The following is a 46,396-nucleotide window of genomic DNA, read 5'->3' as shown; positions in this document are numbered from 1 at the left end:
CTCACCAGAATCCGAGGATCGGGAACCGCGGCGCATTCGAACTTACGTTCGACACTACGCCGAATGTGGAAGCTGCGCAAGGGGTCCGCACCACGGCATCGGCGACCGCGCAAACGCCTCTACACTCCAGCCATGGACCTCGACGAGCTGCATTGGTTCGTGACGCTCGCCGAGACCGAGCACGTCACCGATGCAGCCGCCGAATTGGGCATCAGCCAACCGACCCTCTCCCGTGCCCTCGCCCGCCTGGAGACCCGCATCGGAGCACCGCTTTTCGACCGCGTGAACCGCCGCCTCCGGCTCAACACCTACGGCGCCATCCTGCTCGACCACGCACGCCGTAGCATCGCCGAAATCACCAGCGCGACAGAGCGAATAGCGGCCCTGCGGGATCCCGACACCGGTACCGTGCGGCTCGCCTTCCTGCACTCACAAGCCGGCGGGTTCGTCCCGGACCTGCTGCGCCGATTCCGCGCCGAGGCCCCCAATGTTCAGTTCGAACTGTTCCAGGGCGCCACGCTCGACATCCTCGATCGGCTCGACAAAGGGCATGTCGACCTCGCCATCACCTCGCCGAGGCCTGAAGGCTTTCCGTGGCGGGTGCTCTACGGCGAGCGCCTGTGCCTGGCCGTCCCCAGGGACCACCGGTTTGCCGGTCGCAGCCGTCTACGACTGGCCGACGCGGGCAACGAACCCTTCGTCGCACTCCAGCCGGGTTTCGGCCTGCGCCAGTTGACCGATGAGCTCTGCTCCGCGGCCGGGATCGCGCCGACGATCGTCTTCGAGGCCATGGAGATTCCGACCGTCGAGGGGCTGGTCGCCGCCGGTTTCGGCGTTGCGGTCGTCCCGGTCCCCCACCCCGATCGTATGGACGGCGGAGCCGCCTACATCCCACTGTCCGAGCCCACCGCCAAGCGTCAACTGGGCCTGACCTGGCGACCCGACGGAGACCTACCGCCGGCAGCTGCCAGGCTTGTCTCATTCATCATGCGCAATCTGCATGATCTGACAGCAGTCCATACATTAGACACATTGCGAGGTCGCTCCTAGTCTCGCCTGGGTGACGACGACCCTGAGCCCCACCGACTGGACGGGTCATCAGCGCGGCTCCAAGGAGTACCGACGACTGCTGGCCGCGTTGTTCTTCGGCGGTGTCGCGACGTTCGCGCAGCTGTATTCGCCGCAGGCCGTACTGCCCATGATCGCCGCAGACCTGGGCACGGGTGCCGCGCACGCCGCCCTGCTCGTCTCGGCCGCCACGGTGGGCCTCGCCGTCGGCGTCATTCCGTGGGCTGCAGTGGCCGACCGGATCGGCCGGGTCCAGGCGATGACCTTATCCATCACGGCAGCAACACTTCTCGGGCTACTCGTTCCCCTCGCTCCCACCTCGGACCTCCTGCTCGCCGGCCGCTTCCTGGAAGGGCTCATGCTGGGTGGGGTACCGGCGATCGCCATTGCCTACCTGTCCGAAGAGATCGATCCCGGCCACGCCGCGCGGGCGGCGGGAAGTTACGTGGCCGGCAGCACGATCGGCGGGCTGGCCGGCAGGCTGGTCACCGGCCCCGTCGCCGAGTTCGCCGGCTGGCGCATCGGGGTCGTCACCGTTGCGGTGCTGTGTGCGCTGTCGGCAATGGCTTTCGTGAAGCTCGCCCCGCGGGCGCAGGGCTTCCGACCCGCCCATATCAAGGGACTGGGCTCAAGGCTGGCCGAAAATCTGCGCTCACCACAACAACTCGTACTCTTCGGCCAGGGTTTCCTGCTGATGGGCGGATTCGTCGCGCTCTACAATTTCCTGGGCTTCCGACTGGCGGCCGCACCCTACGATCTGCCACAGACGCTTGTCAGCCTGGTCTTTCTGGCCTACTTGGCCGGCACCTGGGCGTCGGCGCGGGCGGGCGCCGAAGCGGGCCGGTTCGGCCGCAAACCCGTGCTGCTGGCCTCGATCGCGACCATGGTCATCGGTACCGCGCTGACCATCAGCACCGAACTCGTCATGGTGTTGACCGGATTGCTCATCGCCACGGCCGGCTTTTTCGGCGCCCACGCCATCGCCTCGGGGTGGGTGGGCGCCCGCGCCGGAACAGCCAAGGCGCAGGCGTCCGCGCTCTACAACCTCTTCTACTACGCGGGATCCAGTGCGCTGGGCTGGCTGGGCGGTGTGGCGTTCGACGCCGCCGGTTGGACCGCCGTGGCCGGATCGGTCATCGGCCTGGCATTGCTTGCCGGCGCACTCGCCGTCACCACACTGGAAAATCCGTGCCGCGCTCGGCGTCGGAGCGCGGACCGCAATGGCGCCGCCGCCCCGCTGTGACGGCGACGTCGTCGGCGCTCGCCTCACGCCGTGACATCAGCCCGTCGATGGGGACCCACGCGTTCACTTATCTAACCAAGTGGCATATCGTGGCGGCATGGACTTCGCGATGTCGGCCAAAGCCGCTGATTACCACAAGCGCCTCTCCGACTTCATGGTCGAGAATGTCTTCCCCGCCGAGGAGTCCTATCACGCCTATCGCGAGGAGAAGGGTCCCAAGGACCACACGGTGCCACCGGTGGTCGAAGAGCTGAAGATCAAGGCCAAGGCCGCGGGTTTGTGGAACCTGTTCCTGCCCTCGGAATCCGGGCTGACCAATCTTGAGTACTCCCCGCTCGCCGAGCTCTCCGGCTGGAGCATGGAGATCGCCCCCGAGGTGCTCAACTGTGCCGCGCCGGACACCGGGAACATGGAAACGCTGCACCTCTTCGCCAATGAGGCGCAGCGCGCCCAGTGGCTCGAGCCGCTGCTCAACGGCGAGATCCGGTCCGCCTTCGCGATGACCGAGCCCGCCGTCGCCTCCAGCGATGCCCGCAATATCGAGACCACCATCCTGCGCGACGGTGGCGATTACGTCATCAACGGCCGGAAGTGGTGGATTACCGGGGCCTCGGACCCGCGCTGCAAGCTGCTCATCACCATGGGCCGCACCAATCCCGATGCCGCCGCACACCAGCAGCAGTCGATGATCCTCGTACCCATCGACACCCCCGGGGTCACCATCCTTCGCTCGCTGCCGGTCTTCGGCTGGCAGGACCAGCACGGGCACTGCGAGATCGTCTTCGACAACGTCCGGGTCCCGGCCGAGAACCTGCTGCACGAGGAAGGCAGCGGGTTCGCCATCGCCCAGGCGCGGCTGGGCCCGGGTCGTATCCATCACTGCATGCGCGCCCTCGGCGCGGCCGAACGCGCCCTGGCGCTGATGATCGACCGCGTGCAGACCCGCATCGCGTTCGGCAAACCGCTCGCCGAGCAGGGTGTCGTACGTGAGTCCATCGCCAAGTCCCGCAACGAGATCGATCAGGCCAGGCTGCTGTGCGAGAAGGCCGCCTGGACGATCGACAAGGAGGGCAACAAGGCCGCCCACGTCCTGGTGTCACAGATCAAGTCGGTGGCGCCGCAGGTCGCCTGCGATGTGCTCGACCGCGCCATCCAGGTGCACGGCGGCGCCGGGGTGTCCGATGACTTCCCGCTGGCCCGCCTCTACGGCTGGCACCGCGCGATGCGACTTTTCGACGGCCCCGACGAGGTGCACATGCGGACGATCGCGCGCGCCGAGCTCGGCAAGGAGAAGTCCGCGTTCGCGGCGGCGGCCTGCCGCCCCTCGAACACGCTGTGACACAGTAGAGATCGTGGAACTGACTGGAGCCTGGAACTTTCGCGATGTAGCCGAGTCCGCCGGCATTCGGCCAGGACTGTTGTTCCGGTCCAGCGAGTTGAGCAAGCTCACCGACGAGGGTCGGTCGACGCTGCTGACGCTCGGCATCAACGATGTCGCCGACCTGCGGTCACGCCGTGAGCTCGAGCGTCGCGGTGCCGGTCAGGTGCCCGCCGGTGTCGCGCTTCATCACCTGCCGTTCCACTTCGAGGATGACTCCGCCCAGGATGCCCCGCACGAGGCGACCTTCCAACGAGTGATGTCCGAATCCCCCGAGGGGGAGGACGTCGCCGAGGCGGCCAAGCGCTATATGACCGAGGTGTACGAGGAGTTCCCCGCGCTGACCGGTGCGCAGGTGGCGGTGCGGCAGGTCATCTCGCTGCTGGCCGACGGCCGCCCCGTCATCGCGCACTGCTTCGCCGGCAAGGATCGGACCGGTTTCACGGTGGCCACCGTGCTGGAGGCGGTCGGGGTACCGCGCGACGCGATCATGACCGACTTCCTGCGCAGCAATGATGCGATCGACCCCTTGCGGGACAGCATCATGGAATCGGTGAAGGCCCGCGCCGGCGAGGACCCGGCGGCGCTGACCTTCATCGAGGCGCGGCTCACCGACGCGGTGCTCGGGGTGCGCGAGGAGTATCTCGAGGCCGCGCATCGAGCGCGCGACGCACGCTACGGATCGGTATCTGGCTTCCTGCAATCCGCGGGAATCACCGATGACGAACTGGCCCGGTTACGGGCCCGGCTGACTAACTGACCAGCACTCCGACAACCCAGGAGATCGTTGCCAGCAGTGCGCCGGTGAGCTCCACACCGACCGAGAGGGCGACACCCTTGAGCGCGTGCACCGTCGAGGCCCAGGCACGGGTCGGGTCGCGGCGGGTCGCCAGCTCGGCGAGGTATACCCCGAGCACGAATCCGATCAGCAATCCGATCACCGGGATGACGAAGAAACCGACGATGCCGGCGACGCCTCCGACGACCAGCACCGAGGTACGCACCTCGGCCCGTCGCATACGCTGCACCGGCCAGGTGTACTTGACGATCTCGGAAACCACGAACAGTGTCGCGGCGACACCGAAGGTCACCCACGAGGTGGTCGTGCCCTCGACATAGGACCAGACACCGATCGCACCGATGACCAGCAACCCACCCGGCAGGATCGGCACGATGATGCCGACCAGGCCGACGGCGATCACCAATGCGACGGCGACGATGCCGAGCGTCCCCATGTTCAGGCACCCAACCGGTGGGCGAGGTCGATGAAATCGTGCGCGATGACGTCGAATTCAGCATCGGCGACCTCGGGCAGGGGGCGGCCGGATCCCTGTTCCAACGGCCGGACGACGTAGCCCGTTCGCAGGCCACTTTCTCGTGCCGCGCGCAGGTCACTGGGATGACAGGCCACCAGCATCAGCTCGTGCGGGGCCACATCGAGCAGCCGCGCACAGCCGAGATACGCCTCGGGATCCGGCTTGTAGTGGCCGAACAGCTCGGCGGAAATCACGCAATCCCAGGGCAGCCCGGCACCCTTGGCCATGTTCGTCAACAGCGACACGTTCCCGTTGGACAGCGTGGTGATCACGAACCGCTGCTTGAGGCGTTGCAATCCCGCCACCGAGTCCGGCCACGGGACCAGCCGATGCCAGGCCCGATTCAGCTCGTCGATATCGGATTCGGCCACCGCGACGTCACCGAGCAGATCGACGAGGATCGCGCGGTGCAGGTCATCGATGCGGGTCCACGGCAGCTCGCCGCGACGCACCCGATCCATCGCCGGTGCGTAGCCTGCCCGCCACGCATCGGCGAACGACGCCCAATCCCGTTGCAGCCCATGTCGGACTCCGAAGGACTGCAGCTCGGCGATGATGCTGGAGCGCCAGTCCACCACCGTGCCGAAGACGTCGAACGCCAGTGCGCGCAGGCCGTGCACTACGGTTCCAGGACCAGCTTGCCGTGAATCTTGCCGTCGGCCAACGCCTGCAGTGCCGCGGCGCCCTCCGACAGCGGGTACCGAACCGGCGCCGGCGGGCGCAACCCATCCTCGACCAACTTGGAGAGTCCGGCCGCCATCTCCGCACCGGCCCCGGGCGTGACCCTGGCGAACTCGCCCCAGCCGACGCCGACGACGCTGATGTTGCGCAGCAACAACCGATTGACCTTGACGGTGGGGATGCCGCCCGCGGCGAATCCGATGACCAGCAGTCGCCCTTCGGGTGCCAGCACCCGCACCGCATCATCGAACGCGTCGCCGCCCACCGGGTCGACGACCATGTCGACACCGCGACCGCCGGTGGCGTCGAGGACCGCCTGGCGCCAGCCGTCGCCCAGCGGGAGCACGACATCGGCGCCGAGCCCGGCCACGAAGTCCATCGCGTCGGGACGGTGCACCATCGCGACCACCTTGGCGCCGAGCGCCTTGGCCAGCTGGATGCTGGCCACACCGATACCGCCACCGGACCCGAGCACCAGCACCGTCTCCCCGGCCTGCAGCGCGCCGCGGCGGGTCAGTGCGAAGAACATGGTGGTGTAGTTGCCGAGCAGGCAGACCGCGGTGGCATCGTCGATGCCGTCGGGTACCGGTTGCAGCGAGTCCGGGGACACCGCGACCTGTTCGGCGTATCCGCCGATCATGGTGAAGCCCGAAACCCGCTGCCCCACAGTGAAACCCGATTCGGCCGGGGCCGACCGGACGGTGCCGGCCACCTCGAGGCCGGGTGTGAACGGGGCCTCCAACCGGAGCTGGTACTCACCGCGGGTCAACAACAGGTCCGGAAAGCACACCCCGGAGGCCCCTACGTCGACGATGACCGCGTCATCGCTCGGCGCCGGATCCTCGACATCGGTGTAGACCAGCCCGGCCGGCCCTGTGAGCTCCTGTGCTACAAGCGCTTTCATCCGAGCTTGAAGCTGGCCTGCTGGGCAGCCGACAGATCGGTGATCTCGCCCCACTTGTCGGCCACATCGTCAACCGAAGGAACCTCACCGAAGGTGATGCCCTCGTTCTGGAACAGTGCGGTGCGCTGCACCTTGCCACCGCCGACGATGAAGATGGAATCGGTGTCGGGCAGTTCCTCGGTCATCAGGTAGGCGACAACGGGAGCGACGTACTCGGGCGTGAGCTTCTCGAAGACCTCCGGCGGCAGGATGTCCTGCGTCATCCGGGTTGCGGCGATCGGTGCGACGGCATTGGTCTTGATGTTGTACTTGGCGCCTTCCTGAGCCAGCGTGTTGATCAGGCCGACCAGGCCGAGCTTGGCTGCGCCATAGTTGGCCTGCCCGAAGTTGCCGAAAAGACCGCTGGTCGAGGTCGCCACCACGACCCGGCCGAAGCTCTGCTCACGGAAATGCGGCCACGCGGCACGGATGACGTTGTAGCCACCGTAGAGATGCACCTTGAGCACGGCGTCCCAGGCCTCGAACGTCATCTTGTGGAAGGTGCCGTCGCGCAGGATGCCGGCATTGCTGACCACACCGTCGACCTTGCCGAATTCGTCGATGGCGGTCTTGATGATGTTCTCGGCGCCCTCGGGCTCGGCGACGCTGTCGTAGTTCGCGACCGCACGGCCGCCGGCCGCTTTGATCTCCTCGACCACCTGGTCGGCCATGTTGTGGCCCGCGCCGGTCCCGTCGCGGGAACCACCGAGGTCGTTGACCACCACGCTGGCACCCTCACGGGCCAGCGTGAGGGCATACTCACGACCGAGACCGCCACCGGCTCCGGTGACGACGACAACACGATCCTGCACTCCGGGCATGGGATTCCTCTCTCAACACGCTTGACTGGCTCAGCTGTCCAGACGATCCATCTCTGTATACGGCGCGGGACCGGGCCGTCGGGACCCGGGTCGCCGGTTCAGAAGAGCTTGCGGGCCAGCTTCCACGCCTTGTCGGTGTAGGGCGGGTAGATGAGCTTGCCCAGATCGGGCCGAGTGGGCTTGGTGAGCACCGACTTTCGGTGGCTGAACTCCTCGAAGCCATAGCGACCGTGGTAGGCGCCGGTGCCGGAGGGCCCGACCCCACCGAAGGGCAGCTTGGTGGTGGCGAAGTGGAAGATCAGGTGGTTGACCACCATGCCGCCGGAGGACACGTCGCGGATGACGCGCTCACGGACCGCCTTGGCCTTGGTGAACAGATATGCGGCCAGCGGCTTCGGTCGCGCATTGACGAATTCGATTGCCTCGTCGAGATTCTGGACGGTGACGATGGGCAGTATCGGACCGAAGATCTCATCGGTCATCAACGGTTCGGTCAGCGACGGATCGACGACGACGGTCGCATCCAGCTCGAGGGCGTCCGGATTCGAGCCGCCGCCGATGACGACCTCGCCCTCGGTCGCTGCCACCGCGGCGGCCAGCCGGTCGAAATGCCGCCGATTGACGATGCGCTTACCACCGGTCGCCTCGGCTTCGAAGGTCTGCACGGCGGCCTTGATCTTGGTGACCAGTTCGTCACGGATGGAGGCATCGGCCAGCACATAGTCCGGGGCGATGCAGATCTGGCCCGAGTTGATCAGTTTGGTCCAGGCGATGCGCTGAGCCGCGACATCGATATCGGCATCGGCGGCGACTATCACCGGGCTCTTACCGCCGAGTTCGAGGGTCACCGGAGTCAGGTGGGCCGCGGCAGCCTGGTAGACCTTGCGACCGATCTCGGTACCGCCGGTGAAGCAGATCTTGTCGAAGCCCTGGTCGATCAGTTCCTGGCTGACCATGCCGTCACCCTCGATGACCGCCACCGCGTCCTGGTCGAGATAGCGGGGCACCAGTTCGGCCATCAACGCCGAGGACGCCGGCGCCAACTCCGAGGGCTTGAGCACGACGGTGTTACCGGCGGCCAGGGCGCCGACGGCGGGACCGAGGGTGAGCGCGAACGGGAAGTTCCATGCGCCGATGACCAGTACGACGCCGTAGGGCTCGTACTCGACCCATCCCATGCCGGGCAGCTGGGACAATTCCAACAGCCGATAACGGCGCTTGGCCCACTTGCCGACGTTCTTGGCAGCGTCGGCGGCCTCCGCGGCGGTGCTGGCGACATCGGCCAGCCAAGCCTCGAACGGCTGTCGGCCGAGGTCTGCCTTCAGCGCCGCGGCGATGGCCTCCTCGTTGTCGACGACCAGGCTTTCCAGCGCGCGCAACTGCCTGCGCCGCCACTCCAGGTCACGGGTGCGGCCCGTGGCATAGGTGGCACGCATTCGTGCGACGACCGCCGGGATGTCGGTGGCGAGGCCTGTCGTTGGCGCATCGGCATGGGTGGTCATGGGACCGTCCTTCCTGACCGGGAAACTCGATCCTAACCAGTTGGTTGGGCCCTTCGTAAGGGTCGAATCGCCCGTCGGCCGAACTGCGTCAGCGCCTCGTCGCGGTGACGAACTGCGAGAACGCGTCGTCGTCGGGAATGTCCGGGCCCTCCGGGAGGGCCCACCGATCAAGAATGCGCATCTCATCTGCGGCCTTGACCGCGGCACTGTCCCAACCGTGCCCGGCCAACCACGGCGCCAGATCCGCCCGGTCGGGATCGTTGTACATCAGCTCGCCGACATCGACGCTGTCGGCGAGACCGAACTTCTCCTTGATGCGGTCGAAGCGTTCCTTCATCTGGGCCCGACGTTCCTCGGCCTGCATCGGCGCCGTCTCGGCGGCAATCCGGCTACCGGGCGCGCTGAGCTCGGTGATCTGCTCGAAGAGCCGATCCTGCGCGTCACCTGGCAGATACATCAGCAGACCCTCGGCCAACCACGCCGTCGGTACGGAGTCATCGAAACCGGCGGCTCGCAGGGCCGTCGGCCAGTCCTGACGCAGATCGATCGCGACCTCGACACGGGTCGCCGTCGGCTGCACACCGTGCTCGGCAAGAACCTGCCGCTTGTACTCCAGAACCTTGGGCTGGTCGATCTCGAAGACCGTGGTGTCCGCCGGCCAGGTCAGCCGGAATGCCCGAGAGTCGAGGCCCGAGGCCAGGATGACCACCTGCCGCAGACCGGCCGCGGCGAAATAATCATCGAAGAACCGGGTGCGCACGGCCTGGTAGTTGCCCATATGCGTGAACAGGACCGCCGCCTCGGGATCGATCTCCTCGGCGCGGGCGGCGAAATCCTCGTCGAGCATCATGCTCCACGGTCCGCCGCCGGCACCGTCGACGAGGATGCGCGCGTACGGGTCGGAAATCAGCGGGTCGGCTGCCGCCGTCTCGGCGGCCCGGGCGGCCGCCACCATGACGGCCGTGGTGCCGACGCTGGTGTCGATATCCCAGGTGTCGTCATGGGAGCGCAAGGAACTCATCACCCCATGCTAGGCGAAGGTTAGGTTGCCTATTCGACGGTGCGTAGCGGGCGTATCCAGTTACCCGACCGGACGGAACAGCTTGTTTGCCAGCAGCAGTTCCAACTGGGCGATCACCGCCTCGGATCGGTCGTGGGTACCGACATATCCGGAGTAGAAACCCATCCCCCACATCAGCGCGACGAGCATCTCGACGACCGTGTCGATATCGACATCGGCGGTTAGCTCACCGGTGTCGACCGCCGCGCCGACGGCCCACCTGACGAATTCCCGCGAGCTGGCCAGTGGGTCGTGGCCGTCCTGGCTGAGTTCCGGGTGCCGCTGCGCCTCGAGCACCGAGGTCACCAGGAACGCGGCGGCCGAGCGGTCCTTGCTGTCGGCCTGCACCGCGATCGCGAAGAACTTCGACAATCGGCCCAGCAGCGTCGTCTCCGAACGAGCCCGTTCGATCCCGGTCTGCACCACGACGGCGTTGGTGTGATCGACCACCTCACGGTAAAGCGCACGCTTGCTCGGGAAGTAGTGATTGATGGCCGGCCGCGTCAGATCAGACCGGACCGCGATCGCCTGGAATGTCGCTGCGTCGTAACCGAGTTCGCTGAAGACTTCGCGCGCCGCCTGCAAAATTCGCTCGCGGGTCTCGGCGGCTTTTGCCGCCGGCGGACGACCCGGACCCCTGCTGGCTGTATGCGGCACAGTCAAATTCTGCCACAGCCCGCAGACCCCGCTATCGGACGTTCGTTGCGTGGTAACGCGACCGCCAAATCACAGCAAACACTCAGCCGACCCGGTGCGGCATCAGCGCATCGGGCGGCAGGGAGCCGAACCGACCCGCGTTGAAATCGTCGAGCGCCTGCAGGACCTCGGCCCGGGTGTTCATCACGAACGGTCCGTACTGGACCACCGGTTCACGGATCGGTTGGCCACCGAGCACCAGCGCCTCCAGTGCCGGGCGATGGGCGTCCTGGCCTTCGTCTGCTGTGATGACGATGCGGTCGCCGGGCCCCAGGACGGCGAGCTGTCCCTGCTGGATCGGGTGACCGACCGGGCCGACGGTGCCGCGCCCGGACAGGATGTAGACCAGGGCGTTGTAGCTTCGGTTCCACGGCAGGCTGAGCCGCGCGCCGGGCTCGATGGTGTTGTGCGTCAAGGTGATCGGGGTGTGAGTGCTGCCAGGACCCTGGTACCCGGCGATCTCACCGGCAATCACCCGGACCAGCGCGCCACCGTCTTCGGAGGACAGCAGCCCCACCGTGGCACCCTCGATCGACTGATAGCGCGGGGCAGCGAACTTGTCCTTGCGCGGCAGGTTCACCCACAGCTGCACGCCGTGGAAGAGCCCACCGCTCTCGACCAACTCGGCCGGCGGTGTCTCGATGTGCAGAATGCCGGAACCCGCCGTCATCCACTGGGTGGCGCCATCGGTGATGAGACCGCCACCGCCATGCGAATCCTGGTGAGCGAAACGGCCGTCGAGCATGTAGGTGACCGTCTCGAAACCGCGGTGGGGGTGCCAATCGGTACCCCGCGGCTCACCGGGTTGATACTCGACCTCACCCATCTGGTCCATGTGCACGAAAGGATCCAGATCGGCGGCGCTGACACCGGCGAAGGCGCGCACCACGGGGAAGCCTTCCCCTTCGTAGCCGCGAGGGCCGGTCGTCAGTGACCGGACCGGCCGGTCGGTCTCGGCGGGAGTCGGCCCCGCGATGCGCGGCAGGGTCAGGGTGTCGGCAGTGATCGCAGGCATGTATCAAGTAACCGGACTGCGGTCCGATTCATTCCCGTCGGCACGGTCAAGAACGATCATGGTTTGAGTTTTGACGGATAGGGAAATTCACCGGTCCGTCAACACTTCTACGGATGGGAATCATCATGATCATCCTCGGCGTCATCTTGCTGATCATCGGCTATTTCACGAGTCTGTCGATCCTGTACACGATCGGAGCGATCCTTGTGGTCGTCGGTGTCGTGTTGTGGATTCTCGGCGCGGTCGGACGCCCGGTCGGTGGGCGAAAAGCCTGGTTCTAGCGCGACTTCTCACCAGCTCGCCGCGAGCCGTGCACACCGTGCGCGCTCGCGGCGAGTTGCGTCTCAGCTCAGGATCTCCGACGCCACCGCCCGCGCATCGGCCGCGCTGGCCGTCGCCAGAACGGCTTCGGCGGCGGTTCGGCATTGGTCCAAGGTCACCGCGGCCAGCGCGGCGCCGACGCCCGGTACCGCCGTCGCCGCTGCCGACAACGACGTGATGCCCATCCCCACCAACACGCAGGCCAGCATCGGATCGGCCGCAGCCTCCCCGCACACACCGACCGGCTTACCGGCCGCCGCGCCGGCCCTGGCCGTCATATCCACCAGCGCCAGCACCCCCGGTTGCCACGGGTCGGTCAGCGTCGCAAGTTCGGCCGACATCCGATCCGCGGCCATCGTGTACTGGGCCAGATCATTGGTGCCGATGGACAGGAAGTCGACATGCTCAAGGATCCGGCCGGCCAACAGAGCCGCCGCCGGAATCTCGATCATCACCCCCGGTGTCAGTCCGAATGACCGTGCTTGTTCGGCAAATGTTGTCGCCTCGTCGGCGGTGGCGATCATCGGGGCCATCACCCATGGATCGACACCCGTGGCGGCGGCGGCCGCCGCGATCGACTCGAGCTGACGCGTCATCAATCCCGGGTTGCCGAAGGAGATCCGCACACCGCGCACGCCGAGCGCCGGGTTGGCCTCATCGGGATGACCGGCGAACTTCAGCGGCTTGTCCGAACCCGCGTCGAGGGTTCGGATGACGACCTTACGACCCTCGAACGCCGTCAGCACCTCGCCGTAGATCCGCGCCTGCTCTTCCACCGAGGGCTCGGTATCGCGGTTGAGAAAGCACAGTTCGGTGCGGAACAACCCGACACCCTCGGCCGGTGTCCGGCGGGCCGCCTGCGCCGCGGCTCCATCTTGGACGTTGGCCAGCACCGCGACGGCGTGCCCGTCGGCGGTCGCGCCGGGGCCCTTCCATCTGGCGACCCGATCGGCCTCGGCCCGAGAGGTCTCGACGGCGCGCGCGGCGTCGGCGGCGTCCGGGGCCACCGTCACGGTGCCGAGGGCACCGTCGACCATCACCGGCACCCCGACCGGCACCTCGTCGAGTCCGTCCACGGCAACAACGCACGGAATCCCCAACTGGCGCGCGATGATCGCGGTGTGGCTCGTCGGCCCACCGAGGGTGGTCGCCAATGCCACGACCAGTCGCGGATCCAACCCGGCGGTATCGGCGGGCGCGAGATCCTCCGCGCACAGGATCGACGGGTTGTCCGGGGTCGGGACGCCGGGTTCGGGGAGACCGGCGAGCTGGGCCAGCACCCGATCTCGGATATCGCGTAGGTCGGTGACGCGTTCGGCCATCAGATCCCCGGCCTTGGACAACACGTCGGCGATCTTGTCGATGGCCGCACCCACCGCCTGCGGCGCGGGAATGCCTGTGTTGACCCGCTTCTCGGCGTCACCGAGCCAGGCGCGGTCCTGCGCCAGGGCGGCGGTGGTCGCCAGCACTTCCGATGCCACGCCGGTGGCGTGTCCGGCACGATCACGCAACCTGGCCGCAACGGTCGCGGCGGCCTCCTTGAGCCGCTCGACCTCGGCCGGACGATCGGCTTCGGCAAGCTCGGCCGCCGGCTGTTCGGTGACCTGCGGTCGGGAACCGGGACGGATCACCGGCGCATAGGCGACACCCGCGACCACCGGGACGCCGTAAAGGACCTTCGAGTCGGTCACTGATGAGGAACTCATGTGATTCAGATTACAAGAAAGCATTGACAAGTCAACAGAAACAAGCGTAAAACCACACATATCAACATTTCAGCAGATCGTGCCACCCCCGGACGGAGCCCGATGTACGCCGAGGAACGCCAGCAGGCCATCGCCGCCCTGGTGATCCAGCGTGGCCGCGCCTCGGTCGCCGAGCTCGCCACCGCCTATGACGTGACCACCGAAACCGTGCGACGTGACCTCGCGGTGCTGCACAAAGCGGGCCTGCTCCGGCGCGTGCACGGCGGTGCCGTTCCGGCTCGGGCCCTGCACCTCGTCGAGCAGGACGTCGACGAACGCGATGCCACCCGGGCGCCATACAAGGACGCCATCGCCGCGGCGGCAACCGAGTTCTTTCCGGTCGGTGGGGGCAGCGTGCTGCTGGACGCCGGCACGACCACCAGCCGCATCGCCGCGGCCATCCCGACCGACCGCGAACTGGTGGTGGTGACCAACTCGATTCCGGTCGCCGGCCGGTTGTCCACCGTGACATCGGTGTCCCTGCAGGTGCTCGGTGGTCGGGTTCGCGGCCTCACCCAGGCCTGCGTCGGCGAACAGGCCCTGCAGACCCTCGAGCAACTACGGGTCGACATCGCGTTCATCGGAACCAACGGCATCACCGCCCGACACGGCCTGTCCACACCCGACGCCGAGGAGGCTGCCATCAAACGGGCCATGGTCAACTGTGCCAATTATGTTGTGGTCGCTGCGGATTCATCCAAGATGGGCCGCGAGGAGCTCCACAGCTTCGCCGCATTGTCCAGTGTCGACGCCATCATCACCGATACCGAGATCAGCCCCGGCACCCATGCCGAACTCAGCGGTTGCGGTATCGACATCATCTGCGCAGGAGCAACCGCATGATCGTCACCGTCACCCCGAACCCCAGCATCGACCGCACGGTCACGCTGCCGGGCACCCTCACCCGCGGCGCGGTACACCGCCTCAGTTCGGTCACCGACGAGCCCGGCGGCAAGGGCGTCAACGTGGCCCGCGCACTCGGCCTTGCGGGTCTGGACACGGTGGCCGTGTTACCTGCTGCTGCCGACGATCCGTTCCTCACCTCCCTGCGTGCCGCAGCTGTCCCGTTCCGCGCCGTGGCCGTCCCGGCGCCCGTGCGCACGAATATCGCCGTCACCGAAAACGACGGCACCACAACCAAACTCAATGCCCCCGGCGCGACGTTGGACGCCGCGGCGCTGGATGAGCTCACCCGCACGGTCATCGACGCCGCGCGCACCGCCAGCTGGGTTGTGCTGTCGGGCTCGCTGCCGCCGGGTGTGCCCACGAGCTGGTACGCCGACGTGGTCGCCGAGCTCGCCGGGTCGGATTGCCGGGTGGCCGTCGACACCTCGGACGCCCCGCTCACCGCACTGGCCGATGCCTTCGGCACCGCCGCGCCCGACCTGATCAAACCCAACGCCGACGAGCTGGCCGGGCTGACCGGAACCTCGGGCCAGGAGCTCGAAGATGCCGCCGCCCAGGGCGATCCGGGTCCGGTGGTCGCCGCGGCGCGGCAATTGGTCGACCGTGGCGCCCGCAGCGTGCTGGTCACGCTCGGTGCCGCCGGTGCGGTATTGGTGGATCCGTCGGGCAGCTGGCTGGCCGGCTCACCACCGATCACCCCGCGCAGCACCGTCGGGGCCGGGGATTCGTCACTGGCCGGTTATGTGCGCGCCGAACAGGCGGGAGCCGACCCAGCCGAGCGGCTGCAGATGGCGGTCGCCTACGGAAGTGCCGCGGCCGCGCTGCCCGGTTCCGCCCTGCCCTCGCCCGACCAGCTCCACCTCGATGCCGTCCCCGTGCGGGCCATCTCCCCCGCACACACCGAATCCTGACTCCCACAGAAAGTTTGGTCATGTCCACTTCCGCTCCGGTCATCACGACCGACCTGGTGCTCCTCGACACCGACGCCGGGACCGACAAGGAGGCCGTCATCGGCCGACTCGCCGGCCTGCTCGCCGGTGCCGGTCGCACCTCTGACACCGACGGCCTGATCGCGGCGGCGCTGGCCCGCGAGGCCCAGTCGGCCACCGGCCTGCCCGGCGGCATCGCCATCCCGCACTGCCGGTCCCCGTATGTCGATGCCCCCACGATCGGCTTCGCCCGGCTGTCCCCGGCCGTGGACTTCGGCGCTCCGGACGGCCCGGCCGACCTGGTATTCCTCATCGCTGCACCGGAATCGGGCGGCTCCGATCACCTCAAGCTGCTCTCCAGCCTCGCTCGCGCGCTGGTGCGCAAGGACTTCGTCGAACAGCTGCGTGCCGCGCCAACCGCCGGTGAGCTCGTCGCACTGGTCGACGGTGTGGTGAACCCGGCGCCTGCCGCACCCGCGCCTGCCGCGGTCCCCACGGCACCATCGGCACCGGCAGGCAAGAAGAGCATCGTCGCGATCACCGCGTGCCCCACCGGAATCGCGCACACCTACATGGCCGCCGATGCGCTCAAACTGGCCGCCGAACGCGCCGATGTGGACCTCGTCGTGGAAACCCAGGGCTCGTCGGGAAGCACACCACTGCCTGCGGCGACGATCGCCGCAGCCGATGCGGTCATCTTCGCCACCGATGTAGGCGTGAAGGACCGCGGCCGGTTCGCCGGTAAGCCCGTCATCGCCTCCGGTGTGAAACGCGCCATCAACGAACCCGATGCCATGATCTCCGAAGCCGTTGCCGCATCGAGCAATCCGAAGGCCGCCCGAGTGGAGGGTAGTGGTCCGGCCGACGAGGCGACCGAGGGCTCGTCGAATGTCGGCTGGGGCACCCGAACCCGACAGATCCTGCTCACCGGCGTCAGCTACATGATCCCGTTCGTGGCTGCCGGCGGTCTGCTGATCGCGCTGGGCTTCCTGTTCGGCGGCTACGAGATCGCCGATGTCGCCAATGACATCGCCCTGAACAATTCCTTGAGCAACCTCCCCGACGGCGGACTGGCCCAGTACTTCGGGGCCATCCTGTTCAGCCTCGGCGGTCTGGCATTCGGATTCCTGGTGCCCGCCCTGGCCGGCTACATATCGTTCGCCATCGCCGACCGGCCGGGTATCGCTCCGGGCTTCACCGCGGGTGCGCTCGCCGTGTTCGTCGGCGGCGGTTTCATCGGCGGCATCGTCGGCGGCGTGATCGCCGGCTTCACCGCACTGTGGATCAGCCGCATCGACGTCCCGCGCTGGCTGCGCGGACTGATGCCGGTCGTCATCATCCCGCTGGTCGCCTCACTGGTCGTCGGCCTCATCATGTTCCTGCTCATCGGTCGCCCGCTGGCGTTGATCAACACCGGGCTGACCGACTGGCTCAACGGACTGACCGGTACCTCGGCCATCCTGCTGGGCGTGATCCTCGGCCTGATGATGTGCTTCGACCTGGGTGGTCCGGTCAACAAAGCCGCTTATGCGTTCGCCACCGCGGGCCTGGCCGCCGCCACCACCGCCTCGTTCGAGGTGATGGCGACCGTGATGGCCGCCGGCATGGTGCCCCCGCTGGCCATGGCGCTGGCCACCACGGTCCGCCCGAGCCTGTTCAGCGAGCCGGAGAAGGAGAACGGCCGGGCCGCCTGGCTGCTGGGCGCCGCCTTCATCTCCGAGGGTGCCATCCCATTCGCCGCGGCCGACCCGCTGCGCGTCATCCCCTCGATGATGTTCGGCGGTGCCATCACCGGGGCGCTGTGCATGGCCTTCGATGTGACGCTGCGCGCACCGCACGGCGGCATCTTCGTCTTCTTCGCGATCGGCAACCTGATCTGGTTCCTCGTGTCACTGGCCGCGGGAACCATCGCGGCGGCCGCCGCGGTGGTCGCCGCCAAACAGTTCGTCAAGCCGCGGCAAGCCGTCGCCGCCTGAGACAGCAGCACCCAACCCCAGATAAACAAGGAGAGAAAGAATGCCCGAGAAGACCGTCACCGTCGGATCCGCCATCGGTCTGCACGCCCGGCCGGCCGCCATCATCGCCGAAGCCGTCACCAACTCCGGTGCCGAGGTCACCCTGTCGCTGGACGGCGGGGAACCCGTCGACGCGGGATCGGCGCTGATGATCATGACCCTGGGTGCGGGTAACGGAGCCCAGGTGACCGTCAGCTCCGAGGACTCGGCAGCCCTGGCCTCGATCGCCGAGCTGGTGGCCAAAGATCTGGACGCCTGAGCAGCACGCAAGAAAGCGGAACGTACCCCGTCTACACCCCCGTAAACTTGCTCTGGCGAAGGCCGACCTAGGCTGACGTGACACGATGCGTCGCCGAACGGCGGCCTTCGCTTTGCTGCCGGATGTGCCAGCACATCCGGCACCCGGGGACTGCAAAGGGGAGTGAACAGACCGTGCGACGCATCGGTGTACTGCTGGCCACCCTGGCACTGGTGTTGCTGACAGCGCCGCCGGCTCTGCTCATCGTGGCGGCACCGCCCGCCGGTGCCGTCGAGCCGCCGGTGATCGACGCCGGGGCCGTTCCCCCGGACGAGACCGGCCCCGACCAGCCGACCGAACAACGACGGCAGTGTTCGGCGCCGATCGTCTTCCCGAACTCGAATTTCACCGACAAGCCCTGGGCCAGCGACTACCTGCGGCTCGCCGACGCGCAGAAGTTCGCCACCGGTGCCGGGGTCACCGTCGCGGTGATCGACACCGGCGTCAACGGATCGCCGCGGGTACCCGCCGAGCCCGGTGGGGATTTCGTCGACAAGGCCGGAAATGGGATGTCGGATTGCGACTCCCACGGCACCCTGACCGCGGCCATCATCGCCGGCCGCGGGGCCCCGACGGATGCGTTCATCGGTGTGGCACCGGACGCCCGCATCCTTTCGCTGCGCCAGACCTCGGACAACTTTCAGCCGGTGGGTGCGCGCCAGGATCCGAACAACCCCAATACCACTCAGACGGCCGGTTCGCTGCGCAGCCTCGCGCGTTCGATCGTGCACGCCGCCAACATGGGCGCGCAGGTCATCAACATCAGTGAGGCCGCCTGTTACAAAGCCACCCGACCGATCGACGAGGCCACCGTCGGGGCGGCGATCAACTTCGCGGTCAACATCAAGGGCGCGGTCGTGGTCGTCGCCGCCGGAAACACCGGGCAGGACTGCACCCAGAATCCACCGCCGGAAGCCGACGAACCGGACGACCCGCGCGGTTGGCGGCAGGTTCAGACCATCGTCTCGCCCGCCTGGTACTCGCCGCTGGTGCTGACCGTTGGCGGCATCGGCCAGACCGGACAGCCCAGCACCTTCTCGATGTCGGGCCCGTGGGTGGACGCCGCCGCTCCCGCCGAGAACATCACCGCCCTGGGCTATGACGGCAATCCGGTCAACGCTCTCGCCGGCGCCGATGGCCCCATCCCGATCGCAGGCACATCCTTCGCCGCCGCCTATGTGTCGGGTTTGGCCGCCCTGCTCAAGCAACGCTTCCCCGAGCTCACCGCAGCGCAGATCATGCACCGGATCACCGCGACGGCACGCCATCCCGGCGGTGGTGTCGACAACTACGTCGGCGCCGGGGTCATCGATCCGGTCGCCGCGTTGACCTGGGACGTACCGGACGGACCGAAGGTCGCGCCGTACCGCGTCAAGCAGCTGCCACCGCCGGTGGTCATCGAGCCGCCGGACCGCGGCCCCATCACGATGGTGGTGCTGAGCGGGGTGGGCCTGGCGCTGGTGCTGGGCATCGGTGCGTTGGCGCGACGGGCGATGAGACGCCGATGAAGGAGTTCCTCGGTCAGTTCGGTTTTCGGTTCACGACCGGGCATCTGCTGTGGGCGGCCACCCTGATTCCCGCCTTGATCGCGATTTTCACGACGCTGGATCTGCTGTGGCTGGGCATCACGTTGAGCGTCCTGCTCGCCATCGCGACGACCCTGACGGTGCGCGGTCGGCGGTTCACCGGTTGGATCGCGGCGCTGTTCGCCTGGCGACGCCGACTCTCCGTCCCGCCCCCGCCGCCGTCGGCACCCGCCGTCGGGGCCACGGTGCTGCCCGGTGACCACGTCGCGGTGCGCTGGCAGGACGGTTACCTGGTCGCCCTCATCGAGTTGATCCCCCGCCCGTTCACCCCGACCGTGCTCGTCGACGGTGAGGCCTTCACCGACGATGTGGTGGACACCCGCCTGGTACAGAACCTGCTCGCCGCGCACTGCCCCGAACTGGAGGCCGACGTGGTGGCAGCCGGTTATCGGGTCGGCAAGACCGCGCCTGCCAACCTGGTCGCGCTCTACGACCAGGTTGTCGGCCCGTATCCGGCGCCGGCCAACCGGCGGACCTGGATCGTGCTGCGCGCGGATCCGGAGTCGACCCGCCGCCCCGCACTGCGCCGCGACACCGGCGTCTCCGGGTTGGCCCGCTACCTCGTCGCGTCGGCGACCCGTATCGCAGATCAGTTGGCCGGTAACGGGATCGACGCACGGTGTGGCCGCAGCTTCGACGATTTCGACCGTGCCACCGAGATAAGCTTCGAGCGCGAATCGTGGTCGTCGATCAAGGGCCGCAGCAGCTTCACGGTGGCCTACGTGGCTCCCGGCGGGCCCGATGTCTGGTGGTCGGCCCGCGCCGACCACACCATCACCCGCGTCCGGTTACGGCCTGGCCATGCGCCGACCACGACGGTGCTGCTGACCACACTCGCCAATCCGACGACCCCTCGCGGCTTTTCATGTCTGTTCGGCGGTCAGCGTGCCGCGCTGCTCGGCGAGAGTCCGGTGACCGACCGGCATTACGAACTGCCCATCGGCTCGGCCGGAGTGCTCATCGGTGAGACCGCTGATCGCTACCCGGTGTACATGCCTTTCGACGACGTCGACTCCAGCATCAACCTCGGTGATGCCCGTTTGTTCACCCAGTTCGTCATCCGCTCCGCAGCCGCCGGTGGCGTGGTGACCCTCGGCCCGCAGTTCGGCGAGTTCGCCGGCTTCGTCAACGGCCGAGTCGGGCAGGTGGCCAAGGTGGCCTGGCCGAATGCGACGACCTACCTCGGCACGCATCCGGGAGTCGGACGAGTTGTACTGCGCAGCAACTACATCGAGACCCCGCGGCATAGTCAGCTGCCGATCCGGCTGATCAACCCGCGCGAGGAGAGTCGCTACCAGATGGCTTTGGAGACCGTGTGATGATCGGGGGGCGATAGTCATGGGTGACGGTGTGCGGGTCATACCCGATTCGTTGGACATGTTGGCCAAACTGCGCGATGAGGCCGAGTGGTCTCCGGTCGAGGCCAATATCGCCGCCCCCGACGGTCTGCCGAACTCCGCGACCGCGGTGGATAACCTCAACAAGAACGCCGCGGCGTTGATCGAGTGCCAGAAGATCGCGGAAGCGCAGAACACCGCCCTCAACCAGATGCTGCGTGACACGGCGACGGCCTACCGGGAAGTGGACCGTGCGTACGCCGATGCCATGGACAGCGATGCCCGCGCAGGCGCCGTCGACCGGATCACCGTCAAGCAACCCTCGGGATCCAATCCTCAGCTGCCCGAGCTCGGCGCTTTCGCCATGGCCTCCCCAGGTGGTTACAAGGATGTCGAGGCCGCGGAGATGGCTCTGCAGGAGGGCGACCACGGCGTCTCGCTCAAAGCCGCTGCGGCGGAGTTCACCGCGGCTGCCAGTGCCGCGCGGCGCAATGACACCGGCGGGTTCGCGGGCGGGTGGGAAGGTGACGCGGCCGACGCCGCGATAGCCAAGATCAACGAATATGCGCAATGGGTCACCGATCTCGCCGAGGCGTGGGACAAACTCGCCAATGAGGCGCAGGTACTTCTTGCCGCTCATACAGCGACGCGCGCGAACCACACCCCGATCTACAACCAGTACAAGGCACTTGAGGCACAGCTCGCCGGTCTTGTCGGACAGCCTGGTCAGGGTGAGGCCATGGCGCAGATCCAACAGAAGATGGCGGCACTGCAGGAACGTTCCGACGACCTGCGCCAGGATTACGCCGCCGTCTCCAATATGCCTCCGGTGCAGACTCCACCGCCGCCCCGCATCCCCATCGCCAACGCGCAGGTACCGGGTCAACCGCTCGCGCCGGAAGGCACCGGCGGCGGTGGCGGTAATGGTGGTGCGCCGGGAGGTGGCCAGCCGGCGGTATCACCGGCCTCGATGTCACCGCAGAACGGCCAGCCCTCCGGCTCGCCGCAGACGGGATCACCGTCCTCGGGCCAGGGGTCGGGGTCCGGCGGCGGCGCACCGTCCGGTGGTGGCGCACCGTCCGGCGGTGGGAAGCCCGGCGGTGGTGGTGCGCCGTCCGGTGGACTGCCCGGTGGTGGTCTGCCCGGGGGCGGCCTGCCCGATACGGGAATGCCCGATCTCGACGATCCCGGTGTATCGCCGGCCGGCGTCGGCGGTGGCGGTTCCGGAGGTGGATCCGGCGGTGGTGCTGGTGGCGGTGTCCCGGCGATGCCGTTGCAGCCCAGCGTCGGGGCCGAGACGGTAGCCCCGGGTCCTGCGGCCGGTGGCGCACGCGCGGGTGGCACCGGCGGTGCGATACCGGCATCGGCCATGGGCGGCGGCATGGGTATGGGTGGTGGCATGGGCGGTATGGGCCACGGCGGCGGCGCCCAGCAGGGCCAGCAGAAGCGCCGCGACTCGCGTTTCTCCCCCGATGAGGAGCTGTACACCGAAGACCGCCCCTACACCGAACCGGTGATCGGTCAACGGCGGCGTAAAGACGTGCAGGACAAGGAATCCAAGTGAGCGAACAGATGCATCCGGAAGTGGCGGCCGTGCTACGTCAGGCCGGCCGGTTGCAAGAGCTGATGGACGCTCAGTTGCACAAGATGGACAGCGAATCCTTCACGGCCACGGATGAATCCGAGACCGTGGAGGTCACGCTGAACGGTCACCACCGCCTCGTCGACGTCTATCTGGCCGACGGGCTCCTGCGACTGGGGTCGCACACCATCGAAGGCCGTCTCAACGAGGCGCTGCGCAACGCCACCGAGGTGGCCTCGGAGTCGATCGCTGCCGACCGCGACCGGCTCAACGAGGCCGTCGCGGAGATCACCGGTACCTAGAAGCGCAGGTTACGCAGTAGGTCGTACACCCCGGCGATCCACAGCAGCAGCGGGATCACCGCCGCGATCGACGCGCCATCGAGGAGTTCCAGGATCCGTTTGGTCACCGGCGAGAGCCGGTTGACGTTGTCGGTGGCCCCCACCATGATCAGCGCGACCATGGCCAGCAGCAGATAGATTCCCAGCACCAGCCAGGACTGGTCGGGGAACCACAGGCAGAGCCGGACGGTGACGCCGGTCGGCACGGCGACAGTGACGGCCATCAGCGCCCAGGCGCACCAACGCTCGGCGTAGAGCCGCGACCGGAAGCCACAGATGACCGTGACCAGAGCGGCGACGATCAGACTGTGCAGGAAGAAATGTCCCTGGACCACAACGGCGATCGCGCCGGCGGCCAGCACCGAGGCACCCGCGGTCAGGAATCCGATCAGCAGCTGCTTGGACAGCTCACTGCGCTCGGTCAGCCGGGCAGCGGAGTCGGGCACCGAGGCGATGATCGCCTGCCAGGTCGGCGTCTCCTCGTCCGCACCATCGGGGCGCGATACCGGGTCGAGAAGCTCGTCGTTGGCCACCGCCTCGCCAGGAGCGGGAATGGGCGGCAGCGCGATACGGGCAACCGCCACCGTCAGTTTGGCGGCATTGGTGACCACGATCAGCCCGAAGGCGATGGCACCGGCCGGAACCCACTCCTGCCCGCCATAACCGAACGCGATGGCACCCGCGGTGATCGCCACCGAAAGCACCGCGGCGAAGGCCGCGACGCTGGCGCGTCTGCGCGGGCCACCACGGGTGGCCAGGGTGTAGAGCAGAGCCACCGCGGCAGCCCCGGCGACCTGGGGTGCGCCCAGCCCGTCGGCCTCGCGGGGCAGCGGCACCGCCAGCGCCGCCGCGCCGGCGAGCACCGGAAGCGCTGCCACCACCAGGCTTTCGGACAGGTTCACGTTCTCGTAGCGGGAGCGCGCGATCATGGCGCCACCCACCAGCCCGAGGCCCAACAGCGCCAACGCGATGGACCACCACCAGTCCTTGCCGGATTGCGTCCAGGCCACGAGCGCAACCACGGTCGCGATCGTCGACACGACCGGGATGGCCAGCCCGACGAACCGGTTCAGTGCGGTGCGATCGAACTCAGGGGACTCATCGAGCACCGCGATCGCGTCGATCACGTCCTCGACCAGCGGGCGGTACCGTTCGGTCCGGCTCACCGACACCAGCGTCAGCAGCGCACCGTCGACGACACCGGCCTCGTCGAGGGATTCCGAGGCCTTCATCGGCGGCGCGCCCGGACGGGCGAACGCCCAGACGCCCTGGGCCTTGAAGTCGAAGCCCGCCAGCACATCCGGTGGCGAATCGTCGAGCAGATCGGCGAGCACCGATACCGTCTCGTCGATGTAGGTCTCGATGGGTGCCGATGCGGGCAGGACCAGGTCGGTCATCCGCCGCCCGGTCAGGATGGTGACCCGGGTGGTTGCGGGTCTACCCGGCGTGACCGGTGTCGTCCCTGTCGCCCCCGAAGGCGCGGCCGTCGCGGTCAACGCCGTTCGAGCCGGTCGAAGTCGTCGGACAGACCCGCGGCCAGCTCAAGGATTCGGCGCTGGAATGTCTTACCGAGCAGGTCCAGCTGGATCTCGGTACCCGCGGCGATGTGCTTGTCCCACGGCAGCACGACGACCCGGCCGGGCGGAACGTGCCGCTCGAACTGCTGCACCAGATCTTCGACGTCAATATTGGTCTTGCCCGGTGTCACGTGGTTGATCACCACACAGGATCGTCCGAGGAGATCCTGGTATCCGTTCTGGCGCAACCAGTCCATGGTCACCGCCGCCTGGCGTGCGCCGTCGATGGACGCGCTGGCGACGATGACCATGCCCGAGACGGTCGCCAACACCCCGCGCGAGGCCGGTTGGAACAATCCCGCGCCACAGTCGGCCAACACCAGGTTGTAGTAGCGGGATACGACGCTGACCGCGCCCTTCCAGTCTTCTTCGTTGAACTCGCGCCGGGCCGCGCTGTACTCCTCGGAGGACAGCACCTCCAGGTTGGCCGCGTTCATGCTGGTGTAGGCGCGAATGTCGTTGTATCGGGACAATTCCTTGTCCGACAACAGGTCTGCGATGGTCGCCGCGGACTGCCGACCGGCGCGATCGGCGAGGTTACCGCAATCCGGGTCCGCGTCGATGGCCAGGATCCGGTCGCCGCGGACCCGGCTCAGTGCCGAGCCGAGAGCAACCGTGACCGCTGTCTTGCCGACGCCGCCCTTGAGCCCGAACACCCCGATCTGATAGGAGTCCCTGGCGTTCCGGCGCACCCGAGCCTGTAGGTCCATCTCGTAGAGCTCATCCGGTGACGGGCCCATGTTGATCCGCGTCAGCAGGTAGAGCCAGTGACGCCAGCCGCGTTGCGACGGCATCTTGACCGCTGTGCGAACCCCGACGTGTGACAGCGCGTCGATGGCCCGGTGGTTGCCCATGGTGGCCGCCGATGTCGGGGCGGGCTGTCCGGTGGGAGCCGGCGCGCTGGACGGGGTCCAGCCCGTCTCCATCGTGTCGTTGTAATGCGCGCTCGGCGCGGGCGCGGGCGCGGAACGAGGCGGTGGCGGCGGTGCGAAGGTCTGTTGTTCGAATCGAGCACCCGCGGGCTGGGCGGTCTGCGGGGTGCGCATCATGCCGTTCTGGACGTGCTGCGGCCCGGTGACCGGAATCTGGCTGGTCACTTCGGAAGCACTGGGTGGCGGCGCGGCAGCGGCCGGCGGCGGGGCCGCGGCGGCCTGGGTGGGTGCGATCGGCATCGGCGGTGGAGTGTGCTCGCCGGCATAACCCGCGCTGCCCGCACCGGAGGCGTTCACCGGCATCGGGGATGCACCCTCACGGCGTGCCGCGGCATCCTCGTCGGCAGCGTCGGACGCGCCGGAGGAATGGAACAGCCGGTCATAGTCTGCCGACATAAGCACCTCTCAAAGTCGTGCCAGTGAAAACACGTTGTAAAACGCACGGAGTGGGCGGATGCCCAAAGGCTAATCCGCCCACCCCTTGGTGCGCTTGGACTAGGCGAACATCCCGGTGACGCCATGCTCGATCTGCTGCATGTGCTGCCCGGACTCGCTGATCGTCTGCGCGAGATTCTGCAGCGCGGCATTCAGCTCGGCCGAGGTGCTGTCCCACCGCATCTGCACGGCCTGGTAGGCCTCCGAACCCGAGCCACCCCACACCGAGGCGAGCGAGGCGAGCGAGGCCTTGCCCTCGTCGAGCAGACCCTGGGTGACGCCGACGGCGCCATGGATCTCGCCTGCGGAACCTTCGATACCGCCGAACTGCCATACCTGTTGCGACATGTCTTATCTCCTTTGGAAGTTGGTAGAGGTCAGAGGTTCATGGCCGACGAAAGCGTGCCGGCCTGGTCCTCGTCCGCGGTGGTGTACTGCATGCCCGAAGTCTGGATGTTCTGGGAGATGTCGTTCAGCTCCTGAACCTGTCGCGCGGCGGCCTCATGGAAGCGCAGCAGCGCTGCCTGCGCCGCGGTGCCTGCCTGACCGACCATCTGGGCCGCGAGCGCACCACCGGTGGCCTCGACCTGAGAGATCACTCCCTTGAGCTCGCCGGAGATGCTCTCGAAGTGGGCCGCCTCCTTGGCGAGGACAGCGGCATCTGTATTCATCGTTGCCATGCTCTGTACTCTTTCTGTTTTCCTGTGTCCTCACCACTGATGGCGAGTCTTCCAGCCCCCTCGGCCGGGAAGTCTTGTGTCGGTTGACGGTTCACCAGTCGTCGTCCTCGTCCTCGTCCTCACCCAGGTCGTGGGCGAGGGCGGACGGCGCCGCCAGGCTCTGCCGATTCGTACCGCGTTTCGCTCCCTGCCCCATGCCCCCCATGGGTCCGCCGCCGGCACCGTTGCCGACCGGGGCCAACCCCGAACCCGCACCGCCGGCCGCCGCACCGACCGGGGCCGCGGCCCCCGCCGTCTGTCCGAGCAACCCGCTCATCAACGGTGTACTGGCCAGCGTGCCGCCCGCGCCGGGCAGCGATGCCGCGCGCACCAGCCCGGCACCGGCTCCGGCACCGGTGCCACCGGCCAACGGATGGTTGGAGAACGGACTGGCACCCATCAGCCCGAACTGCGCACCCTTGTTCAGACCGCCACCGAGCTGGCCGAACATCGAACTGACCTGCTGCATCGGCGCGAGGATCTGCTGCATCGGCTGGGTGACCGTCTGCATCATCTGCTGCGGAGCCTGGGTAAGCATCGAGCCCACCTGCGAGGCGACCTGCATACCCATCTGTGCGCCCTGCTGCGCGCCCTGCATCAGCTGCTCGGGCTCGCCCTGTGCCTGCTGAGCGGTGTTCTCACCCTTACGCGCCTGGGTTTGCGCCGATACCATCGCCGCATTGCTGTTCGCCGCGGCACGTCCGACATGCAGTGCGGCCGATTCGATGCTCGCCTGAGCGGTCACCTGCGCGAACGCCAGCTCCCGCATCGCCGAACCCGGAAGGGTGGCGGCGATCTTGCCCGAGGCGAACCCCAGGGCTGCCTCACCGACACCGGGCATCACGATCGGTTTCAGCGGTGGGATCGGTTCGAACATGGTGTTGGCAGCCGTCTCCGCCTGGTAACCGTGCATCGCGACGGCCGCCTGGGTCCACATCCGCACGAAGTAGTCGAACTCGTTGACCCCGATCGGCACGGTGTTGACGCCGAGGAAGTTGGTCGCTTCCAAGACCGCGTGCGTGACGTGGTTGGCCTCGATCTCGACCAACGGCGGCGTCACAGCCATGGCCAGCAGATACGAATTGGCCTGCGCGATCGCCTGCATGGCCCGTTTCTGGGCCTGTAGGGCGGCAGTGTGCAACCAGACGACCATGGGCGTGGTCGCCTGGACCGCCTGCTCACTGGCCCCGCCCTGCCAGGAACCCGCGAGCGACGCGAGGCTGGCCGAGAGCTCCTCGGCCTGGGTCTCCAACGCAATCGCCAAGGACTCCCATGCGGCGGCAGCCTGATACATGGGCGCCGCACCGGCACCGGCCATCAACCGGCCGGTGTTCACCTCCGGCGGCAGTGCCCCGTACACAAACGGCACAGGGGGAATTGAGGCAACCATTTGCTGGACTCAGTCTCGATAGCGGGTTATTCGCGCGCCCCGGTCAGGACAGCGTCGCGGCGGCCTGGGCGTCGGCGGTCGTGTAGATACCGGTCGCCTCGAGGTAGGCAGCTCCGGCACGCGCCAGCTCCTGCTGGGCGTACGCGTTCAGCGCCGCCATCTGCGCACCTTCACTGGCGAACGCCAGGACTGCCTGCACAGATACCTCTTCCGCTCCGGCCGGCAACAGCGCCGACGCTTCGGCGGTGGCTGCGGTTCCAGTGGCCAAACCCCGGGATCCGTTCGCAATCACCTGGTTCCCGACACCGAGAACAGCGGGATTGTGTGCCATCGGTTGCATTTGCGTACCTCCTCACATCGTCGGAAAAGCCTGGATGCAAAAACTGAGAAGGGAGACAGAAATAGTGCTCTGTTGCATAAGAATCGTTCCCCCGACCCCATTTGCTGCCTAGCCACCGGCAAATTCGCTGAGTGGCTACCAATCCATATTAACCACCGTTCGGGGGTGCTCCGAACACTTCTTCTGAGGGGGGATCGATATAGGCCGCCTGAACGACCTCTTTGCCGTCGGGAGAGATGAGAAGTGCCTGGCCAGGGGGCCTTCGCTTCAGTTTGAACTCGCTCGAGGGGAACTCGGTTTTCTCACCGGAGAGGAACAGGGTGGGGGATCCGGCGCCGAACGCGGCACCGACGAACTTGTCCATGGTGGCCCGGTGCGCCTGGCTCATCTGGCAGGTCACCACGATGTGCAGGCCGATATCCGCCGCGGCGGGCAGCAATGGCGCCAGCGGTGTCATGGGCGGCACCATCCCGGATGCCGCCACGATCATGTGCCAATCGTCGACCAGCAGCACCACGTCCGGGCCGGTCCACCACGACCGGGCCCGCAGCTGCGCGGTGGTCAGATCCGGCGGCGGCAGACGCTTCTTGAGGTTGACGGCCAGCGCCTTGATGGATTCCTCCAGCGAGGCGCTGTTGCGGTTCACCGCGCCGGCGTCGAGCAGATGGCTCTGCGGCACCGCATCCAGCAGGCCCGACCGGTAGTCGGCCAGCATGAACCGCACCTGCTGCGGACTGTTGCGGGCGCAGATCGCCTGGGCCACCGCATGCGCGATCGTCGTCTTACCTGACTTCGGAGCCCCGAAGATCAGCAGATGCGGCGTGATCTGCATGTTGTTGTAGGCCACCGACAGGTCGGACTCCCGGATGCCGACCGGGATGGTCCACCGGGTGCGGTAGTCGGCATCGGGGCCCGGCGGCGTGGGATCGAGCTCGCGCAGGTGGATGCGTTCGGGCAGCACGCGGACCCGGGGCGCCTCGTCGGTGTGCAGCGACGCGATGTGGTCCACCGCCGCGGTGATGGCCGGGACGATATCGGTGGCGCTGTGCACGCCGTCCAGACGCGGCACACCGATCATCAGGTGGTGCTTTTCCCCCGAGATGGCCCGTCCGGGGCGGTTGGCGGGGATATCGCGGGTCATCCGGTCGACCTGGGTCTCGTTGACATCGCCGAGTCGGAACTCGACCTTGGTGCCCAGATAGTCGCGGACCCGTGATTTCAATTCGGTCCAGCGTGGCGTGGAGATGATGGTGTGCACACCGAACGCCAATCCCTGGCCGGCCAGGTCCTGTACCACCGGCTCCAGGTCCGGGAACTCGGCGACGAATGCCGGCCAGCCGTCGATCACCAGGAACACGTCACCGAACGGATCGTGGAACGCCGGGTGGTTGGGGTCCTCGCGCATCTGCCGGTACGACGCGATCGAGCCGACGCGATATTGTTTGAACATCGCCTCACGTTGCCGCAAAACGGCTTTCATCTCGGCGACGGCCCGGTTCACCCGGTCGGGCTCCGAGCGGGTGGCGACTCCACCGACATGCGGCAGGTCTTCGAGGTACATCAACCCGCCACCACCGAGGTCGATGCAGTAGAACTGCACCTGGCGCGGGGTGTGAGTCGCCGCCGCCGACAACACCAGCGTCTGCAGGAATGTCGACTTACCGGTCTGCGGTGCCCCACCGATCGCGATGTTGCCCGCCGCGGCCGACACGTCGATACCCCACACCTCCTGGCGGTGGCGGCGCGGCTCGTCCATGATGCCGAGCCCGAATCGCAACGGCCGGCGCTGATCACGCTCGACGAGTTCGTTGACCGGTGTGGGATCGGTCAACGGCGGGAGCCACATCTTGTAGGCCCGCACCTCACCGGTGGTCAACTGGTCGAGCACCACTTCGCGCAGGACGCGCGGCTCGGAATCCAACGTCATGAGCCATCCACCTCCGGCTGCTCGCTGCTAGCGATCATCGGGACGTCACCTGCGATGCATCCATCATCGGCGCGGCCGTGAACGGCTGGATTCGTACCTGGCTGGGCACCTGGATCCGGGGCGCGGAATCCCCGTTGGTGGTGATCACCGATGTCGGGACGTAGTTGGTCCCGGTGTAGACGCTGCGGAACTTCACCGGGTCCTCCATACCGACCCGCAGGAAGCCGACGCCGCTTTCCTTGTTCGTGATGTACTGCGCCTCCGGGGTACCGATGACGGCTTTCGATTCGGCGGAACTCGTGGTGCGCAACGCGATTCGGTAGGTCAGGTTGGGTTCGAGCTTATCGATGCGCACGCCACCGGTGTTGAGCGACTGGGTCGCCAGCAGCAGGTGCACGCGCAGCGAGCGGCCGACGCGGCAGATCCGGTCGAACAGCGCGATGAAATCCGGGTGGTTCTGCAGCAACTCGGCGAACTCGTCGACGACGACGAACAGCGTCGGCAGCGGGGCGAGGTCGGCACCGCGCTCGCGATGCTTCTCGTATTCGGCGACGCCGGAGAGCGCACCGGCCGCACCGACCTGGATACCGGCCTGGCGCAGGATGGACTGGCGGCGGTCGAGTTCACCGGAGAGCACCTCGCCCATCCGGCTGACCAGCTCGGCCTCCTCCTCCATGTTGGTGACCACCGCCGCGGTGTGCGGGAGCTTCTCCATACCGAGGAATGTCGAGCCGCCCTTGAAGTCGGTGAGCAGCAGGTTCACCTGGTCGGGGTGGTGGGTGGCGGCCAGGGAGAGGATCAGGGTCCGGAGGAATTCGGACTTACCCGAGCCGGTCGTGCCGATCAGCATCCCGTGCGGGCCCGCACCGAACTCGGCGCCCTCCTTGATGTCCAGGTGCATGATGTCGCCGGTCTTGAGCTCGTGGCCGAATGGGATCCGGAGCCGGTCGCGGTCGGTGTCGGCGAACATCCGCCACCGGGCGGGGGTGACCTCCTCGACCGACTGGGCGCCCACCAGCTGATGCCATTCGGTGGCAACCTTCTTGTGCACCCGGGTGTTCTTGTCGATGATCGTGCCCGTGATCGACCAGCCCGCCAGCTTGCGCGCCACCCGACCCGCCGCGGCGGGCGTCATCTGGTCGGCGGTGTTGGCAACCAGCCGGAAGGTCTGGTTGGGTAGCCGGTCGTCGGCGGTGCCGTCGTCGGCCAGCCGGATCCGGTAGGCCGATCCGCGGTGATTGCCGAGCGTGATGACGGTGACGCCGGCCCGGCCGTCCACGGGGAAACCGGCCTTGCCCCCGGTCAGGTCGATCACGACCACGTAGGGTCCGCTCGGCGCGGCATCGGCGGTGTGCGGGCCGCGCGCGGTCAGGTCGGCCAGCCCGTCGGGCCGGGTGAACACCAGCCGCGTCGCACCCGCGGAATCGGTATCGGTCTGATGCTGTACATGCGGAAGCCATTTCAGCCACGCCCAATCCGGATCCTCCGGATTGTCGGTCAGCACCCTGATCTGCAAGAGGTCCGGCGGATGGAACACCGCGAGATGGCAGATCATGGCGCGCAGCAATGCCGCCGCCCTTGCACCGTCGCCGCCGACGGCGATGGTCGGGAACGTTCTCAGCTGCACCAGCTTCGGGCAGTCGTGGATGAGGCCGTGGGTACGCAGGAACTTGATCAACCACATGTGGCTGACCGGCTCCAGATGCGGTTGCGGCGCGCCGGCCGGACCCGAAAGCTCACCGCCCACAGCTGGTTTGAGCAAACGATCGACGGCGGGCTCGGACCCGACGCCGATGCGGACGGCGGCATAGAAGTCGGCGTTGGTCTGGCGTGACCACTGCCGGTTGGTGCCGATGATCGAGAGCAGATCCTCGGGATGCGGTGCGTGATAGTTGAAGAAGGTGACCTGGGCGGCAGCCGAGGTGGTCACGCGGGTTCGCAGCCCCGCCAGGTAGCGCAGGTACTCCTTGCGGTCGGCGTTGATCTCGGGGACGCGCTTGCCACCAGGTCCGCCGCCGGCCATGAAACCGACCGTGGCCATGATCATCATCAGCGGCATCATCAGCATGTAGGGCGAAAGCTGCCTGATCCCGGTGAAGATCATGATCGCGATCATGCCGAGCATGCCGCCGCCCATCACCCAGGGCAGCGCCTTCTGGATACCCGAGGGCGGAATGTCGATCCCGAGGTCATCCGGTGGGGTGATGGTGATTTCACCGGGTGTCAGCCGGGGACCGCGCTTGATGATCGGGGTGAACTTCTTGGTGGTCATCCACCTGCTCCTTCCGGCGGCATCGGTGATCCGGGAGCCTGGGCGGGTAGGTTGCCGCCCGGTGCGGGCGCGGGCACGCCCGCGGCTGGGGCGGCAGCACCGGCAGGCGCGGCGAGTTCGCCGGTCACCTTCCGGGGGTTCGGGCTCGGCGGCAGTGTGTCATGTTCCAGCAGGGCGGCCTGCTTGGACAACACCGGACCGTCGATGAGCCAGCTGACCACCTGCCACGGCGCGGTGAGCGGTCCGCTGAGTCCCAGCGATGAGGCGGTGTCCTCGTTGGGCAGTCCATAGCGGACACCCTGTGGGTCGATGTAATACAGGCTCTCGCCATAGCGCGGGTCCGGCGACTGCAGCCTGATGTACTGACCGCCGTCGATGTACACGGTGGCATTGCCCGAGATCTGGTCGATGCCACTGTTCATCCGGGTGGGCGGCACGGGCAGGTGCCTACCGCTGATCACGGTCTGGCGTGGCCCCTGGTCGCCCGGGTCGCGCTGCCACGACCAGCACAGCGTCGGCGCGTCGGCGCGCAACCGGATGTCCATCGGCTCATCGGGCAGCGGCGAGACGAAAACCTGCTCAGGGATGCTGGCGACATCGCTGGCCTCCACCGAAGGCGGCGTGATCAGCCCGAAGGAGTTGGTCGCGCGCAGCGCCGCCGACGTGGTGCCGTTGACCTTGGCGACCCCATCGGCCAACACGACATACCGCTGTTCGACATCGTTGTTCAGCGTCCGGAAGACCGAGCCGATCACCAGATTCGGTGCCAGCCCCAGGCTGTTGGGCGCGCCCGCACCCGGCACGGCGGGCAGTTTCAACGGCCCGACGTTGGGCAGGGCGTTGAACAGTGCCTCCGAGATCGGGGTGGCCCGCGCGGTGACCGGGATGCCGACCGCGGAGGTCACCGCCCGGTCGGCCATGTCGATGGCGTGCCTGCCATCCGCGGTCACCAGCCAGGTGAGATTCTGATACGTGACCAGCACACCCTGGTTCGGGCGTAACGGACCCACCGAGGCGTCGATGGCCAAGGGCATCACCAACGCCGACGTCTCCACCTGGGGTGCGACGCTCTCGGGCTTGATCACGTTGTCGCACAGCGACCATGTCGAGGTCGGCGCGCCCACCGGGGTGGCGTACGGGGCACCAGGAATGCCGATCGGCTGACCCTTCGTCATCCGGTTGAGCTCTTCGGACTTGACCGCCGACGGGGTGGCGGCGTTACCGAGCACCAACCGCGCGGAGGTCAGGTTGTAGACCGGCCGGATGCTGTCGGATCCGGGCACCATGACGTAGAGCTGGTTGGTGGTGCGGTCGACCAACAGCGTGTCCGAGCCGCGTTTGCCCAACGGTTTGAAGTACGCCAGCAATGCAGCGCCGATGCAGATGACGACGGCGATCACGACCCCACACATGACCGCCCGGCTGTAGAACTGCAGCGGGTCGTCGAACATGCGGGTGTCGCGGCGCACGATCGCGTGCTCGACGCGACGCAAGAGAAAGCGCCAGCCGCTGACCTGGACCTTGGTGGTGAGCCGGAATCCTGCCATGGGTTATCCGATGTTCAGCCTGGTGTGCACGGCGTCGATCGCGGCCGCCATGTCCTCACCGCTGATCTCACTGAGCTCTTCCACACCGAGGTTCTCGAAGTCCAGCGACCGTGCCAACCGCATATCCCGGCTCTGCTCACCCGCCTCCACCAATTGTCGTGCGTACCGGCCGTTTCCGGCGATGTCGAGCGCCGGTTTGCCACCCAGTGAACGGTCGCTCAACAGCGTCGCGGCATCGAGCACCCGCTTGGCCGCCTCCTCGCTGAGCTGCGAGTCATTGGCCTCGGCGATCACCTTGGCGATGTCGACGATCTCCTCGGGGGCGTAGGAGTCGAACTCGATTCGGGTCGAGAACCGGGACCGCAGACCGTCATTGGTCTCCAGCAACCGGTCGATGTCACTGCTGTAACCGGCGATGATCACCACCAGCCGGTCGCGGTCATTCTCCATGCGTGCCAGCAGGGTGTCCAGCGCCTCGGTACCGAACGGGTCGGTCCGCCCGTCGCGCTCCTGCACCAGGGTGTAGGCCTCGTCGATGAACAGCACGCCACCGAGGGCACGGTCGATGGTGCGCGAGGTCTTCACCGAGGACTGTCCCTCGTACTCGGCGACGAAGTCCTTGCGCGAGGTCTCCACCAGCTTGGGCTCGGGGATCACGCCGAGGCCGGCCAGGATGTTGGCGACCACTCTGGCGATGGTGGTCTTGCCGGTTCCCGGCGGTCCGGTGAAGATCATGTGCTTGGACTGCTGAGCCACCTTCATCCCGCGGGCAGCGCGGATCTTGGCCATCTGCGTTGCCGCACGGTACTTCTCGATCTGCTCCTTGACGCGGCTCAGGCCGATCTGGCGGTCCAGTTCGGCCTGCGCGTCGGCCAACAGCTTCTCCCGCCCGGAGGTGTCGGCGACGACGCTGCTCGGATCCCACGGATCGGTGCGCTGGGCGATCTTCTCGGCGGTGGTGGTGACCAGGCGGTAGGACGGATCACGCAGTGCGGCGGTCACCTTCGGCGAGGGATGGGTGGCCTGCAGCCACTCGAGCAGCGCCATGGCGGCCTCCTCGTTGCCCTGGCTGCGGCGCGCCATGGCCAGGTACCACGCGATCGCGGGGGCGCATGCCTCACCCGCCGGCGACGAGTTGGACTCGGTGAGCCGCCGTTCGGCCTCGGTGAACAGACCGAGATTGGTCGCTGCCACACCATGCGCCACACCCGCGGCCGCGCCGAGGAACTTGTCCGGCCAGCTCCCTGCGGAGCGCACCTCGTCGATGACATCGGTCCACCGCTCGGCCGCGCCGTAGATGACCGCACGGATCCAGGAGACCAGGTACTCGCCGCCCATCGCCGGGGCATCGTCGAGCGCCTCCATCGCGTCGGCGTGATTGCCTTCGGCCGCCTCCCGCACGGCGAAAGCCATCGTGATCGCCAGCGGTGAATTGACGGGATAGGTGATGTCACCGAACATGCCGCCGATGGGGATGCGTGCCCCCACGCTGTTCATCGATATCTCGGCCGCGCCGGCCAGCTGCCCGAAGTTGTTCCGCGAGAACCACGCCCGGAACAGCGTTGCCCGGTCCGAGTCACCGCACCGGATCCGGCCCACCCACGCGTCACATGCCGTCTCGTCCGCCGCGGTGATCTCGGTGAACAGTTCCAGGGAACGGGCGGGTGCGCTGGGCAACATGCCGACCGCCGAGCCGAAGAGGGCTACCAGGTGATCACTCATGGTCACCTGCATACCTGGTCGCAAAGATCTGTGCCCGGGCGGCATCGGCCTGCTCCGGGGATGGCAGCCCGACGCTTCGGGTCAGGAAGTCCCTGGTTTCCGCTGCGTCGTGACCGTGGTCCTGCATCCCTTCGAGGACGTAGGAGAACTGCGCGGAGCGCGCCTGCTGGTGGGCCAGGTCGGCGATGACGACGATCTCGGCGGCCAGTTGGGCCTCCGAATCGGCCTCGGCGGTCGCCTCCGGTGACAGTTCGATGCGATGGATACGACCGTCGAGCAATGCCGAGACGGTGACGGTGCCCGGCGGGTTGGTCACCGTGAACAGCGGCTCACCCGGCGCCTGCTCGGGGATGCCGAAGTCGGGTGCGAGAGGATCGAGCTCCGGGTCCGCGTGCGGGGCCGGGACGTCGAAGATGTCGTCGAACGCGGCGAGGCCGTCACCGATGTCCACCCCGTCCTCGGTATCGACCTCGTCGTCATCGTCAAAGGGCTGGTTGCCCATCATGAAGGTGCTCAGTCTCCGTCGTCGTAGTAGGTCGGCTCAACCTTGGCCTCGAACCAGGCTCCCGCGGGCAGGAAGGACATCAGGCCGTCCAACGCGCGCTGCAGGTTGTCCTGGGTACCGGCCAGGAAACTCCCGTAGAGCTCGCCGTTGACCTTGCGCGGGATCGACACGATGCGGCCCTGCGCCGAATCCAGCACGCCGGCAGCGACATCGGCCTGGGTGTAGGTGCCGCCGGAATGGCGCTCGGCGGCGGTGATCTCCACCCAGCTGTTCGGGTTGGCCGTCGCGTCGGCGTAGGTGCGCGCCGAGGCGGGCGAGATCCCGAACTGGGACAGCTGATTGGGCGTTCGCGATTCGGCCAGCCGGGCCGTCACCCCCGTCATCGGCTCGACATCTGCCGGCTCGGCAGGGCCGAGCACGGCGGTGACCATGCCCGCCAGTCCGACCTGCGGCGCCACCCGCTGCAGTACCAGCATGTCGCCGTCGCGGGCGGCGATGACGTGGCGATCACCTTTGCGGCACACCACGAACCGGACCATCTTGCCGCCGACATCGCGACGCCACCATCGGCACTCCAGGGTGCGGTCGGGCCGCGACAACGTGTCGGTCATCGCCGCCACCTCCGGGTGCGGGGCGCCGAACGCATCGAGCACGCCCTGCTCGGTGAGATCGCGGGCGACTTGATCCCACACCTTTTCCCGCAGGTCGGGCTGCGGGATGTTGGGCCGGATTCCGAGAGCGGGCGGGAATTCCTCGAGCTGGAGCCGATCGGCGATGACGAGCATGCCGTCGATCGTGACCTCGACGGCGACCACGTCGTCATAGTGCGTGGGTTCACCGTGTCCGGCGAAAGAACTTGTCATCGGCTACATCCCCCTCCCCCTTGGAGAACCATCGTCGCGTCGTGACGGCCCACGCGGACCGAATCCGGCGGATTCGGCCGGAAAACCGGCCCGGCGCGCGTTTGCCCACCCGACCCTAGCAGCGCCCGCAGTACCCCAGATGCACGAATTTCGGCAGGCCACACCCCGTGCCGCGGGCGCGGCGGTGGCAGGCCGGATACCCTCCGGCGAGGACGCGGCGGTGGTCGATACTTGGGAGACATCGAACGAGGAGAACGCCTTGACCGACCGCGATGACACGGCGCGCCGACAGGCCGGAGATGCTGCGGAGACCGGCCCCATCCCCGCGCAACGCCAGGTGTCACCGTCATGGCCGCAACCGCCGCGGCCGGCCCCGCCAGCAGGTAATTCCCACCGGCCGCCCTACCCGCCACCGCCGTGGGCCGGACAACACCCGCCACCGCCCGCCCCGCCGGCCTCCTACGCCGAGCGGATACCGGTGGCAGAACTGGTTCCGACCAGCAAGCCCGCACCGGGACGCGGTTGGCGGCGGCTGGTGTTGCGGGCGTCGTTCGGGCTGATCAACCTCGGGCCGTCACCCGAGGAGCTCCGCGAGGCCGAACTCGAGGCCAGGATCCGCGGTGCGATGCGGGGCCACTACAAGATCGGTGTGCTGGGCAAGGGTGGCGTCGGTAAGACGACGGTGTCGGCCAGCGTGGGCTCGGTGCTGGCCGAACTGCGCCAGGACGACCGGGTGGTGGCCGTCGACGCGGACACGGCGTTCGGCAAGCTCGGCAGCCGGGTGGATCCTCGGGCCGTCGGGTCCTACTGGGAGCTCGCGGCCGACGAGCATGTGGAGACCTTTGCCGATATCCGCGGGCGGGTGGGCCACAACGCCGCAGGCCTGTTCGTCCTGGCCGGTGAGGCGACACCGGCGCGGCGGCGGGTTCTGGATCCGGCGATCTACCGGGAGGCCACCTCCCGGCTGGACCGGCACTTCTCCATCTCGATCATCGACTGCAGTTCCACGATGGACAGTCCGGTGACCCAGGAGGTGCTGCGCGACCTGGACGCCCTGATCGTGGTGTCCTCGCCGTGGGTCGACGGCGCCGCCGCGGCGGGCCAGACGATGGACTGGCTGGCCGCGCGGGGACTGACCGGGCTGCTGCAGCGCACGGTGGTGGTGCTCAACGATTCCGACGGTCATGCCGACAAGCGGACGCGGACCATCCTTGCCCAGCAGTTCGCCGGGCAGGGCCAGGCGGTCGTGGAGGTCCCGTTCGACCACCAGTTGCGTCCCGGCGGCGTGATCGCAGGCACCGCCACGATGTCCGCGCCGACCCGGCGGAAATTCGTCGAGATTGCCGCCGCACTGGCCGCACACTTTCCCACGAGCGACGATCGGCACCGCGAGCGGTTTTGAGCCGCGATCGGCTCAATCGATCTGGGCCATCAGCGCCTCGATGGCGCCGACCTCGGCCTCGGTCGGCGGCTGCTCGGCCTCGGTGCCGATGATGACGTCGTCGGACACACCGGCGGCGAGCGCGGTTTCGCTGACGGTCAGGTTGGCGCGGCGCCGCGCGGCGTACAACCGCTGGCCCAGCGTCGCCGACGGGGCCGCGGCGGCCCGTAGGGTCAGCTCGTCGATCCGGCTGCGCACCCCGCTCAACGCTCTGATCAGCTCGGGGGTCAGCTGGATGCGGGCCGCCCTGGCCGCGACCGCCTCGAGCTGACGCAGGTCGGCAAGGATCGCGGTGGCGCGGCCGGTGAACCCGGGGTCGGTGACAGGCGGCAGCGCATCGATGCTGCCGGCAAAGGTGTTCGCCGCCGCGACGACGGCCTGGGCGATCAACGGCAGCTCATCGGTCGCGGGAGCCTGCGGCCGCGCAGGCGCCGCAGGGGTGGCCTGCTCGCCCCGGCGGATGCGTTCGATGGTGCCGGGGGGCCATTGCAGGACGGACTCGAGCTTGGTGCGGGTGGCCAGGCGGGGCCAGCTGCGTCCCTTCTCGAACGCGATCAACGCACCGGCGTTGATGACACCATCGGCGGCGAGCCGGCGTTGGCTGACGTTGAGTTCGCGACGACGAGCGGCGGCGGCGGCGCCTGCCCGGACCATGCCGGGATCATCGGCAGGCTCGCCGTTCCCGGTCTCGACCACGCCATATCCCTTCTGGTCCCCGAGGTGGGTGCGCCGATCGTAGCCAAAGCCGTAGCACTGCTATGGCTTGGGGTGCATATCGCGCTGCACCACCGTCACCGTACCGAATCATTGCGACGGCCAAAGCGTTGCACGCGGTTTTTGGCAGGTTTCTCAAAAAACGCCTTCAACTGCGGGTTCAAGCTGTCGGCGAGATTCCGAGGCGGCGCACTGCTGCAGCTTCGGTCGGGCAAACTGTTGCATCGCTACGGTTTCTGCTCTAGATTCGTCGGCATCGCGGCACCCGAGCCGCCGCCGCACGAGGAGACACCATGAACGCACTGGGCCTGGACGGACTGCCGATCGGTGAATGCACCCGCGATCCGGAACGCTGGACCATCACCGCCGACGAGGACGCCAAGACGGTGTGTCGGATGTGCCCACGCCGGTGGGCGTGCGCGCGGGAGGCGTGCGAGCTTCCGCGGGCCGAGGGACTGTGGGCGGGCATCGTCATCCCCGAAGCCGGTCGCGGCCGAACGTTCGCGCTCAAGCAACTGCGCTCACTGGCCGAGCGCAACGGTTACCCGGTGCGGGCGCGCCGACTCTTTCTCGAGTCCGCCTAGACGGGCCGTTCCCGCTGCCGTCGACGAGGGGCAGGCAGCGGGAGCGGCACCCGACCGGCAGCCGATGGAATACCGCGCCGCAACGATCGGTTGATCTGTTGCGACGGTGCCGGACATGCCCCGGGTACCACTGAAATATCGTCGCTTCGAGCGACCACTTGCCGAGAGGCGACATGCCGGCACCGTCCCCGAACCATCGCTAGGCTTGGCCCGATGAGCAATGCCGATCCGGCTCCCGACGAAGTGGCCTGCCGCCCTTCCTCATTCACGGGCATCCTGCAGGCTCGCGAGGTGCCGCTCGGCGGGCCGCGGGCCATGACGGTGCGCCGTACTCTGCCGTCACGCGAACGCTCCATGATCGGCGCCTGGTGCTTCGCCGATCACTACGGACCGCAGGACATCCGGACGTCCGCCGGAATGAACGTCCCCCCGCATCCGCATACCGGATTGCAGACCGTGAGTTGGCTTTTCGACGGTGAGATCGAGCATCGCGACAGCAACGGGGTGCACGCGGCGGTGCGGCCCGGCGAGCTCAACCTGATGACCGCCGGTGCCGGCATCTGCCATTCCGAGGTGGCCACACCCGAGACCACGATCCTGCACGGCGTCCAGCTGTGGGTCGCCCTGCCCGACGGCGACCGGCACACCGCACGGGACTTCGCCCATCACGTACCCGAACCACGCGTGATCGACGGTGCGACGGTGCGGGTCTTTCTCGGCGAGCTCGCCGGTGACCGCTCGCCGGTGCACACCTTCACCCCGCTGCTGGGTGCGCAGGTGGACATCGCGCCGCGAGCCACCGTCAGCCTGGTCGTCGACCCGTCCTTCGAACATGGCGTGCTGCTCGACGAAGGTGCGGTCGAGGTCAACGGGACTGCCCTGTCCCGGGCCGATCTGGCGTATCAGTCCCCTGGGATCGATCGACTGGCGATCGTCAATAGCGGCGAGCAGGCAGCCCGGATGATCCTGTTGGGCGGACCGCCGTTCGGTGAGGCACTCCTGATGTGGTGGAACTTCGTCGGCCGCAGCCACGACGAGATCGTCGCCTACCGGCAAGCGTGGCAGGACCGATCCGATCAGTTCGGAGAGGTCATCGGCTACCACGGCGCCGTCGACCGACTGCCCGCCCCCGGTATGCCCGGCACTAGGCTCAAACCCCGTGAGCGCTGAACAGCACCCAGCCGTGGTGACCCCCGGTGACAACCGCTTCACCATCGCCCTGGACGGGCGGCAGGTGGGTCTCATCGACTTCCACGATCGCGACGGGGTCCGGGTATTCACCCACACCGAGATCGATCCCGCGTTCGGCGGACGGGGGCTGGGCACCCACCTGGTCGCCGAAACCGTGGCGGCCACCCGCGCAGCGGGCTTACAGATCGAGTCGTACTGCTCGATGGTGACGGCGTATCTGGCCAAGAATCCCTAGCGTCCGTGCCGAACCCCAGGCCCGCCGCCTACTTCAGCGCCGAGGGTGACCGTTACACCCCCAACAGCATCGCCCGTGGCCCGTGGGGCCAGACCATCAGCGGCAACGTCCTGGGTGGCCTGCTCGGTTTCGTCGTCGACCGCGACCACGGTCACCCGGATTTCCAGCCCGCACGGCTGACCGTCGACCTCTTCCGGCCGGCTGCGCTGGCTCCGCTCACCGTCGGCACGACCACCGTGCGGGCCGGCCGCCGGATCATCGTGATCGACGCGACCGCGCGGCAGGACGACCAACCGGTGGCGCGCGCCAGCGTGCTCTACCTACGTCGCGGGGTGGCACCGGACACGCATATCTGGACGAATGTGGTCGACATGCCCGCCCCGCCGGATCCCGATGGTTCACCCACCGACGCGCCCATGCAGTTCGTCGCGCACGGCGCGGGCACCAGCACCGACCTGAGCGCATGGGCGCACCACGGCCCGAAGCACATGTGGCTGCGCATGATGACCCCACTCGTCGAAGGGCAGCCCATGACACCGTTCGCCCACGCCGCGGTCGCCGGTGATGTGGTCAGCTCGCTGACCCACTTCGGACCCGACGGTTTGTTGTACATCAACGCGGACTACACGCTGACGCTGAGTCGGCTGCCGGAAGGTCCCGATATCGGCCTGAGCGCGCTGACGCACTACGCCGACGCCGGGGTCGCCACCGGGACGGCGACGCTGTTCGACCGGACGGGCCCGATCGGCAGCGGGATCGCCACCGCGCTGGTCAGTCCGGGGTTCGCGCCGCCGCCGGTCTAACCCAGGTACTGAGCGGTGCTGCCGCCCAACGGAACTGCGGGCATGCCGAGCTTGCGGTGATCCCAGCTGCGGATGCGCCCCGGCACCACGCGGACGCAGACCCGGTTGTTCATCATCTGTTCGACGAACGGTTTGACCTCCTCGGAGTACGGCCCGGTGTAGCGCTCCCACACGCTGATCCCGACGCGCATATTGGTCTCCGGGTCGTCGATGATCTCCGCGGTCCCGTCGATCGACACACCGCGCAGGGTGTCGTAGGTGTGGCCGTCCTCGATCATCACGGTGATCGTGGGGTCGCGCCGCAGGTTGACCGCCTTCTGCGATTTTGCCTTGGTCTCGAACCAGATCTCCCCGTCCAGCACGGCGTACCACATGGCCACCAGATGCGGACGGCCGTTGGGCAGCACCGTGGCCATGGTGGCGGTGCGACTGTGGTCGATGAACTCGGCTATCTCCTCATCGGACATCACGATCTTCGAGCGCTGATTGATTCCCATCGTCAATCCTTATCAGGTGCTCACGGCGCTGTTCGGCACCGGGATCCCCCGGTGTTCGCTGTGCCGTCGCCACCGACCGCCGTACCCGCTAGCCTTCGGAGGCATGAGCGCAGGCCTGTTCGGACTCCTCGACGACGTGGCCGCCCTGGCCCGCCTTGCCGCCGCATCGGTGGACGATATCGGCGCGGCCGCCGGGCGGGCCACCGCCAAGGCGGCGGGTGTCGTCATCGACGACACCGCGGTGACACCGCAGTATGTGCAGGGGATCACCGCCGACCGCGAGTTGCCGATGATCAAGCGCATCGCCATCGGGTCGCTACGCAACAAGCTGGTGTTCATCCTGCCCGCGGCGCTGCTGTTGAGCATCTTCGCGCCGTGGGCGCTGCCCTATCTGCTGATGGCCGGGGCGACGTTCCTGTGCTTCGAAGGCGCCGAGAAGGTGTGGGGCTGGATCTCCGGTGGTGACGGACACGCCGCGCCGGCGGCGGTGGCCGGTGAGGATGTCGAGAAGACGATGACGTCCGGGGCCATCCGCACCGACTTCATCCTGTCCGCCGAGATCATGGTCATCGCACTCAACGAGGTGGCCCAGCAGACGTTCTGGTTGCGGCTGGCCAGCCTGGTGATCGTGGCCATCGTGATCACCGCCGCGGTATATGGGGTCGTCGCGCTCATCGTGAAGATGGACGACGCGGGATTGGCACTGGCACAACGCAGTTCGGCCTTCGCGCAGAAGATGGGTCGCGGATTGGTCGCCGCGATGCCCAAGGTGCTGTCCACGTTGTCCATCGTCGGGACGGTGGCCATGTTGTGGGTGGGCGGTCACATCCTGCTGGCACAGAGCTACGAGGCCGGCTTGCGGCCGCCGTACGAGTTGGTCCACGACGCCGAACACTGGACCGCGCATGCCATCGGCGTGTTCGAGGGCGGGGTGGCCTGGTTGGTCAACACCGGGATCTCGGCGGTGGTGGGGTTGCTCATCGGCGCCGTGGTCGCGCTGATCGTGCACGTGCTGCCCTTCGGCAAGAAGAAGGCGGCCGCGCACTAGCCGGCCTTTCGCGCCGAATTTGCACAAGGATGCGAGAATTCGGGCATTCTTCGGCACCTTCTTCAGGTTCGGCGCACGGAATACCCGCAAAACCACGTCCAGGCCGGTTCCCGAAGGAACCGGCCTGGATCGAGGGCTGCAGATTGGTTCAGGTCCGCCTAGAACAGATCGGAATTGGCCACCTTGGTCCACGCGGCGACGAAGTCCTCGACGAACTTCTGCTTGGCCTCGTCCTCGGCGTACACCTCGGCGAAGGCCCGCAGCTGGGAGTTCGACCCGAACAGCAGATCGACCCGGCTGGCGGTGAACTTCTCGGCCCCGCTGACACGATCGGTACCGACATAGGTGCCGTCATCGGCGGGCGAGGGTGCCCACTTGGTGCCCATGTCGAGCAGGTTGACGAAGAAGTCGTTCGTCAGCGCGCCCGGGTTCTCGGTGAAGACACCGAGCTTGGTGCCACCGAAGTTGGTGTCCAGCACCCGGAGTCCGCCGATCAAGACGGTCATCTCGGGAGCCGACAGACCCAGCAGGTTGGCCTTGTCGATCAGCTGGTACTCCGCGGGCAGCGACAGGCCCTTGCCCACGTAGTTGCGGAAACCGTCGGCCTTGGGCTCCAGGTAGGCGAACGACTCGACGTCGGTCTGCTCCTGGGTGGCATCGCCACGGCCTGAGGTGAAGGGCACCGCGACATCGAAGCCGGCCGCCTTGATGGCCTTTTCCAAGCCCACGACGCCGCCGAGAACGACCAGGTCGGCGAAGGAGACGTCAACTCCGGCCGAGCCCTGGATCTCCTCGAGCTTGGCGATCACCGGCGTCAGTTCGTCGGTCTCGTTGGATTCCCAGCCAATCTGCGGCTGCAACCGGATGCGGCCACCGTTGGCGCCGCCGCGCATATCGCTGTTGCGGTAGGACGCCGCAGCCTTCCAGGCCGTCGAGACGAGCTGGGAGACAGTCAGACCCGAGTCGGCGATCGCCGTCTTGAGCGTCGCCACATCGGCATCCGAGAGTGGGGTGCCCTCCGGAACGATGTCCTGCCACAGCCACGTCTGCTTCGGAACCAGCGGGCCCAGGTAGCGGCTCACCGGTCCCATATCGCGGTGCAGCAGCTTGAACCAGGCCTTGGCGAATTCCTCGGCCAGCTCCTCGGGGTGATCCAGCCAGCGCCGGGTGATCTTCTCGAAGCCCGGATCCATCCGCATGGTGAGGTCGGTGGTCAGCATGCCCGGATGGGTGCGGCCGTTGCCCTGGGCCATCGGCACCGAGTTGGCCCAACCGCCGTCCTTGGGCTGCCACTGGAAGGCACCGGCCGGGCTCTTCACGAGCTCCCATTCGTTGCCGTACAGGATCTCCAGGAAGCTGTTGTCCCACTTGGTCGGGGTGTGCGTCCAGGTGACCTCGAGACCACTGCTGACGGTCTCGTTGCCGACGCCGGAGTTGGCCCAGCCGAGGCCCTGGCTCTCCAGCGGTGCGGCCTCGGGCTCGGGCCCGTTCTCGACGTCGGTCGCGCCGTGGGTCTTGCCGAAGGTGTGGCCACCGACGATCAGCGCCGCGGTCTCGACATCGTTCATGGCCATCCGGCCGAAGGTCTCGCGGATATCGGTCGCCGCCGCGAGCGGATCCGGATTGCCTTCGGGCCCTTCGGGGTTGACGTAGATCAGGCCCATGTGGCTGGCGCCCAGCGGATTCTCCAGCTTCGTGCGGTCACCGTTGGCGCCGGCGTAGCGCTCCTGGCTGCCCAGCCATTCGTGCTCGGCGCCCCAGTAGATGTCCTCCTCGGGCTCCCAGTAGTCCGGACGGCCGAACGCGAATCCGGCGGTGGTGAAACCCATCTTTTCCAGTGCCCGGTTACCGGCGAACACCAGCAGATCCGACCAGGACAGCTGCTTGCCGTACTTCTTCTTGACCGGCCAGAGCAGCCGGCGCGCCTTGTCCAGGCTGACATTGTCGGGCCAGCTGTTGAGCGGGGCGAACCGCTGCATGCCCTTACCGCCGCCGCCGCGGCCGTCGGCGACCCGGTAGGTGCCTGCGGCGTGCCAGGTCATCCGGACGAAGAACGGGCCGTAGTGGCCGAAGTCGGCAGGCCACCAGTCCTGCGAGTCGGTCATCACCGCGTCGACATCGGCGGTGAGCGCTGCGACGTCCAGGTTCTGCACGGCCTCGCGGTAATCGAATCCGGGGTGCGGGTTGATGACCTCGGGATCCTTCTGCAGGATCTTCAGATTGACCGCGTTGGGCCACCAGTCACGGTTGCTGCCACCCTCGACCGGCGGCTTGATGACCATCGGGCATTTCGCCTCTGTGGGTTCGGTCTGTGCTTCACCGATCGGGGGACTTGTCTCGGGCACGTGGTAGATCCTTTCCGGGGCTGTCGGACTGGTTTCTTACTTCGAGCCGACGTGCGGCTGAAGTTCTTGTGCGGTAATGCAATCGGGGCACAGGCCCCAGTAGATGACCTCGGCCTCGTCGATCGTGAAACCGTGGTCGTCTGCCGCGGTGAGGCAGGGAGCCTCCCCCACCGCGCACTCGACGTCGGCGATGACGCCGCAGGAGCGGCACACGACGTGGTGGTGGTTGTCGCCGACCCTGGATTCGTAACGAGCCACCGAACCCGTCGGCTGGATGCGGCGCAGCAGGCCGGCGGCGGTCAAGGCGTTGAGCGAGTCGTAGACGGTCTGATGCGAGACGTCGGCGAGTTCGGCGCGCACGGCCCGGATCACCGTATCGGTGTCGGCGTGCGGATGCCGGTGCACGGCACCGAGCACCGCGATGCGCGGGCGCGTCACTCGAAGCGATGCGCCCCGCAGCATCTGCTGAAAGTCCTGCGCGGTCGCCACACGACGAGTCTGAACCCTTTTCTGGAATTAGTCAAGA

Annotated in this window: 44 protein-coding genes; 19 read left to right on the top strand and 25 right to left on the bottom strand. The window is 67.6% G+C overall.

Features of this window, described 5'->3' with window-relative positions:
- The first annotated feature begins 132 nt into the window (after nucleotides 1-132).
- The 4 genes from IC40_RS0101775 to IC40_RS0101760 all read left to right on the top strand — a co-directional run bounded on the left by IC40_RS0101775 (nucleotide 133) and on the right by IC40_RS0101760 (nucleotide 4,449).
- Nucleotides 133-1,050: a LysR family transcriptional regulator gene (locus IC40_RS0101775; protein ID WP_030133057.1), complete on the top strand. Its 918-nt coding sequence runs from the start codon at nucleotides 133-135 to the stop codon at nucleotides 1,048-1,050.
- A 10-nt stretch (nucleotides 1,051-1,060) separates the two neighbouring features.
- Entirely contained in the window at nucleotides 1,061-2,311 is a 1,251-nt protein-coding gene (locus tag IC40_RS0101770; RefSeq protein ID WP_030133056.1) for an MFS transporter, read from the top strand.
- Between the two features lie 97 nt (nucleotides 2,312-2,408).
- Entirely contained in the window at nucleotides 2,409-3,650 is a 1,242-nt protein-coding gene (locus IC40_RS0101765) for an acyl-CoA dehydrogenase family protein (protein WP_030133055.1), read from the top strand.
- 13 nt (nucleotides 3,651-3,663) lie between these two features.
- On the top strand, nucleotides 3,664-4,449 hold the full coding sequence (locus tag IC40_RS0101760) for a tyrosine-protein phosphatase (RefSeq protein ID WP_030133054.1): 786 nt from the start codon (nucleotides 3,664-3,666) through the stop codon (nucleotides 4,447-4,449).
- On the opposite strand, the gene IC40_RS0101755 is transcribed toward IC40_RS0101760, so the two are convergent.
- The 8 genes from IC40_RS0101755 to IC40_RS0101720 form a co-directional block, all read right to left on the bottom strand.
- Nucleotides 4,442-4,924 carry a DUF456 domain-containing protein gene (locus IC40_RS0101755; protein ID WP_030133053.1) on the bottom strand — a complete coding sequence of 161 codons (483 nt, stop codon included), beginning with the start codon at nucleotides 4,922-4,924 and terminating at the stop codon, nucleotides 4,442-4,444. The genes IC40_RS0101760 and IC40_RS0101755 overlap by 8 nt on opposite strands.
- 2 nt (nucleotides 4,925-4,926) lie before the next feature.
- A complete protein-coding gene (locus tag IC40_RS0101750) occupies nucleotides 4,927-5,625 on the bottom strand; it encodes a haloacid dehalogenase type II (RefSeq protein ID WP_030133052.1) in 699 nt (232 codons plus the stop codon).
- Nucleotides 5,625-6,590, bottom strand: a complete 966-nt coding sequence (locus IC40_RS0101745; protein WP_030133051.1) for an NADPH:quinone oxidoreductase family protein — start codon at nucleotides 6,588-6,590, stop codon at nucleotides 5,625-5,627. The genes IC40_RS0101750 and IC40_RS0101745 overlap by 1 nt, the downstream gene beginning before the upstream one ends.
- Nucleotides 6,587-7,450 (bottom strand): SDR family oxidoreductase, encoded by an 864-nt coding sequence (locus tag IC40_RS0101740; RefSeq protein ID WP_030133050.1) that lies wholly within the window; start codon nucleotides 7,448-7,450, stop codon nucleotides 6,587-6,589. Before IC40_RS0101740 ends, IC40_RS0101745 begins: the two co-directional genes overlap by 4 nt.
- Before the next feature lie 98 nt (nucleotides 7,451-7,548).
- Entirely contained in the window at nucleotides 7,549-8,952 is a 1,404-nt protein-coding gene (locus tag IC40_RS0101735) for an aldehyde dehydrogenase family protein (RefSeq protein WP_030133049.1), read from the bottom strand.
- A gap of 88 nt (nucleotides 8,953-9,040) precedes the next feature.
- On the bottom strand, nucleotides 9,041-9,973 hold the full coding sequence (locus tag IC40_RS0101730; RefSeq protein WP_030133048.1) for a class I SAM-dependent methyltransferase: 933 nt from the start codon (nucleotides 9,971-9,973) through the stop codon (nucleotides 9,041-9,043).
- 60 nt (nucleotides 9,974-10,033) lie between these two features.
- Nucleotides 10,034-10,669, bottom strand: coding sequence for a TetR/AcrR family transcriptional regulator (locus IC40_RS0101725; protein ID WP_030133047.1), 636 nt, complete (start codon nucleotides 10,667-10,669; stop codon nucleotides 10,034-10,036).
- 82 nt (nucleotides 10,670-10,751) lie between these two features.
- Nucleotides 10,752-11,723 (bottom strand): pirin family protein, encoded by a 972-nt coding sequence (locus IC40_RS0101720; RefSeq protein WP_030133046.1) that lies wholly within the window; start codon nucleotides 11,721-11,723, stop codon nucleotides 10,752-10,754.
- 125 nt (nucleotides 11,724-11,848) lie between these two features.
- Between IC40_RS0101720 and IC40_RS27450 the strand changes: the two genes are divergently transcribed.
- On the top strand, nucleotides 11,849-12,004 hold the full coding sequence (locus IC40_RS27450) for a hypothetical protein (protein WP_023985078.1): 156 nt from the start codon (nucleotides 11,849-11,851) through the stop codon (nucleotides 12,002-12,004).
- Between the two features lie 63 nt (nucleotides 12,005-12,067).
- Here the strand turns inward: IC40_RS27450 and IC40_RS0101710 are convergent, their stop codons facing one another.
- Entirely contained in the window at nucleotides 12,068-13,810 is a 1,743-nt protein-coding gene (locus IC40_RS0101710) for a phosphoenolpyruvate--protein phosphotransferase (RefSeq protein WP_030133045.1), read from the bottom strand.
- 42 nt (nucleotides 13,811-13,852) lie between these two features.
- On the opposite strand from IC40_RS0101710, the gene IC40_RS0101705 reads away from it, so the two are divergent.
- The 8 genes from IC40_RS0101705 (at nucleotide 13,853) to IC40_RS0101670 (ending at nucleotide 22,744) form a co-directional block, all read left to right on the top strand.
- A complete protein-coding gene (locus IC40_RS0101705; RefSeq protein ID WP_030133044.1) occupies nucleotides 13,853-14,632 on the top strand; it encodes a DeoR/GlpR family DNA-binding transcription regulator in 780 nt (259 codons plus the stop codon).
- A complete protein-coding gene (pfkB, locus tag IC40_RS0101700; RefSeq protein WP_030133043.1) occupies nucleotides 14,629-15,606 on the top strand; it encodes a 1-phosphofructokinase in 978 nt (325 codons plus the stop codon). The genes IC40_RS0101705 and pfkB overlap by 4 nt, the downstream gene beginning before the upstream one ends.
- A 20-nt stretch (nucleotides 15,607-15,626) precedes the next feature.
- A complete protein-coding gene (locus tag IC40_RS0101695) occupies nucleotides 15,627-17,600 on the top strand; it encodes a PTS fructose transporter subunit IIABC (RefSeq protein ID WP_030133042.1) in 1,974 nt (657 codons plus the stop codon).
- Between the two features lie 40 nt (nucleotides 17,601-17,640).
- Nucleotides 17,641-17,898 (top strand): HPr family phosphocarrier protein, encoded by a 258-nt coding sequence (locus IC40_RS0101690; protein WP_030133041.1) that lies wholly within the window; start codon nucleotides 17,641-17,643, stop codon nucleotides 17,896-17,898.
- A 173-nt stretch (nucleotides 17,899-18,071) separates the two neighbouring features.
- A complete protein-coding gene (mycP, locus tag IC40_RS0101685) occupies nucleotides 18,072-19,445 on the top strand; it encodes a type VII secretion-associated serine protease mycosin (protein ID WP_030133040.1) in 1,374 nt (457 codons plus the stop codon).
- Nucleotides 19,442-20,842 (top strand): type VII secretion protein EccE, encoded by a 1,401-nt coding sequence (gene eccE / locus IC40_RS0101680; protein ID WP_030133039.1) that lies wholly within the window; start codon nucleotides 19,442-19,444, stop codon nucleotides 20,840-20,842. The genes mycP and eccE overlap by 4 nt, the downstream gene beginning before the upstream one ends.
- Nucleotides 20,843-20,861: 19 nt before the next feature.
- The gene (locus tag IC40_RS28425) at nucleotides 20,862-22,424 is read left to right on the top strand and encodes a PPE domain-containing protein (RefSeq protein ID WP_030133038.1); all 1,563 of its coding nucleotides are present in this window, start codon (nucleotides 20,862-20,864) and stop codon (nucleotides 22,422-22,424) included.
- Nucleotides 22,421-22,744 carry a YbaB/EbfC family nucleoid-associated protein gene (locus IC40_RS0101670; RefSeq protein ID WP_030133037.1) on the top strand — a complete coding sequence of 108 codons (324 nt, stop codon included), beginning with the start codon at nucleotides 22,421-22,423 and terminating at the stop codon, nucleotides 22,742-22,744. The genes IC40_RS28425 and IC40_RS0101670 overlap by 4 nt, the downstream gene beginning before the upstream one ends.
- On the opposite strand, the gene eccD is transcribed toward IC40_RS0101670, so the two are convergent.
- The 12 genes from eccD to IC40_RS0101610 form a co-directional block, all read right to left on the bottom strand.
- Nucleotides 22,741-24,279, bottom strand: a complete 1,539-nt coding sequence (gene eccD, locus IC40_RS0101665; protein WP_081843287.1) for a type VII secretion integral membrane protein EccD — start codon at nucleotides 24,277-24,279, stop codon at nucleotides 22,741-22,743. The genes IC40_RS0101670 and eccD overlap by 4 nt on opposite strands.
- Nucleotides 24,276-25,688: a MinD/ParA family ATP-binding protein gene (locus IC40_RS0101660; protein WP_030133035.1), complete on the bottom strand. Its 1,413-nt coding sequence runs from the start codon at nucleotides 25,686-25,688 to the stop codon at nucleotides 24,276-24,278. The genes eccD and IC40_RS0101660 overlap by 4 nt, the downstream gene beginning before the upstream one ends.
- 99 nt (nucleotides 25,689-25,787) lie before the next feature.
- Nucleotides 25,788-26,075 (bottom strand): WXG100 family type VII secretion target, encoded by a 288-nt coding sequence (locus IC40_RS0101655; protein ID WP_030133034.1) that lies wholly within the window; start codon nucleotides 26,073-26,075, stop codon nucleotides 25,788-25,790.
- A gap of 29 nt (nucleotides 26,076-26,104) precedes the next feature.
- Nucleotides 26,105-26,407: a WXG100 family type VII secretion target gene (locus IC40_RS0101650; protein WP_030133033.1), complete on the bottom strand. Its 303-nt coding sequence runs from the start codon at nucleotides 26,405-26,407 to the stop codon at nucleotides 26,105-26,107.
- A 91-nt stretch (nucleotides 26,408-26,498) separates the two neighbouring features.
- Nucleotides 26,499-27,836, bottom strand: coding sequence for a PPE family protein (locus tag IC40_RS0101645; protein WP_030133032.1), 1,338 nt, complete (start codon nucleotides 27,834-27,836; stop codon nucleotides 26,499-26,501).
- A gap of 43 nt (nucleotides 27,837-27,879) precedes the next feature.
- Nucleotides 27,880-28,167: a PE domain-containing protein gene (locus tag IC40_RS0101640; RefSeq protein ID WP_418888656.1), complete on the bottom strand. Its 288-nt coding sequence runs from the start codon at nucleotides 28,165-28,167 to the stop codon at nucleotides 27,880-27,882.
- A 157-nt stretch (nucleotides 28,168-28,324) separates the two neighbouring features.
- Entirely contained in the window at nucleotides 28,325-30,103 is a 1,779-nt protein-coding gene (eccCb, locus tag IC40_RS0101635) for a type VII secretion protein EccCb (protein ID WP_030133031.1), read from the bottom strand.
- A 34-nt stretch (nucleotides 30,104-30,137) separates the two neighbouring features.
- On the bottom strand, nucleotides 30,138-32,375 hold the full coding sequence (gene eccCa / locus IC40_RS0101630) for a type VII secretion protein EccCa (protein ID WP_030133030.1): 2,238 nt from the start codon (nucleotides 32,373-32,375) through the stop codon (nucleotides 30,138-30,140).
- Nucleotides 32,372-33,922: a type VII secretion protein EccB gene (gene eccB / locus IC40_RS0101625; RefSeq protein WP_030133029.1), complete on the bottom strand. Its 1,551-nt coding sequence runs from the start codon at nucleotides 33,920-33,922 to the stop codon at nucleotides 32,372-32,374. The genes eccCa and eccB overlap by 4 nt, the downstream gene beginning before the upstream one ends.
- 3 nt (nucleotides 33,923-33,925) lie before the next feature.
- A complete protein-coding gene (gene eccA, locus IC40_RS0101620; protein WP_030133028.1) occupies nucleotides 33,926-35,644 on the bottom strand; it encodes a type VII secretion AAA-ATPase EccA in 1,719 nt (572 codons plus the stop codon).
- The gene (locus tag IC40_RS0101615; protein ID WP_030133027.1) at nucleotides 35,637-36,149 is read right to left on the bottom strand and encodes a hypothetical protein; all 513 of its coding nucleotides are present in this window, start codon (nucleotides 36,147-36,149) and stop codon (nucleotides 35,637-35,639) included. The genes eccA and IC40_RS0101615 overlap by 8 nt, the downstream gene beginning before the upstream one ends.
- An 8-nt stretch (nucleotides 36,150-36,157) precedes the next feature.
- On the bottom strand, nucleotides 36,158-37,012 hold the full coding sequence (locus IC40_RS0101610) for an ESX secretion-associated protein EspG (RefSeq protein WP_030133026.1): 855 nt from the start codon (nucleotides 37,010-37,012) through the stop codon (nucleotides 36,158-36,160).
- Nucleotides 37,013-37,151: 139 nt separating this feature from the next.
- Here IC40_RS0101610 and IC40_RS26370 point away from each other — a divergent pair, with 139 nt between their 5' ends.
- Nucleotides 37,152-38,414, top strand: coding sequence for a MinD/ParA family ATP-binding protein (locus IC40_RS26370; protein WP_081843286.1), 1,263 nt, complete (start codon nucleotides 37,152-37,154; stop codon nucleotides 38,412-38,414).
- Nucleotides 38,415-38,426: 12 nt separating this feature from the next.
- On the opposite strand, the gene IC40_RS0101600 is transcribed toward IC40_RS26370, so the two are convergent.
- A complete protein-coding gene (locus IC40_RS0101600) occupies nucleotides 38,427-39,107 on the bottom strand; it encodes a hypothetical protein (RefSeq protein ID WP_051644252.1) in 681 nt (226 codons plus the stop codon).
- Between the two features lie 353 nt (nucleotides 39,108-39,460).
- Here IC40_RS0101600 and IC40_RS0101595 point away from each other — a divergent pair, with 353 nt between their 5' ends.
- The 4 genes from IC40_RS0101595 (at nucleotide 39,461) to IC40_RS0101580 (ending at nucleotide 41,980) form a co-directional block, all read left to right on the top strand.
- Nucleotides 39,461-39,751: a WhiB family transcriptional regulator gene (locus IC40_RS0101595; protein ID WP_030133024.1), complete on the top strand. Its 291-nt coding sequence runs from the start codon at nucleotides 39,461-39,463 to the stop codon at nucleotides 39,749-39,751.
- Between the two features lie 213 nt (nucleotides 39,752-39,964).
- A complete protein-coding gene (locus tag IC40_RS0101590) occupies nucleotides 39,965-40,921 on the top strand; it encodes a pirin family protein (protein ID WP_030133023.1) in 957 nt (318 codons plus the stop codon).
- On the top strand, nucleotides 40,911-41,177 hold the full coding sequence (locus IC40_RS0101585) for a GNAT family N-acetyltransferase (RefSeq protein WP_030133022.1): 267 nt from the start codon (nucleotides 40,911-40,913) through the stop codon (nucleotides 41,175-41,177). The genes IC40_RS0101590 and IC40_RS0101585 overlap by 11 nt, the downstream gene beginning before the upstream one ends.
- A gap of 5 nt (nucleotides 41,178-41,182) precedes the next feature.
- Complete coding sequence (locus IC40_RS0101580; RefSeq protein ID WP_030133021.1) at nucleotides 41,183-41,980, top strand: thioesterase family protein; 798 nt, start codon at nucleotides 41,183-41,185, stop codon at nucleotides 41,978-41,980.
- Here the strand turns inward: IC40_RS0101580 and IC40_RS0101575 are convergent.
- The gene (locus tag IC40_RS0101575) at nucleotides 41,977-42,477 is read right to left on the bottom strand and encodes a pyridoxamine 5'-phosphate oxidase family protein (RefSeq protein WP_030133020.1); all 501 of its coding nucleotides are present in this window, start codon (nucleotides 42,475-42,477) and stop codon (nucleotides 41,977-41,979) included. The genes IC40_RS0101580 and IC40_RS0101575 overlap by 4 nt on opposite strands.
- A gap of 103 nt (nucleotides 42,478-42,580) precedes the next feature.
- Between IC40_RS0101575 and IC40_RS0101570 the strand changes: the two genes are divergently transcribed.
- Nucleotides 42,581-43,525 (top strand): DUF808 domain-containing protein, encoded by a 945-nt coding sequence (locus tag IC40_RS0101570; RefSeq protein ID WP_030133019.1) that lies wholly within the window; start codon nucleotides 42,581-42,583, stop codon nucleotides 43,523-43,525.
- A gap of 158 nt (nucleotides 43,526-43,683) precedes the next feature.
- Here the strand turns inward: IC40_RS0101570 and katG are convergent, their stop codons facing one another.
- Nucleotides 43,684-45,870: a catalase/peroxidase HPI gene (gene katG, locus IC40_RS0101565; RefSeq protein WP_030133018.1), complete on the bottom strand. Its 2,187-nt coding sequence runs from the start codon at nucleotides 45,868-45,870 to the stop codon at nucleotides 43,684-43,686.
- A gap of 36 nt (nucleotides 45,871-45,906) precedes the next feature.
- The gene (locus tag IC40_RS0101560; protein ID WP_187697582.1) at nucleotides 45,907-46,332 is read right to left on the bottom strand and encodes a Fur family transcriptional regulator; all 426 of its coding nucleotides are present in this window, start codon (nucleotides 46,330-46,332) and stop codon (nucleotides 45,907-45,909) included.
- Nucleotides 46,333-46,396: the final 64 nt, after the last annotated feature.

The organism is Mycolicibacterium neoaurum ATCC 25795, from assembly GCF_000691525.1.
GTDB lineage: Bacteria > Actinomycetota > Actinomycetes > Mycobacteriales > Mycobacteriaceae > Mycobacterium > Mycobacterium neoaurum.
This window is presented reverse-complemented; position numbering and strand designations above follow the sequence as displayed.

Excerpts from the sequence above, each read along its gene's own strand:
- IC40_RS0101775 (WP_030133057.1), top strand. The coding sequence starts at position 133 with ATGGACCTCGACGAGCTGCATTGGTTCGTGACGCTCGCCGAGACCGAG.
- IC40_RS0101765 (WP_030133055.1), top strand. The coding sequence starts at position 2,409 with ATGGACTTCGCGATGTCGGCCAAAGCCGCTGATTACCACAAGCGCCTC.
- IC40_RS0101755 (WP_030133053.1), bottom strand. The coding sequence starts at position 4,924 with ATGGGGACGCTCGGCATCGTCGCCGTCGCATTGGTGATCGCCGTCGGC.
- IC40_RS0101745 (WP_030133051.1), bottom strand. The coding sequence starts at position 6,590 with ATGAAAGCGCTTGTAGCACAGGAGCTCACAGGGCCGGCCGGGCTGGTC.
- IC40_RS0101740 (WP_030133050.1), bottom strand. The coding sequence starts at position 7,450 with ATGCCCGGAGTGCAGGATCGTGTTGTCGTCGTCACCGGAGCCGGTGGC.
- IC40_RS0101735 (WP_030133049.1), bottom strand. The coding sequence starts at position 8,952 with ATGACCACCCATGCCGATGCGCCAACGACAGGCCTCGCCACCGACATC.
- IC40_RS0101730 (WP_030133048.1), bottom strand. The coding sequence starts at position 9,973 with ATGAGTTCCTTGCGCTCCCATGACGACACCTGGGATATCGACACCAGC.
- IC40_RS0101720 (WP_030133046.1), bottom strand. The coding sequence starts at position 11,723 with ATGCCTGCGATCACTGCCGACACCCTGACCCTGCCGCGCATCGCGGGG.
- IC40_RS27450 (WP_023985078.1), top strand. The coding sequence starts at position 11,849 with ATGATCATCCTCGGCGTCATCTTGCTGATCATCGGCTATTTCACGAGT.
- IC40_RS0101710 (WP_030133045.1), bottom strand. The coding sequence starts at position 13,810 with ATGTGTGGTTTTACGCTTGTTTCTGTTGACTTGTCAATGCTTTCTTGT.
- IC40_RS0101705 (WP_030133044.1), top strand. The coding sequence starts at position 13,853 with ATGTACGCCGAGGAACGCCAGCAGGCCATCGCCGCCCTGGTGATCCAG.
- pfkB (WP_030133043.1), top strand. The coding sequence starts at position 14,629 with ATGATCGTCACCGTCACCCCGAACCCCAGCATCGACCGCACGGTCACG.
- IC40_RS0101695 (WP_030133042.1), top strand. The coding sequence starts at position 15,627 with ATGTCCACTTCCGCTCCGGTCATCACGACCGACCTGGTGCTCCTCGAC.
- IC40_RS0101690 (WP_030133041.1), top strand. The coding sequence starts at position 17,641 with ATGCCCGAGAAGACCGTCACCGTCGGATCCGCCATCGGTCTGCACGCC.
- eccE (WP_030133039.1), top strand. The coding sequence starts at position 19,442 with ATGAAGGAGTTCCTCGGTCAGTTCGGTTTTCGGTTCACGACCGGGCAT.
- IC40_RS28425 (WP_030133038.1), top strand. The coding sequence starts at position 20,862 with ATGGGTGACGGTGTGCGGGTCATACCCGATTCGTTGGACATGTTGGCC.
- IC40_RS0101660 (WP_030133035.1), bottom strand. The coding sequence starts at position 25,688 with ATGTCGGCAGACTATGACCGGCTGTTCCATTCCTCCGGCGCGTCCGAC.
- IC40_RS0101655 (WP_030133034.1), bottom strand. The coding sequence starts at position 26,075 with ATGTCGCAACAGGTATGGCAGTTCGGCGGTATCGAAGGTTCCGCAGGC.
- IC40_RS0101650 (WP_030133033.1), bottom strand. The coding sequence starts at position 26,407 with ATGGCAACGATGAATACAGATGCCGCTGTCCTCGCCAAGGAGGCGGCC.
- IC40_RS0101645 (WP_030133032.1), bottom strand. The coding sequence starts at position 27,836 with ATGGTTGCCTCAATTCCCCCTGTGCCGTTTGTGTACGGGGCACTGCCG.
- IC40_RS0101640 (WP_418888656.1), bottom strand. The coding sequence starts at position 28,167 with ATGGCACACAATCCCGCTGTTCTCGGTGTCGGGAACCAGGTGATTGCG.
- eccCb (WP_030133031.1), bottom strand. The coding sequence starts at position 30,103 with ATGACGTTGGATTCCGAGCCGCGCGTCCTGCGCGAAGTGGTGCTCGAC.
- eccCa (WP_030133030.1), bottom strand. The coding sequence starts at position 32,375 with ATGACCACCAAGAAGTTCACCCCGATCATCAAGCGCGGTCCCCGGCTG.
- eccB (WP_030133029.1), bottom strand. The coding sequence starts at position 33,922 with ATGGCAGGATTCCGGCTCACCACCAAGGTCCAGGTCAGCGGCTGGCGC.
- eccA (WP_030133028.1), bottom strand. The coding sequence starts at position 35,644 with ATGAGTGATCACCTGGTAGCCCTCTTCGGCTCGGCGGTCGGCATGTTG.
- IC40_RS0101615 (WP_030133027.1), bottom strand. The coding sequence starts at position 36,149 with ATGATGGGCAACCAGCCCTTTGACGATGACGACGAGGTCGATACCGAG.
- IC40_RS0101610 (WP_030133026.1), bottom strand. The coding sequence starts at position 37,012 with ATGACAAGTTCTTTCGCCGGACACGGTGAACCCACGCACTATGACGAC.
- IC40_RS26370 (WP_081843286.1), top strand. The coding sequence starts at position 37,152 with ATGCACGAATTTCGGCAGGCCACACCCCGTGCCGCGGGCGCGGCGGTG.
- IC40_RS0101600 (WP_051644252.1), bottom strand. The coding sequence starts at position 39,107 with ATGGTCCGGGCAGGCGCCGCCGCCGCCGCTCGTCGTCGCGAACTCAAC.
- IC40_RS0101595 (WP_030133024.1), top strand. The coding sequence starts at position 39,461 with ATGAACGCACTGGGCCTGGACGGACTGCCGATCGGTGAATGCACCCGC.
- IC40_RS0101590 (WP_030133023.1), top strand. The coding sequence starts at position 39,965 with ATGAGCAATGCCGATCCGGCTCCCGACGAAGTGGCCTGCCGCCCTTCC.
- IC40_RS0101575 (WP_030133020.1), bottom strand. The coding sequence starts at position 42,477 with ATGGGAATCAATCAGCGCTCGAAGATCGTGATGTCCGATGAGGAGATA.
- IC40_RS0101570 (WP_030133019.1), top strand. The coding sequence starts at position 42,581 with ATGAGCGCAGGCCTGTTCGGACTCCTCGACGACGTGGCCGCCCTGGCC.
- IC40_RS0101560 (WP_187697582.1), bottom strand. The coding sequence starts at position 46,332 with ATGCTGCGGGGCGCATCGCTTCGAGTGACGCGCCCGCGCATCGCGGTG.